The organism is Rugamonas rivuli (genome assembly GCF_009380165.1).
Classification (GTDB): domain Bacteria; phylum Pseudomonadota; class Gammaproteobacteria; order Burkholderiales; family Burkholderiaceae_D; genus Rugamonas; species Rugamonas rivuli.
In genome coordinates this window covers 167,992-223,604 of the sequence record NZ_WHUF01000008.1, presented here as the reverse complement: position 1 = coordinate 223,604, position 55,613 = coordinate 167,992, and the positions used below count along the sequence as shown (strand labels likewise).

Genomic DNA, 55,613 nt, shown 5'->3' with positions numbered 1-55,613 from the left:
CATCAGCAGCGGGAACATCACGTTCTCCTTCACCGTCTTCCACGGCGGCAGCTGGTCGAACTCCTGGAACACCACGATGCGGTCCGGTCCCGGTCCCGTCACGGCGGCGCCATCGATACTGATGCTGCCTGCGCTGGGCGTCAGAAATCCGGCAGCGGCTTTCAACAGCGAAGACTTGCCGCAGCCGGAAGGCCCCAGCAGCACAAAGCGGTCGCCCCGGTACACGTCGAAGCTGACGTCATGCGTGGCCCGCGTGCCGCCATATTCGAGGCTCACGCCGCTGGCCTTCAACAAAGGCGCAACCGCACCAACGGGACGCACGACTTGCAGTGTCATGATCTCATCCGCCCTGGGTGATGACAGGGTCGTCGAAGAAGTAGTCGCGCCAGCTGGCCGGCTGCTTCTTGATCGCGCCGACGCGGTACAGGAACTGCGACAGCCCGTAGGTATTCTGCGGCTCCACGCTGAACTGCACCTGCGGATTCTTGATAATCTTCAGCAGCAGGTTGCGATCCACCTTGCTCTTGCTGACGCGGATGTACGCATCGGCCGCGCCCTCCGGATTGCTGCTGGCGTATTTGGCCGCCTCCGCCAGCGCGGCGGTGAAGGCACGATAAGTCTTCGGATTCTCGTTGCGGAACTTCTCGGTCGCATACAGCACGGTGGCCGAACTCGGGCCGCCCAGCACATCGTAGGAATTCAAAATGATGTGCGCGTTCGGATTGCCGGCCAGCTCCTGCTCCTGGAACGGCGGGTTGCCGAAGTGGCCGTTGATCTCCGTACCGCCAGCAATGACGGCCGCCGTTGCATCCGGGTGCGGCAAGGTCTGGGTGAATTTATCCAGCCGCGCAAAGTCCTTCTCGCCCCACTGCTTGGCCGCCGCGTACTGCAAAATGCGCGACTGCACCGACACCGTCACCGCCGGCAGCGCGATGCGGTCCTTCTCCGTCAGGTCGGCGATGGACTTCACCTTCGGGTTATTGCTGACCAGGTAGTAGGGGAAGCTGCCCAGCGACGCCACGCCCTTCACGTTCTGCTTGCCCGAGGTGCGGTCCCACACCGTCAGCAGCGGACCAACGCCGGCGCCGGCGATGTCGATGGCGCCGGACAGCAGCGCATCGTTGACGGCCGAGCCGCCGGACAACTGCGTCCATTCGACCTTCACATCCACGCCGTTCTTGCGGCCCTGCTTTTCGATCAGCTGCTGGTCCTGCGCAATGTTCAGCAGCAGGTAGACCACGCCGAACTGCTCGACGATGCGAATGCGCCCCTCGGCCTGCGCGGCGGTGGCGAAGCTGAGCGCGAGGGCGGCGGCGATCACGCGGGAAGTCAATCTGGACATGGGTTTCCTTGAAATTAGAAAGGCGTGTCGCCTTCGATGGTGGTGCGATACAGCTTGCGGCGCAGATGGTCCGGCGTGCCGCCGGCCAGGTGCATCAGCGAGCGGTTATCCCAGAACACCAGGTCGTGCGGCGCCCAGCGATGGCGGTACACATGCTCCGGCAGCACGCTGTGCGCAAACAGCTCGACCAGCAGCGCGCGGCTTTCATCCGGCGGGATGCCGACGATGCGCGTGGTGAAATGCTCGCTGACGAACAGCGCCTTGCGGCCCGTCTCCGGGTGCGTACGCACCACCGGATGCATGACCGGGCGCACTTCGGCGATCTGCTCCGGCGTCAGCGGCGGGCGGTAGGGATTGCGGCGGCGTAGTTCCTCGTACTGCGTCAGGTAGCTGTGCTCCGCGCGCGCGCCCTGCACCGCGAAGCGCAAGGCCGCAGGCAAGGTGTCCCAGGCCAGGTGCATATTGGCGAACAGCGTATCGCCGCCTTCGGCCGGCAACTCCTGCGCGTGCAGCATCGAGCCCAGGCTGGGCGTCTCTTTGTACGACAAATCGGAATGCCAGAAGTGGCCGGCGTCGCCAAGGCCGATCGGCTTGCCGTCTTCGATGATGTTGGAGATGACCAGCACTTCGGGATTCGAAGCCAGCTGGAAGTTGCGCAGCACGTGGATTTGCAGCCGGCCGAAACGGCGGCTGAAATCGACCTGCTGCTGCGGCGTGATGCGCTGGTCGCGGAACACCAGCAGGTGGTGCTCCAGATGCGCCTTGTGGATGCGGTCGAACGCCCGTGGGGACAAGGGATGGTTCAGGTCCAGTCCCAGGATCTCCGCGCCGAGCGGCGCGTCGAACAGTTCGATGTCAAAAACGGGTTGGAGAACGGCAGACATGGCACACGCCCAGTGAATGAGTATGTGCCCAGTCTATGCCGCTTCCCTTATTTAGAAAACGAAGCTTACCTGATATCGATATGTGAAATCTTTATCAGCCCTGGTCCGCTTCGTACTCGCTCAGACGCTTGGCCACGCGTGGCGCCAGTTCGTGGGCGGCGGTGACGGTCATTTCCAGATCGTGCAGCTTGCCGTCCTTCAGGCCGTAGACCCAGCCGTGCACCGTGACGTTCTGGCCGCGGTCCCATGCGTCCTGCACGATGGTGGTCTGGCAGACGTTGGACACCTGCTCGACCACGTTCAGCTCGCACATGCGTTCCGCGCGCAGCTTGCTGGTCAACACGTCGCCGAGGTAGCGCTCATGCTTCTGGTGCACGTCCTGCACGTGGCGCAGCCAGTTGTCGGCCAGGCCGACGCGGGTGCCGGTCATGGCAGCGTGCACGCCCTTGCAGCCGTAGTGGCCGACGATGATGACGTGCTTGACCTTCAACACATCGATCGCGAACTGCAGCACCGACAGCGCGTTCAAGTCCGAGTGCACCACCACGTTGGCGATATTGCGGTGAACGAAAACGTCGCCCGGGGCCAGGCCCAGCAGCTCATTCGCCGGCACGCGGCTGTCCGAGCAGCCTATCCACAGGTATTCCGGCGACGCTTGCTGCGCCAGGCGGTTGAAGAAGTCGGGATCGCGCTCGACTTCGGATTCGGCCCAGCGGCGGTTGTTTGCCAACAGGTCGCGCAACGGGGAATTGCTGTTGTCCAGATCACTCATGATGCTCCTCTCGTACATAAGAAGACCGCCGGTCCGCCCGAAAAGGGTGGCGCGGCGGTCCGATATTACCAAGACTGCATGACGTCGCAGTTACTTAAACCTCTACTCAAAAAAGTCTTTCACCTTGTCGCGCCAGGTCTTGCTTTGCGGGCTGTGCTTGGCGCCGCCCTCGGTGGTGAGCTTTTCGAAATCGCGCAGCATGTCCTTCTGCTTCTCGGTCAGCTTGACCGGGGTCTCGACCGCCACGTGGCAGAACAGATCGCCCGCGAAGCCGGAACGCACGCCCTTGATGCCCTTGCCCTTGAGGCGGAAGGTCTTGCCCGACTGGGTGCCTTCAGGGATCGTGAACGATACTTTACCAGACAAAGTCGGAACCTCGATGTCGCCGCCCAACGCCGCCTTGGCGAAGGAGATCGGCATTTCGCAGTGCAGGTCGTCGCCTTCGCGCTGGAACACCGAGTGCGGCTTGATGTGGATTTCCACATACAGGTCGCCCGATGGTCCGCCGTTGGTGCCCGGTTCGCCGTTGCCGGACGAGCGGATACGCATGCCGTTGTCGATACCGACAGGGATCTTCACTTCCAGCGTCTTGTTGCGCTTGATGCGGCCCTGGCCGGCGCAGGCTGCGCATGGCTCGGGGATGATCTTGCCGGTGCCGTGGCATTTCGGGCAGGTCTGCTGGATGCTGAAGAAGCCCTGCTGCATGCGTACCTGGCCGTGGCCGGCGCAGGTCGAGCACGTGACCGGCGAGGTGCCGGGCTTGGCGCCCGAACCGTGGCAGGTGTCGCACTTGTCCCAGGACGGCACGCGGATGGTGGTGTCGAAGCCGTGGGCGGCCTGTTCCAGCGTGATCTCCAGGTTGTAGCGCAGGTCGGCGCCGCGGTACACCTGCGGGCCTTGGCCGCGGCCGCGTCCACCGCCGAAGATGTCGCCGAAGATGTCGCCGAAGGCGTCGCCGAAACCGCCGGCGCCGCCGCCGAAGCCACCGCCGCCACCCATGTTCGGATCGACGCCGGCGTGACCATAACGGTCATACGCTTCGCGCTTCTCCGGATTGGTCAGCATCTCGTAGGCTTCTTTGACTTCCTTGAATTTTTCTTCCGACTCTTTGCTATCCGGATTGCGGTCCGGATGGTACTTCATCGCCAGTTTGCGATAAGACTTCTTGATCTCGTCTTCCGACGCATTTTTTGCGACACCAAGTGTCTCGTAGAAATCTCGCTTTGCCATATTGTCGGCACCTTGCTGTATTTATACTGATGTACTGTTTATGCTAAAAAGCCGAGCCGGCGCCGCTTGCGCGGCCGCACGACTCGGCGCTCGTCCTTCCCCGTAGGGGAAAGGCGATCTTACAGGCCGATTACTTGCTGTCTTTGACTTCTTTGAAGTCGGCGTCGACCACGTCGTCCTGCGGCTTGGCCTGCTCGGCGCCAGGCTGTGCGCCACCTTCAGCGCCGCCGGCTGCAGCTTGCTGCGCCTGCATGTCGGCGTACATCTTCTCGCCCAGCTTCTGCGAAGCGGTCGACAGCGATGCCACTTTGGCGTCGATCTCGGCCTTGTCGCCGGCCTTGATCGAACCTTCCAGGTCGGTGATCGCGGCTTCGATTTTTTCCTTCTCGCCAGCTTCCAGCTTGTCGCCGTATTCGGTCAGCGATTTGCGGGTCGAGTGCACCAGCGCGTCGGCCTGGTTGCGCGATTCGGCCAGCTCTTTCACTTTCTTGTCTTCTTCGGCGTTGACTTCAGCATCCTTCACCATCTTCTGGATCTCAGCTTCGGTCAGGCCGGAGTTGGCCTTGATCGTGATCTTGTTTTCTTTGCCGGTGGCCTTGTCTTTCGCGCCGACGTGCAGAATGCCGTTGGCGTCGATGTCGAAGGTCACTTCGATCTGTGGCGTGCCGCGTGCTGCCGGCGGGATGCCTTCCAGATTGAATTCGCCCAGGCCCTTGTTGCCGGCCGCGATTTCACGCTCACCCTGGTAGACCTTGATGGTCACGGCAGGCTGGTTGTCGTCGGCGGTCGAGAACACTTGCGAGAACTTGGTAGGAATCGTGGTGTTCTTGTGGATCATCTTGGTCATCACGCCGCCCAGGGTTTCGATACCCAGCGACAGAGGCGTCACGTCCAGCAGCAGCAAGTCCTTGCGCTCGCCCGACAGCACGGAGCCCTGGATGGCGGCGCCGACAGCGACGGCTTCGTCCGGGTTCACGTCCTTGCGCGGATCTTTGCCGAAGAACTCTTTAACTTTTTCCTGCACCTTAGGCATACGGGTCATGCCGCCGACCAGGATGATGTCGTCGATGTCCGAAACCTTGACGCCGGCATCCTTGATCGCGGTGCGGCATGGTTCCATGGTCGCGTTGATCAGTTCCTCGACCAGCGATTCCAGCTTGGCGCGGGTCATCTTCAGGGTCAGGTGGACCGGTGCGCCGTTCGCCATGGCGATGTACGGCTCGTTGATTTCGGTCTGCTGCGACGACGACAGTTCGATCTTCGCGCGCTCGGCCGAAGCCTTGATGCGCTGCAGGGCGATCGGATCTTTTTTCAGGTCCAGGCCGTTGATCTTCTTGAACTCGTCGATGATGTAATCGATGATGCGCTGGTCGAAGTCTTCGCCGCCCAGGAAGGTGTCGCCGTTGGTCGACAGCACTTCGAATTGTTTTTCGCCATCGACGTCGGCGATCTCGATGATCGACACGTCGAAGGTACCGCCGCCCAAGTCATACACGGCGATCTTGCGGTCGCCCTTGTCGGTCTTGTCCAGGCCGAAAGCCAGTGCGGCTGCGGTTGGTTCGTTGATGATGCGCTTGACGTCCAGGCCCGCGATACGGCCGGCATCCTTGGTAGCCTGGCGCTGCGAGTCGTTGAAGTACGCAGGCACGGTGATGACGGCTTCGGTGACTTCTTCACCGAGGTAGTCTTCTGCCGTTTTCTTCATCTTGCGCAGCACTTCAGCCGAGATTTGCGGCGGAGCCAGTTTTTTGTCGCGCACGCCGATCCATGCATCGCCGTTGTCGGCTTTCATGATCGAGTAAGGCATCAGGCCGATGTCCTTCTGCACTTCTTTTTCGTCGAACTTGCGGCCAATCAGACGTTTGACGGCGAACAGCGTGTTCTTCGGGTTGGTGACAGCCTGGCGTTTTGCCGGCGAGCCGACGAGAATTTCACCATCTTCTTGGTAAGCAATGATCGATGGCGTCGTGCGCGCGCCTTCGGCGTTTTCGATTACCTTTGGCTGACCGTTTTCCATGATGGAAACGCAGGAATTCGTGGTTCCCAGATCGATACCGATAATTCTACCCATGATTTTTCTTCCTTATTTGCTAAAGTTCAGATGGTACTAATATGTGGAAAAGCTGTATGTTTTCAAGTGCTTAGTTCGGCGAAATTTACTATTGTTCGTCGCGGCACTGCCGCGACTCACTATTTCGCTTGCGCCGCGGTCACGATGGCGGGACGCAGCAGGCGGTCCGCGATCATATAGCCTTTTTGCAACACGGAAACAACCGTATTGGCTTCCTGGTCGGCAGGCACGACGGCGACAGCCTGGTGCTTGTTCGGATCCAGCTTCTCGCCCTGGGCCGGCAGGATTTCCAGCAGGCGGTTTTTCTCGAAGGCCGACGACAGCTGCTTGAGCGTCATTTCCACGCCTTCCTTCAGCGATTCGATCGATGGCGTTTCGACTTTCAGGGCCATTTCCAGGCTGTCCTTGACCGGCACCATCGCTTCGGCGAAGCTTTCAACGGCGAACTTGTGGGCCTTGGCCACGTCTTCCTGGGCGCGGCGACGGATGTTTTCACCGTCGGCTTTGGCGCGCATGAAAGCGTCGTGCATCTCGGCCAGTTTCGCTTCGGTGGCCGACAGCTGCTCCTCCAGGGATGGCTGCTGGTCAGGAGTCGATGGCGCGGCCGGCGCTGCGTCCGCCTCTGGATTAGGTACGGCTTGGTTTTCCTGATCTTGCATCTATAGACTCCTACTATCGTGTTTGTTTGACATTACTTTCTTACTGCACCGGCTGCAAATGGGGCGATAACCTACGTTTTCAAGGGGTATTCTGCCCGCCATTTAATCAGCGCCGCCGTGGCCCGCCCCACAAACGAGCTCATGTAACAGGCGTTACAAAACTTCGTCTGTGCAGGCTCTACAATTTGGCGCCGCAACGTCTAAGCTGTATTAAAGACAACCGTTTCAGGGAGCGCATCCATCATGAAGTTGCCACTGATCGCAGCATCCATCCTGGTGTATATCGTCTTGGCGACGGCATGGATATGCTATGCCGCCGATCCCATCAGCCGGCTATTTTAACAGGCTGGCACTCGTCACCCGCAAGTGCTGATTACGGTGAGTGTGGTGTGGTTGTCTCTTTTCAGTCGGCGGCGCCGAGTTTGAGGGCGGCTGCGCGGCCGATTTCCGCATCGGCCTTCACTTCCTCGTGCTGGGCGGCAGGCATCTGGGTCGGCCAGCCGATCATGTGCTGCTCGGCAATTTCCGCCATGGCGGCGATCCAGGCCGGTGATTCGTTCAGGCAAGGGATGTAGTGGAATTCCCGTCCGCCGGCCTGTTCGAAGTCGTGCCGCACTTCCATCGCGATCTCTTCCAGCGTTTCCAGGCAATCGCTGGTGAAGCCGGGGCACAGCACGTCCACCCGCTTGACGCCGTCGCGGGCCAGCTGGGCCACGGTGGGCGCCGTGTACGGCTGCAGCCACTCGGCCTTGCCGAAGCGCGACTGGAAGGTGACGATGTATTGGTCCGGCGTCAGCTTCAGGGCGGCGGCCAGCAGGCGCGCGGTTTTCAGGCATTCGCAGTGGTAGGGGTCGCCCAGCATCAGGGTGCGCTTGGGCACGCCGTGGAAGCTCAGCACCAGCTTGTCCGGGCGGCCGTGGGCCTCCCAGTGCGCCTGCACCGACAGGCGCAGCGCGCGGATGTAGGCTTCGTGGTCGTGGTAGTTGCGCACGAAGCGCAGTTCGGGGATGTTGCGCACCGTGCCGTAGTGGTCGAACACGGCGTCGTAGATCGAGCCGGTGGTGGTGCCGGAATATTGCGGATAGGCGGGCAGCACGGCGATGCGTTCGACGCCGTCGGCCTTCAGCTTGCTCAGCACCTCGGGCAGCGACGGCGAGCCGTAGCGCATCGCCATGGCGACGGTGAAGTTATGGTGGCCGCGTTCGCCGAGCGCGCCGCGCAGCAGCTGGGCCTGGGCGGCGGTGTGCACCTTCAGCGGCGAGCCGTCGCGGGTCCAGATCGATGCGTATTTTTTTGCCGACTGGCCGGAGCGGAACGGCAGGATGATCAGGTTGAGGATGAACCACCACACGATGCGCGGAATCTCGACCACGCGCGGATCGGACAGGAATTCCTTCAGATAGCGGCGCACCGCCGAACGGGTGGGCGCGTCGGGCGTGCCCAGGTTGACCAGCACGATGGCGCTACGGCCCACCGTGCCGTGCTTATGAGGCGGTTCTTTTAAGAAGGTCATGTAGGCCGATGGCAGTGTGTATAAGACAGCTTGCCATTATAGTTAGCCTAGCGCAGCGATGGTTGAAAATCGGCGTCGGTGACCATGCCGAACTCGAAGCCGCCCGCCAGCAGGCCGGCGACGATGGCGTCCAGGCTTTTCAGCGTGTTCGGATGAATCTCGTGCATCAGGATGATGCCGCCGCGGCGCGCGCGGGCGGCAGCCAGCACATGGCCGACGTAGTCGCCCTGGAACTGGCGCGGTACGCCGCAGGTAATCGCTTCGCGGGCGTCGATGGCGCCGGTGCGGTCGTAGGCCCAGTCGCAGGAATCGATATGCCAGCCGACGATCTTGTAGCCATGCTCGCGCACCAGCTGGTTGGTCTCGCAGGTCGAATTGCCATAGGGGTAGCGGAACAGCTTGGGGCCGTCCTGGCCGGCCAGGCTGTCGGTGCGCAGCACCTCGCTGGTCTGGCGGGCCAGGTCGATGTCGTGGAAGTTCGGATGGCTCCACGAGTGGTTGGCGACCACGTCGTGCCCGGCCGCGCGCACCTTGGCCACCAGCTCGGGATACTGCTGCGCCTTTTCGCCGATCATGAAGAAGGTCGCGTGGATCTGGTACTTCTTCAGCACGGCCAGGATGTTCTCGGTGCCCGGTGCGGTGGGGCCGTCGTCGAAAGTCAGCGCCACGCGGTTCAGCGGCGGCGGCGTGGCGATGTCGGACTCGTAGCGGCAACGGCCTTCCAGCACCGCCGGCTCCACGGCCAGGCGCTCGTTGAGGCGCTTGAAGTGATGGTGGCGGATCGCCGCCGCTTCATCCGGCGGCGCGCCGGGCGCCGGCGACAATTGCGAAGGTACTTGCGGAGGTGCTTGTGGCGGCACTTGTGCGGCGGCCAGCGCCCATTGGCTGGCCACGATCAGGCCAGCCGCGATTAGCATGCGTTTCATTCGATTGTTCCGATTCAGGAGGCCAGCAATTCGCGCGCGTGCTTGCGCGTGGTGGCGGTGATTTCCAGGCCGCCCAGCATGCGCGCCACTTCTTCGACGCGGGCCTTGGCGTCGAGTACGTCGATGCGCGAGGCGGTCTTGCCGTTGTCCAGCGTGCCCTTGGCCACCTGGAAGTGCTGGCCCGCCTGGCTGGCCACCTGCGGCAAGTGCGTCACGCACAGCACCTGGCGCTCCTGGCCCAGGCGGCGCAGCAGGCGTCCCACGACTTCGGCCACGCCGCCGCCGATGCCGCTATCCACTTCATCGAAGATCAGCGTCGGCGTGGTGGTGGCGTTGGAGGTGATCACCGATATCGCCAGCGAGATGCGCGCCAGCTCGCCACCGGATGCCACCTTGGCCAGCGAACGCGGCGCCACACCGGCATGGCCGGCCACCAGGAACTCCACCTGCTCCAGGCCATGCGCGCCCGGCTCGCCGGCGTTGAGCGCGACCTCGAAACGGCCGCCCGTCATGTTCAGTTCCTGCATCGCGCGGGTGACGGCGTCGCTCAGCTGGCGGGCCGCGACGGCGCGCGTGGCGGACAGGCGCTGCGCCTGCTCCATGTAGGCCGCCTTGAGCTTCTCCTCCTGCTTGCGCAAGCCTTCGATGTCGCTGGCGTCGGCGATCTGCGACAGGCGCTCGGCCAGCTTCGCATGCTCTTCCGGCAGCTGCTCCTCGGTGACGCGGAACTTGCGCGCCGCCGAGTGGATCGCGTCCATGCGCGCCTCCACCGTGCGCAGGCGCGCCGGGTCGAGGTCCACGCGGTCGAGGTAATCGTTGAGCGCATACACGGCTTCCTGCAGCTGGATGCGCGCCGGTTCGATCAGGTCGACGATGGCTTGCAGGCCGGTGTCGATGCCGGCCAGCTTGCCCAGCTTCTGGTTGAGCGACGACAGCTGCGACAGGATGGGATGATCCTCGGCCTCCGAGATCACGGCCAGCGCCTCCTGCGCGCCCTCCAGCAAACTGGCGGCGTGCGACAGGCGGCTCTGCTCATTGGTGATCTCGGCCCACTCGCCCGGTTTGACGGCCAGCTTTTCCAGCTCGTTGACCTGCCACTCCAGGCGCTCGCGTTCATACAGCACGTTGGCGGCGTTGGTTTCGAACTCCTCCAGCTGCCGCGCCAGCGCGCGCCATGCCCGGTATGCCAGCGACACCGCCTTCACATCGCCGCCCGCGCCGGCCTGGCCGTCGAGCAGCACGCGCTGGGCCTCGGTCTTCATCAGCGACTGGTGCGCGTGCTGGCCGTGGATGTCGACCAGCATGTCGCCGATCTCGCGCAGCTGCGCCGCAGTCGCCGCGATGCCGTTGATGTAGGCCTTGCTGCGGCCGGCGTTGTCGATCACGCGGCGCAGCAGCGCACCGCCCTCCTCCACCGCGAACTCGTTGGCGGCCAGCCAGTCGCGCGCCTGCTCGCTGAGCGCGAAATCGGCCGTGATGTCGGCCTTGGCCGCGCCCTCGCGCACCACGCTGGCGTCGCCCCGGCCGCCCAGCGCCAGCGTCAGCGCATCGATCAGGATCGATTTGCCGGCGCCGGTCTCGCCGGTGAAGACGGTGAAGCCTGCGGAGAATTCCAGTTCGATGGTGTCGACGATGACGAAATCACGGATGGACAGAGTACGGAGCATGGAGGCCTGGTGAGGTTAATTGAGTTTGCCTTCGCCGGAAGGATATTCGTTCCAGTGCAGCTTTTCGCGCAGCGTGTTGTAGTAGCTCCAGCCTTCCGGATGCAGGAAGGTGATCGAATGCGGCGAGCGCTGGATGACGATGCGGTCCTGCGCCTGCAGGCTGGCGAAAGTCTGCATGTCGAAGTTGACGCTGATGTCGCGCCCGCGCACGATCTCCACCACGATCTCGCTGGACTCGGGCAGCACGATGGGCCGGTTCGACAGCGCGTGCGGCGCGATCGGCACCAGCACGATGCCGCCCAGGCTCGGATGCAGCAGCGGCCCGCCGGCCGACAGCGCGTATGCGGTGGAGCCGGTGGGCGTCGAGATGATCAAGCCGTCGGAGCGCTGGTTGTACATGAAGTGGCCGTCGACATCGACGCGCAGCTCGGCCATGCCGGCGCCGCCGCCGCGCGACACCACGACATCGTTGACGGCCAGGCCGACGTGAATGATTTCGCCGTTGCGCATCACGCGCCCTTCGAGCAGGGTGCGGCGCTCGGCCTTGTAGCGGCCGGCCAGGATCTTGGGCAGCACGTCGAGCATGGCGTCGAGCGGGATGTCGGTCATGAAGCCCAGGCGGCCCTGGTTGATGCCGATCAGCGGCACGTCGAACGGCGCCAGCTGGCGCGCGATGCCCAGCATGGTGCCGTCGCCGCCCATGACGATGGCGGCGTCGCAGTGGGCGCCGATTTCGGTGGCGCTCATCACCCGCACGTTGGCCATTTCGAAGCCGAGATGGGCGGCGGTCTGCTCTTCAAACACCGCCGTGTAGCCGTCCTGCTGCAGGAAATCGACCACGCTGCGCACCGATTCGGCGATGCCGTCGGTATTCTGGCGCACGACCAGTGCGATGGTTTGATAAACGGCGTGCGTGGCGGTCATAAAAATCTCGGCAAAGGGGTGAGGTCGGCGACACGCAGCAGAGTAACCCATAACGCAGGCTTCTGCCATCGCCCGTCCGCCCTATGACTGTACATTTAAACAGTATTTTGCGCAGTATAGTGTGCGGGCGGCCAGACTGCAAGGACCTCAGTGGGCGCCGACGCTCATGATCCCGCCCAGCATCGACAGCAGGATCGCCAGGCCGACCGCCATCGAGTAGAAGGTCATCAGCGTACCCCAGCGGAAGAACACGCCCCAGCGGCTGCCGCCGTACACGCGCCGCATCGCCCACGGCAGGTAGCCCAGCAGCCAGCACCACAGCACGAAACCGGCCAAGGCGGAAGGCACCAGCAGGATCACGCTGTAGATGAAGAAGGCGAAGGCGTTGGTGTGCAGCGCGAACAGCAGGTGCTCGCCGAAGCGCTTGCCCGAGCCCAGGTAGAGCACCTTGAGGAACAGCGCGAACACCGGCATCAGGCAGAAGATCGCGTACGGCGCGTAGTGGTAGAAGCCTTCGGTGAAGACCTTGCTCTTTTCGCCGTTGGGCAGGTCTTCGAAGGCCTGCCATTTATGCTTGAGCGTCGGCCAGCGGTCCAGGAAATCGCTGTCCGGGTCCATCACGCGGAGATTGAAATCTTTTTCGCTCTTGCTTTTGATCTTGCTCTTGGCCTTGCTGAGGGCGCCGGCGGGGGTGGCGCTGGACTCTTCCAGCTTGAAGTCCTTCTGCATGTCGTCGATCGCCTCTTCGGCGGCGGCCTTGCCGCGTTGCTCTTCCGGCGTCAGCGGCTTGAACTTCTCGACCGCCGACGACTGCACCTTGGCGGCCTGGCGCGCAGCATCCGCCGCCTTCGTCGCCACCACGGTTTCCGGCTTGCTCTCGTCCGAGCCCGGATCGAAACCGCCGGTGAACTTCATGATCGCGAAGAACAGCAAACTCAGCGTGAGGTACAGGCGCAGCGGCTGCACGAAGCGCACGCGGCGGCCGCGGATGTATTCCAGCGTCAGCGCGCCGGGGCGGAACAGCAGGCGCATCACCGTGCCCCACAGCTTGCCTTCCAGCGCCACGTAATGGCCGACGAACTCGTGCAGGAACTCGCGCGTGCTGGCGTGGTGCAGGATGGCTTCCTGGCCGCAGTTCGAGCAATAGTGGCCGCTGACCACCGCCTCGCAGTTGGGGCAATTGGCCGGCGCCGCGTGGGCGTCGTGTTCCAGATTCACAGCAGTGCTCATGCAAACTTCCTGATCGTTTAAGGCGTGGAAAAAAGTGTAGAAATGATAAACGACTTCAGTTGATAGTTGTCGGAATTCAATGTGGCGACCGAGGAAAAAACAACTGGTTAAGATGGCTTTCGACCACAGCATCGGGAGGACGCCATGAAAGACGCGCACGTCAATACGGACGCCAAGGTGGAGAACGACGGCGTCAAGCGCTTGCCGCACGAGCGCGATGAAGCGCCCGATGCCCAGGATGCCAAGCCGCGCAACGTCATGAAGCAGGCCGCCAGCGACATCGAACGCGGCCTGGTCGACACCGACCTGCACAACCAGCCCGGCGTGGAAAAAACCCGCGCCCCCGGCCCCACGCCCGCCACCGCCCAGCCGCAACCCGGCAGCAAACGCGACTGACCGGCGTCCTCATGAAATCCATGCAAGCGGCCATTGCCACCCTGCTGGCCACGCCAGCGGCATGGACCCAGACCTATCCCGTGCTGCCGGCCAGCACGGCTCATGCAACCGCAAGCCAATAAGGAGTGACCATCATGAGCAGCAAACACACAGGTTCGGCAGTATGGAGCGGCGGTCTGAAAGACGGCGGCGGCAGGATATCCACGCAAAGCGGCGTGCTCGACGGGGTCGAGTACGGCTTTCACTCGCGCCTTGAAGACGGCCCCGGCACCAATCCGGAAGAGCTGATCGGCGCCGCGCACGCGGGCTGCTTCACGATGGCGCTGTCCGGCATCCTGGCCGAGGCCGGCCTGACGGCGCAAAACCTCAGCACCACGGCCACCGTCACGCTGGAGACGCGGCTGGAGAGCTGGGCAGGGTTGCGGCAAAACGCATAGAATCCTGGTTTATCCGTTCCCACGAAAGACCACGATGCGTATTCTGCACACCATGCTGCGGGTCGGCGACCTCCAGCGCTCGATCGATTTCTACACCAAGGTACTCGGCATGAAGCTGCTGCGCACCAGCGACAATCCCGAGTACCAGTACACGCTGGCCTTCCTCGGCTACGGCTCCAACCCGGAGCACGCCGAGCTGGAGCTGACCTACAACTACGGCCAGACCAGCTACGAGCTGGGCACCGCCTACGGCCACATCGCCATTTCCGCCGACGACATCGTCAGCGCCTGCACGGCGGTCAAGGCCAACGGCGGCGCCGTCACGCGCGAGCCGGGCCCGGTCAAGGGCGGCTCGACGGTGATCGCCTTCGTCACCGATCCGGACGGCTACAAGATCGAGCTGATCGAACGCAGCTTCGACGGCCAGGGCGCCGGCCTGTAAGCCGGCCACGGCCGATCCGCGCTGTTACACCAGGCCGCCGTTGGCGCGCAGCGTCTGGCCGTTGACCCAGCCGCCGTCGCCGCCGGCCAGGAAGGCAACCGCGCCGGCGATATCGTCCGGCTGGCCCAGCCGTTCCAGCGGCGCCATCCTGGCCAGGCGGTCGATGGCCTCCGGCGTTTTCCCGTCCAGGAACAGCGCGGTGGCGGTCGGGCCGGGCGCGACGGCGTTGACCGTGATCTGCTTGCCGCGCAATTCCTTGGCCAGGATGTTGGTCATCACCTCGATCGCGCCCTTGATGGCGGCGTACACCGCGTAGCCGGGCAGCGCCAGGCCGATCACACTGCTTGAAAAATTGACGATGCGGCCGCCGCGCTGCAGGCGGGCCGCCGCTTCGCGCATGGTGTTGAAGCTGCCTTTGAGATTGACCGCCACCAGGCGGTCGAAGGTGTCGTCGTCGGTGTCGGCCAGCTGCGGCAAGGCCGGCGGCATGATGCCGGCGCTGTTGACCAGCACGTCGACCCGGCCCAGCTTGGCGATGGCGGCGTCGAACAGGCGTCGCACGGCGGCGGAGTCGGCCACGTCGGCCTGGATGGCGACGGCACTGCCGCCGGCCTGCTCGATGGCGGCGACCACCTTGTCGGCCTCGGCGGCGTTGCCCGCATAGTTGACGACCACGGCATAGCCGTCCCGGGCCAGGCGGCGGGCGATGGCGGCGCCGATGCCGCGCGATGCGCCGGTGACGATGGCAACTTGTTTCATGGTCCTGCTCCTTCGGTGGGTTGGTGTGCAAGCAGTATCACCCAGCGAAGGAAATGAATAAATCCATGGAATTTGCTATGACTATACAATTCTCACGAATAATCCAGGCGAAAAAAAACGCCGGACCAGCCGGCGTCTTGTGATGGCTTGCCGGATCAGTGCACCAGCAGCGCGTTGATCGGCGCCAGGTCTTCTTCCTTCAGCGAACCGGCTGCCGACTTCAGGCGCAGGCCGTTCATGATGGTGTCGTAGCGCGCTTTCGACAGGTCTTTCTGGGTCGAATACAACAGCTTCTGGGCATTCAGCACGTCGATGTTGATACGCACGCCAACCTGGTAGCCCAGCTTGTTCGAATCCAGCGAGGACTTGCTCGACACCTCGGCCGCTTCCAGCGCCTTGACCTGCGCCAGGCCGCTGTTCATGCCCAGGTAGGCCGAACGGGCGTTCTGCGAGGCGGCGCGCTTGGTCGCTTCCAGGTCGTTGCGGGCCTTGTCTTCCAGGGCGATGGTTTCGCGCACCTTGCTGGTGACGGCGAAGCCGTTGAAGATCGGAATATTCCAGCTGACGCCTATAGCATTGTTGTTGCTGCGCTGGAGGGCGGTGGTCGTCTGATGCGAGGTGGACGCGGTCAGGTTGGCGGTCGGCATATGGTTGGCGCGGTTGCGTTCGATTTCACGCTTGGCGATTTCCACGTTCAGCTTGGCGGCGACCACGGCGTAGTTCTGGCTCTCGGCCGAGTTGACCCACGGCTCGACGGCGGCTGGCGACGGCGCGTTGATCGTCACGCCGGTGCGCAGCGGCGCCAGCGCGCCCGGCGCCTGGCCGACGATCACTTGCAGCGCGGTGCGTTTGTTGTCCAGATCGTTAATCGCGGCGAATTCCTGCGCCACCACCAGGTCGTATGCGGCCTGGGCTTCGTGGGTGTCGGTGATGGTCTGGGTGCCGACTTCGAAGTTGCGCTTGGCCGAAGCCAGCTGTTCGGTGGTCGCCACTTTCTGCGCCTGGGTCGAGGTCAGGTTGTCCTGCGCCGTCAGCACGTCGAAATAGGCTTGCGCCACGCGGGTGATCAGGTCTTGCTGGGCCTGGGCGAAGGTGGCTTCGGCGGTGGCCTGCGCCAGCTTGCTCTGCTGGTAAGTCTGCCAGCTGGCCCAGTTGAACAGCGGCTGCGTCAGTTGCACCGAGTAGGAATTGACGTGGTTGTCGGCATCGTTCTTCGGCAAGTAGGCGCCGAGCAGGGAGCTATACGTGCTCTGGTCGCCGCTATTGCGGGTATTGCTGCCGCTGGCGGCAATGGTAGGCAGCAGGCCGGAGCGCCCCTGGGTAATCCGTTCCTGACCGGCGGCCAGCGACGAGCGGGCGCTGGCGTACGTGGCGTCGTTGGCCAGCGCTTGCTGATATACCTGGATCAGGTCGGCCGCCTGTGCGTTGAGCGTCAAGAAGGCGCTGGTGATCAGCACGGCGATAAGGGGTCTCTGCATTGCATTCTCCGTTGGAGTCATCAAAAAAGTTGATCAAATCAAAAACACACTACCTTAGCGCCGCGCTCGTTTCTAGCGCCGCGGCACTTAATACTTGGCCATCGTGCTGTCGACTTGCAGCGCCCAGGCGTGGATGCCGCCGGTCAGGTTGACCATCTTGCCGAAGCCATTACGCTCCAGGAAGGCCGCCACCTGCAGGCTGCGCGCGCCGTGGTGGCAGATGCAGACGATGGCCGCATCCTCATCCAGGTCGTCGATGCGCGCCGGTATGGTATTCATCGGGATCTGCACCGAGCCCTCGATACGGCAGGTCTCGAATTCCCAGTTTTCCCGCACGTCCAGCAACATCGGGCTGGGCCGTGCATCGTCCGCCAGCCAGTCGGCCAGTTCCAGAGCGGTGATCTGCTGCATGCTGGTCCGCCTCGCTTAAAACTTGAACTGCGACGGCTGCACGGCCGAGGACAGCGGCTTGACGTCGGTCTCGAACAAGGTGCGCGTGTCGTAGCCGGCTTCGCCGGTGCGGGTGACCAGCTGCGCCTTCATCGCCGGCGACTGGCCGATGATGACCGCCAGACGGCCGCCCACTTTCAATTGTTGCAACAGCGCCGGCGGCAGTTCCGGCAGCGAACCCGTCACCACGATCACGTCGAACGGCGCACCGTTGCTCCAGCCCTGGGCGCCATTGCCCAGTTCCACGGTCACGTTGGTGACGCCGTTGTCGGCCAAATTCTTTTCGGCCAGCGCTTTCAGCTCCGCCGACACTTCCACCGCCGTCACGTGACGGCCCTTGTGCGCCAGCAGCGCCGCCAGATAGCCGGAGCCGACGCCGATTTCCAGCACGCTCTCATGCTTCTTGACGTTGACGTCTTGCAGCAGACGGGCTTCCACCTTCGGGTTCAGCATGGAAACGCCACCCGGCAGCGGGATTTCGGTATCCGCAAACGCCAGCGCTTTGTGCACGGCCGGCACGAAATTCTCACGTTTCACCACCATCAGCAGATCCAGCACACTCGTGTCCAGGACGTCCCAAGGGCGGATTTGCTGTTCGATCATGTTGAAGCGGGCTTGTTCGATATTCATCTTATGACTCTGGTCGGATTAAATAATCCGTCATTTTATCGTTGAACTGGCATCGAGGCACATATTAACGATATGACGGCGGGTTCGCGGGAAATTGCGACAGTCTGCAGTTTAAGGGGGATGAACCTACCAAATTGGCAAGTTTGACGCAAACGGCGCGGCCGGCGGCTCACGGCTGGGCCACTTCCAGGCCGCTCAGGGTGACGCCGATCAGCGTATCCATGAAGGTGTGCGGGTCGATGGGCGGCATCTCGCAGGTCGGCATGAAGGAGTGGGTCCACATCATCAGCATCAGCACCGGGGCCACCAGCACCTGGGTCATCACGGCCGGATCGACCGGGCGGAACTCGCCGCGCCCGATGCCGCGCACCAGCACGCTGGCGATCAGGCCGTTGCCGCGCGCGACTACTTCCTCGTTGTAAAACTGCGCCAACTCCGGGAAATTGTTGCCTTCGGCGAGCATCAGCTTGGTGATGCCGGCCAGCTGGGTGGCGCAGATCTGGTCCCACCACTTCATCAGGATGGCGCGCAGCAGCACGGAGCTGGGGCCGTCGAATACGGCCGCGTCCTGCTCGGCCTCGCCGATGGCGTGCACGATGTTCTCGCGCACCACGGCCTTGAACAGTTCTTCCTTGTTGGCGAAATACAGGTACAGCGTGCCCTTGGACACGCCGGCGCGCCTGGCCACATCTTCCAGGCGCGTGGCGGCATAGCCGCGCTCGACGAACTGGTCCAGCGCCGCCGCCAGCAATTCCTGCGGCCGCGCATCCTTGCGCCGCTCCCAGCGTGGCTTGGTATCTTGAGGGGCTTGCATGGGTGTACTCAATTTAACTTACTTATAAGTCATTAATATAAGCGCAAGCCGGTCCAGCGTCAAGCAAGCGGCAGGGTGGAGAGCCGCTTGCCTGCTTAAATCTTCAGCACACCTCGCAAAACAACGATGCCGGTCCCGGACAGTTCGGCATCGGGCGCCAGCCGCACATGCAGCAAGCTTGGGCGGCCCATCTGCCTGCCCTGCTCGATGACCAGGCTGCGGTGCTCCGCCAGCAAGCTTTGCTCGCCGAGATAGGCCGTCAGCGGACCGGCGGCGGTGCCGGTGGCGGAGTCTTCCCACAGGCCCACGGTAGGATTGAAAAAGCGCGCATAGGCGGTGGCCGGCGCCGCCTCGTCGAAAGCGTAGACATAGCAGCCTTCGGCGCCCGCCGGGCCCAGGACCGCGAGCAATTGTTGCGCCGACGGCCTGACCCGATCGACCGCCGCCCGGTCCTGCAGCCTGACCATCAGATGCGGGGCGCCGGTGTCGGCCGCGCGCGGCGGCGGATAGGCCTGCACCTGATCGATGCCGACACCCAGCGCGGCGGCCAGGCCATCCGGCGAACTCAATGGCGCCCCCAGCTTGAGCGGCGCCTGCCGCATCCGGCCGTAAATCCTGCCATCGCGCCGTTCCAGCGTGATCGGCAGAACCTCGCCGCCGATTTCCTGATGGAAGGTGGCCGGGGTGTCCAGCGGGCCGAGCGCGCCGTGATGGCCCAGCCACAGCCACGCCCCCAGCGCGTTGTGGCCGGCCCCGCCCACCTCCGCCCCGCTGGCTGTGAAGGAGCGCAGCTTCCAGTCGGCCCGTTCGCTGCGCATCAGGAAGGTGGTCTCGGCCTGGTTGAACTCGCCGGCTATGCGGCGCAGCACATCGTCGCCCAGCCCATCCGCGTTTTCCACCACGGCCAGCGGACCAGGATTCATCATGACCTTTCGTGGCCTGCCACCGCTGGCTTCCTTGCGCGCGTTTGAAGCGACGGCCAGGCTGTCCAGCTTCAAGGCTGCGGCCGCCGAGTTGTTTGTGACGCCGACGGCCATCAGCCATCAGATACGCCAACTCGAAGCCCATCTCGGCGTCCGCGTGCTGGACCGCACGCCGCGCTCGGTCAGCCTGACGGCGGACGGACGCCGCCTGTACGAAGCCACGGTCAGCGCCTTCGACGGCATCCTCCGGGTCGCGGACGATCTGCGCCACGGCCAGCGTGGGCAGCAGCTGACGCTGTCGTCGACCACCGCCTTCCTGAGCCACTGGCTGGTGCCGCGGCTGGGACAGATCCAGGCCCTGTTCCCCGAACTGGATCTGCGCCTGCACGCGTCCGACGCGGTGGTCCCGCTGCGGCAAGGAGCGGTGGATATCGCCATCCGCTACGGCAAGGGGCCGTTCGCCGGCGTGGCCGCCACGCCATTGGCGGCGGACCGCTACGCGCCGGTGTGCAGCCCTGGCCTGCACATCCGCAGCGCCGGCGACCTGCGGCGCGCGCGCCTGATCCACATCGACGGCCGCACCGCGCCGCTGCCGCTGCCCGACTGGGAACGCTGGTGCGCGCAGGCCGGCATCACCGGCGTCGATACCGGCAGCGGCTTGCGCTTCACAGACGGCATGCATGCGATACAGGCCGCCATCGCCGGCAATGGCGTGGTGCTGGTCAGTGTGGTGCTGGTGGCGGATGCCCTGGCGGAAGGCTTGCTGGCCATGCCCTTCGAGCAGACCCTGGCGGGAGACGCCTATCATTTTGTCTGCGCGCCGGAACTGGACAGCCGCGCAGACGTGGTCCGCCTGCGCGACTGGTTCCTGGAGACGATGGACGCAGCCTCGCCCCGGCTCAGACCTCACAAATAAGGGGCGCCGGCGAGCAGGCTGCGGGATGAACGGTCAGGCCAGGCGGGCGGCCAGTTCGGCAACCCGTTTGCCCAGCAGGCGGGCGGTTTCCAGGTCGCCGCTGCGCGGAGCTTCTTCGGCCGAAGCGTCGGACGGCGAGATCGCCAGCGCGCCGCCGAAGCCGGCGGTCCAGTTGACGTCGGACGGGCCGTGTTCCTTCTTATTCGACGGCATCACGCCGGTGCCCACCCAGATCTGGCTGTGCTGCATGGCCAGCGTCCAGAAATACTGGATCGTCGAGAACTTGTCGCCGTTGACCGAGGCCGAATTGGTGAAGCCGGCGGCGACCTTGTTCTTCCAGCCCTGGCCGAACCAGGCGGCCGACGACTTGTCGGCGAACTTCTTGAACTGCCAGGCCGGGCCGCCCATATAGGTCGGGCTGCCGTAGATGATGGCGTCGGCCTTGCCGATGGCGGCCAGCGCATCCTCGGACAGGTCGCCGTTCTGGTCGATGCGGAACACCTGCACCTCGGCGCCGGAGACGCCGGCGGCGCCCTCTTGCACGGCCTCGGCCTGTTTAACGGTGTGGCCGTAGCCGCTGAAATAGACGATCGCAATAGTGGTCATGAAATTCCCTAAAAAATAAATGAACAGAAGACCAGGCGCCCGCCTGGCATGGGTGATGCGCTTCGCCCCCAGATAATGAAACGCATGAGCGACAATTGCAATAGGCTAGGCGAGAGAGGCGGTCAGCGCCGTCCCTTGAGCTCCTGCACGCGCCAGCCCTCGTCGCGCGCGCGCAGAAAGGCCAGCATCGAATCGACGGTGACGGCGTTGATGCGGTCGGAAAAACGCAGCGCGCTCGGATGGTCGTCGAAGGCGATATTGGCCTTGAACACGCGCCCGCCCAAGCGCGTCAGCGGACCGATATGCATCTCGGTCGGCGTGTAGCCGGCCATCTTCAGCCACGACTGCGCCTGCTCGCGCGTGCGGATGCGGAAGTCGCTGGCCTCGGCCGACGCCAGCAGCTCCAGCACCCACTGGTTGGAGTTCTGGTATTTGGTCGAGAACGGATAGGCGACCATGCTGTAGCGGCTGCCGTGCAAGCCATGCAGCGCCGCCGGATCGCGCAGCACTTCGCCCAGTTTGGCGGCCACCTTCGGCGGCGGCACGATCATCAACGCATCGAGCGTGAACGGGTTCTCCAGGAAGAAGTTCGCCAGGCCGTCGACCCACAGCGCGGAATCGGCGGTGCCGCAGTCGTTGAGCAATTCATACACGCGCCACGGCTGCTCCGGCGCGCTGCGGAACGCCAGGCCGGCGTGGCTGTACTTCAAGCCGTACTTCGACAAGTCCTGTCCCTGGCGCGCGATCAGCACCACATCGCTGCCACTGGCGTCCAGCGCTGTCTGCAAGGCCTGGCCGGTGCTCAGCGCCTCGCTCAGCGCGGTCTGCGTCAGCGGATGCTCTTCGCAGGAGCGGCCGGCATGGGCCGGCGCGGCGGCCAAGGTGGCGATCATGGCGGCCGCGCCCAGCAGCGTGCGCGCGCTCATTGCGGCGGCAGGCGTTTTTGCGACAACAGCGCCTCGCCCAGTGCGTTGGGAATGAAGGCCAGCACCTTGCCGGAAGCGACCAGCAGCGTGCCGGTGGTTTCCGACACCACCTGCACCGTCGTGCCCACCGACAGGCCGATCGCATCGACCGTCTTGCCGGCCAGCTTGACCGACAGCTTGGCCGCCGAGCCGACCGAGGTCAGCACGACCTCGACCCCGCCCGCCACGCTCTGCGCCACGCCGCTGACGACATAGGCACCGCCGATGACCACCGCCGCCGAGCCGGCGGCCGGGCCGGAATCGCCATTGCCCGAAGCGGCCACGCTGACCACCGGCGCGGCCAGGATGGACATGGTGCCGACCGAGATTTTCTCGGACGGCGTGTGGTTGGATACGCCGTTCTGCGCCATCGCGGCGGCGACGGTCAGCGCCAGCGCGGCGCCGAAGATGGTGTGGCGAATAACTGCAGCTGCTTTCAACTCTGTCTCCCTTGGGTTCCTACGATGAAGTGCTCGAAGCATAACATTAACAGATGCTTAACACTTATACGAATCGCCAAGCGGCAGCGAGTGGGCTACACTGTCGATCACCTCTTTCTGCGTCCGCCTCCATGCCCGAGAAGAACCTGCCCGAACTGATCACCCTGAAACGCCTGATCGACGAAGGCGGGCGGCATCTGGAAGTGGGCACCTCCTGCACGGTGGCGATGGACGGCCGCGAATTCCCGGTGTACTCCATCGCGCTCGGCAATCCCAGCCCGGACGTGCCGGCGCTGGGCTTCTTCGGCGGCATCCACGGCCTGGAGCGCATCGGCACCCAGGTCATCCTGTCCTTCATGGAAAGCCTGCTGGCGCGGCTGCGCTGGGACAGCACGCTGCACCAGCAGCTCGAATCGATGCGGCTGGTGTTCATGCCGCTGGTGAATCCGGGCGGCATGTGGCAAGCCACGCGCTGCAACCCGCAGGGCGTGGACCTGATGCGCAACGCGCCGCTGAGCGCCGTCGACAAGGTACCGTTCATGCTGGGCGGCCAGCGCTTCAGCCACCACCTGCCCTGGTACCGCGGCCGCGCCGGCGCGCCGATGGAAGCGGAAAGCCAGGCAGTCTGCGAGCTGGTCGAGCGCGAACTGCTGACGCGCCAGTTCAGCATGGCGCTCGATTGCCACTCGGGCTTCGGCCTGCGCGACCGCATCTGGTTCCCGCACGCGCACACCACGGCGCCGATACCGCACCTGGCCGACATCGGCGCCCTGGAGCAGCTGTTCAGCCAGAGCTACCCCAACCACAACTACGTGTTCGAGCCGCAGAGCCGCCAGTACCGCACGCACGGCGACCTGTGGGACTACCTGTATTTGAACGGCACCAGCTACAGCGAACGCGTGTTCCTGCCGCTGACGCTGGAGATGGGCTCGTGGCTGTGGGTGAAGAAGAATCCGCGCCAGATCTTCGACCGCATCGCCATCTTCAACCCGACCGCCAAGCACCGCCTGCAGCGGGTGCTGCGGCGCCACCTGATCTGGTTCGACTTCCTGATGCGCGCGGCCAGCAGCCACGGACGCTGGATGCCGGAAGGGATGGCGCGCAAGGTCCACCACCGCCGCGCGCTGGCGCAGTGGTACGACGCATGAGCAACTGGATACTGCTGCGCGGCCTGATGCGCGAACAGCGTCATTGGGGGCGCTTCCCCGGCCAACTGGCCGCCGCGCTGCCGGATGCCGCCATCGTCACGCCCGACCTGCCGGGCAACGGCGAACGCCACGCCGTGCGCAGCGCCACGCAGGTCGCGCAGATGGTGGAGTACTGCCGGCGCGAGCTGCGCGCGCGCGGCATCGAACCGCCCTACTCGTTGCTGGCCTTGTCGCTGGGCGGCATGGCGGCGGTGGAATGGTGCAGCCGCTATCCTGACGAGGTGGAGCGCTGCGCGCTGATCAACACCAGCATGCGGCCGTACAGCCGCTTTCACCAGCGGCTGCGCTGGCAGAACTATCCATCCATCGTCAAGCAGATACTGTGCGGCGGCATGGAAAACCAGGAGCGCCTGATCCTGCGCCTGACCAGCCGCGCCGGCGACGCCGCCGAACGCGCGGGCCTGCTGCAACGCTGGCAGGATTACCAGCGCGAGTATCCCGTCACGCGCGCCAACGCGCTGCGCCAGCTGTGGTCCGCCGCCCGCTTCCGCGCGCCGGCGCTGCGGCCGGACGTGCCGCTGCTGATACTGGCCAGCGCCGGCGACCAGTTGGTCGACCACCGCTGTTCGCTGCGGCTGGCGCAGGCGTGGGACGCGCCGCTGGCGCTGCATCCCGACGCCGGCCACGACCTGCCGCTGGACGACGGCCCATGGGTGGCAGCGTCGATCGCAAAATGGCTGGCCGGAGAAAAAGGGGCGTAAAATAACGCCCCTATGAAAACCATCCCAGCACTGGACTGTCGTCCGAACTGCGGCGCGTGCTGCACGGCGCCCTCCATCACCAGCCCGATACCCGGTATGCCCGACGGCAAACCGGCGGGCGTGCGCTGCATCCAGCTGGCCGACGACAACCGCTGCAAGATCTTCGGCCGCCCCGAGCGTCCAGCCTTCTGCGGCGGCCTGCAACCCTCGGCCGAGATGTGCGGCACGAGCCGCGAAGAAGCGGTACACTGGCTCGGGGAGCTAGAGCGCGCCACACTACCATCGAACTAAGTACACCGCCCGAATTGCTTCCCTATGCGTGCTACGGGAGAATCGTGACATGACCACATCGAAAACCAAAGCCAAGGCTGCGAACTCCGTGCAGGCAAAACCGAAAGGCAAGCCGCTCGAAAGCAAAGATGTGCGTACCACCCAACAAAAGGAATTCTCTGCTGTTGTTGATTCAATCGCCAAGCGCTATGGAGTCAAGGTTGGCCCCACATCCGCGCCAGCAACGAACCCCTACGCAATGTCCGCCGAACAAGCTGCAAAGGTTGCGCTGCAAGCAGGCATCATTACCCGCGCCGGCAATCTGACGCGTAGGTTCAAGTGAATTCAAGTACCGCCCTCGTCGCCTATCACGGCTGCGACATCACAACGCGTGACGATCTGGTCAGCGGCCGCCAGCAGCATCTTCATCACAGCGACAACCGATATGACTGGTTAGGTCCTGGAGCATATTTTTTTGAAGGCGATTTCGAACGCGCACTGTTGTTTGCTCAAGCGTCCCATCTTAATCCTGAAAGGCGTTACACCGCGAAGCCTATCGCGACTCCAGCTGCCGTAGGCGCCGTGTTGCAAGTTCAAGATTGGCTTGATATGACCACGCAAGCAGGTATCAAAGAGTTCAGCTCGGCATATCAGGCATTCACTGCAGGCCTTACAGTGACCGGAACGCCAGTGCCAGAAAATAGACCAGCCAGCGATACCGATACCGACGTTATTTACCGTGTCTTAGATAATGCAGTATTCACCTGGCTCCATCAGGCGCGGGCATCGCAACAACCACCACGTCCATCATTCCAAGCGGTTCGGGCGGCCTTCCATCAAGGGGATAAAGTCGCTCCCACATCAGGGTTTCATGTCAGCACACATATTCAGATTTCTCTGCTTGATAATAAGTGCGTCGTCGGCTGGTTCCTCCCCTTGGGAGCAACACTACTAACTGAGCACCAGTACGGTGAGGCCAAGGCTAGATTGAATGCTGCGTTGGCCGCGAACAAAAAGCCCCGTATCCGCATCAAAGTCCAGCAGTAATTAGCAGGTCGGCCATGCTGTGGCCGGCCGACCTGGAACGCGCCACCGCTCCCGGCTAAGGCCTGGTATAGCTGTAGGTCAGCGTGTAGGCGCCGCCGGAGACTGCGGTGGCCACCGCGTAGTAGTAGCCGCCACCGGCGCTGTACGAGATCGACGGACTCGATGTCCCGCCAGCGCTGGCCGCCACCTGCACCCAGCCGCTATCGCCGTACTGATACAGGTAGAGCTGATAACTGGTGCCGGCCTTGCCGTTCAACTGCAAGCTGATATTGCCCGCCGCCGCCCGTATCCAGCCCGGGTTCACATTGGGTATGCTGATGCTGCCGCCCGCCGCGACGGTGCCGGTTTGCGTCACGCCGGAACCGCCGCCGCTGTACTGCGCGAACACCTTGCGCGCCGCGCCTTCGTTGACCGCATGCCATGGATAGCCCAGCGTGCGCATGCGCGAGTTCTCCGTCGGCCGGTACTTGCCGCTGGTGCAGTACTGCGCGCCCTGGAACGCACCCACCGTGCCGTTCGGATAAACGCCCGCAGCGGTCGGCACCGGCGTGCTGGCCGAGATCAGGCTGCGCCATTTGACAGTGCGCGTGCCGTTCATCGTCACATCCGGTTCGCCCGGCTCGCCATCCAGGCTGCAGGTGCCGTAGTCGTATTCGTCGGCCAGCGAAAACGCCGTGTGGCCAATCTCGTGCAGCGCGATCTCGATCGACTGCGTCGCCATCGACAGCGTGGCGACCTCGCCGCCCGAACCGCCGTAACGCGTGGAGTTGGCGACGACGACGATCACGTCGCGCTCGTCCGGCGCCAGCACCGAGCCGACCACGTCGTGCACCTTGTCCGTATCCACGCACAGCAGGCGGTCGATGTTGTAGCAGTTGAAGGCGGCGTCCAGCGCGGTGTCGCGGTAGATGCCCTTGTCCGGTTCATCCACGCCGGACTGGTTGCTCACCACGTCCACCCGCCGTATGTTCAAGGCGTTGCGGTTGGCCGCGAACAGCGGATCGGCCAGGAAGCCGTCGATGACTTTTTTCGCGTCCGCGTGCCACTTGTCCATTTCCGCAGCGGTGTAGCCGTCGCCGATGAACACATAGTCCATGCGCGAGGCGGCCGGGCCGGTGCTGAGGATGGTGGTCGCGTTGGTGGTCGACGCCAGCGCGGCGGCACGCGCGCTGCGCGAGGAGGCAGCCAGCTTGACCAGCGTGGCGCGGTCGAAGCGCGCCAGCGATGCGGGAGCGATGGCGGCAGCGGCGACGGTGGCGCTCTTGCCGCCCCGCGACGGCGCGGCCTGCACCGGCAGCACCTCGACACTGGCGGTGGCGCTATCGAACGGCAGCGACACTTCGAAGGTGCCACTGGCCTGCCGCACGGTCGCGGATATGTCGATGGCGCCAGTCGCCGGATTGAATGCCTCGACATGGCGCTGCTGTGCGCCAGCCACCGTGACCTGGTGCAGGATGGCGCCCTGCGCATCGCGCGCCACCACCCGCCACTGCGCGCCCGCCGACTCGCCGCGCACGTCGGGCGTCAGGGCGAAGTCGCCGATTTCAGCATGGCGCGCGCTGAACACGGCGCCGCTGCGGCCATCGGCATAAGCCAGGCGCAGCGAGATATTGTCGGCGCTGGCGGCGCCGGTAGCCAGCAGCGCTGCGAGCGCCGCCGAGATGCGTAACAAGGTCATGGTGTCTCCCGATTTTTTTATGTGGAACACCGATTGTCACGCCGCCGCCGCCCGCGCAAATGCCGAATGCGGAGCAACTTGTACAAACCTGCTGCCGTCTTTGACAGCTGTTGCGTAGCTGTTGCACCGCCACGCCGGCCGCTCAGCGCAGCATCACCAACTGCGCCAGCATGCGCATCAACTCCGCCGAAAACTTGGCCGCCGGCGCCGGGCATGGCGCAGCCGGTTTGCACACGCATGGCTGATGGATGGTCTGAATCTGGATCATGGCTACCCCCTGTCGAATGTGGCGCCGATATCGATAAATTCTTGCTCATGGAGTTTTATCAGCGTATGAGGTATATTTTCCTCCCGCATGCGCTCGTGATCAAACGAGTAATATTCGATCAATGCATAAGAAAAACTTAGCCTGAATCCGACATGAACAAACCGCTGCGCTCACTTTCCGGCCTGATCGACTTCGATTGCGCCGCCCGCTGGGGCAGTTTCAAGCTGGCCGCGCAGGAGCTGCACAAGACGCCGGCGGCAATCAGCCTGCAGGTCAAGCAGTTGGAGGAGACGGTCGGTTTCGAACTGTTCGTGCGCCACCCGCGCCACATCACGCTGACCGACAAGGGGCAAGAGCTGGCGGCGACGGTAGCCCGCGCGCTGGGCGATCTGCGCACCAAGGTGGCGGCGCTGCAGGATGGCGACGAAGAGAAAATCCTGCGCATCTCCACCACCCACTCGCTGGCGATCAAATGGCTGGTGCCGCGCATCCACCGCTTCACCAAGCTGTACCCCGAGCTGGATATCCGCATCGATTCCAGCGACCGCCTGGCCAACCTGGAGGACGGCAGCACCGACGCCGCGCTGCGCTTCCATCCCATCGAGGACGGCGATCCCGAAGTGCTGTTCCGCGAGCGGCTGGTCGCGGTGTACAGCCCGTCCTTGCTGGCGCCCGGCCAGGAGGCGCTGACGCTGGCGGACCTGCAGCGCTTCCCGCTGCTGCATGAGCACAGCAACGAGGAATGGATACAGCTGCTGCGGCAAAACAGCGCCCTGAAAGGCCAGTACGATTTCTCGCGCAGCTACAGCAATTTCGCCGTGCTGGCGCAGGCGGCGTTGGCGGGACAGGGGATCAGCCTCGTTTCGTACGCGATCGCCTATGAAGACCTGCGTACCGGCGCCTTGAAGCGCATCGTCTGCTTCAGCGCGCCCTACAAGCGCGGCTACCGGCTGGTGGTCAGCCCCGGCAAGGAGGGCACGACCAAGATCGCCCGCCTGCGCGCCTGGCTGAAGGACGAGATCGAGGAGATGCAGCGCTCACTGGAGTGACGGTTTTAGCGCACCAGGCAAGGACGCTTGGCGTCGAAGCTCCAGCCGGGTATCAGGGACTGCATCGCCACCGCATCGTTGCGCGCGCCCAGGCCCATGTTGAGGTAGCGCTGGTGCGCCGCCTCGACTTCGTCCATATCCAGCTCCACGCCCAGGCCGGCCTTGGCCGGCACCTCGACCATGCCGCCCTTGATCTGCAACGGCGCCTTGGTCAGGCGCTGGCCATCCTGCCAGATCCAGTGCGTATCGATGGCGGTGATCTTGCCCGGCGCGGCGGCGGCGACGTGCGTGAACATCGCCAGCGACACGTCGAAGTGGTTGTTCGAATGCGAGCCCCAGGTCAGGCCCCATTCATGGCACAGCTGCGCCACGCGCACCGAACCCTGCATGGTCCAGAAGTGCGGATCGGCCAGCGGAATATCCACCGACTGCAACTGGATCGCATGACCCAGTTCGCGCCAGTCGGTGGCGATCATATTGGTGGCGGTGGGCAGGCCGGTGGCGCGGCGGAATTCCGCCATCACCTCGCGGCCCGAGTAGCCGTTCTCCGCGCCGCAAGGGTCTTCGGCGTAGGCCAGCACGTGGCCCTGGTCGCGGCACAGGCGGATCGCGTCCTTCAGCAGCCAGCCGCCGTTCGGATCGAGCGTCACGCGCGCGTCAGGGAAGCGTTCGGCCAGCGCGGTGACGGCTTCGATTTCATCCTCGCCGCGCAGCACGCCGCCTTTCAGCTTGAAGTCCTTGAAGCCGTAACGCTCATAGGCCGCTTCGGCCAGCGCCACCACGGCCTTGGCATCCATCGCCGGCTCATGGCGCAGGCGCGACCACTTGTCCGCCGCGCCAGGGTCGCTGGCGTACGGCAGATTGGTGCGGGTGCGGTCGCCGATGAAGAACAGGTAGCCCAGCATCGGCACCTGCGCGCGCTGCTGCCCGTCGCCCAAGAGTGCGGCCAGCGGCACCTCCAGGTATTGACCCAGCAAATCGAGCAGCGCGCACTCGATAGCGGTAACAGCATGGATCGCGATGCGCAGGTCGAAGGTCTGCAAACCGCGTCCGCCGCTGTCGCGGTCCGCGAAGGCCGCGCGCACCTTGTTCAGCACCGCGTTGTACTGGCCGACCGGCTGGCCGACGATCAGCTGCTGCGCATCTTCCAGCGTGGCGCGTATCGCTTCGCCACCGGGCACTTCGCCCACGCCCTGGTTGCCGGCGCTGTCGGTCAGGATCAGCAGGTTGCGGGTGAAGTAAGGCGCGTGTGCGCCGCTCAGGTTGAGCAGCATGCTGTCCTGCCCTGCGACCGGGATCACGCGCATGGCGGTGACGATGGGCGTGGCGCTGGATTGACGAGTGGTGGTCATGGTTCGGTGTCCGGTGGTTCTGGTTATTTGGATGGCAGCAGCGTGACTGCGCCCTCAAGGCGAATATCGTCGGAGGCGCTGCCGACCATCAGCTTGAAGTCGCCGGCCTCCGCGCCCCATACCAGCTGGCTGTTAAAGAACGACAGCAGCTCGCGGTCTATCGTGAAGCTCACGCGGCGCTGTTCGCCCGGCAGCAGGTGGATCTTCTGGAAGCCCTTCAACTCCTTCACCGGCCGCACCACCGAGGCGACCAGGTCGCGCAGATAGAGTTGCACGATCTCGGTGCCCTCGGCCTTGCCGGTGTTGGCCAGGTCGAACGACAGCGTGACCTGCTGCGACGGCGACATCGCCTTGCTGCTGATCGTCAGGCCGGAGTATTTGAAATCGGTGTAGCTGAGGCCATGGCCGAAGGCGTAGCGCGGCGTGTTGACGGAGTCGATGTAGGCCGATTTGTAGACCACGTTCTTCTCGTCGGTGACGGGACGGCCGGTGTTGTACTGCGCATAGGACAGCGGAATCTGACCTACGCTGCGCGGGAAGGTGATCGGCAGCTTGCCCGACGGGTTGTAGTCGCCGAACAGCACATTGGCGACGGCGTTGCCACCCTCGCTGCCCGGGAACCAGGCGTAGACGATGGCGTCCGCCTGGTCGGCGATGGGGTTGAACACCAGCGGACGGCCGGCCAGCATCACCACCACGACCGGTTTTCCGGTCGCCTTCAGCGCCGCGAACAGCTGCTCCTGATGGCCTGGCAGCGTGATGTCGGTGCGCGACTTGGCTTCGCCGCTCAAGTCCCAGGTCTCGCCGACGACCAGCACCACCACGTCCGCACGGGTTGCTGCGGCGACGGCGTCGGCAAAGCCTTCGGTGCCGGTGCAGCGGTTATCGCAAGCCTGCGCGTAGCTGACATCCGCCTTGCCGGCGTGGCTGCGGATGCCTTCGAGGATGCTGACCACGGGGGCGCGGTCGCCCTCCACTACCCAGCCGCCTTCAAGGTCGCGCTTAGCATCGGCCAGCGGTCCGATGACGGCGATCTTCTGCGCGGCGCGCGACAGCGGCAAAGTCTTGGCGGCATTCTTCAGCAGCACCAGCGATTTTTGCGCCACGTCCAGTGCAGCGACACGGTGCGACGGGTCGGCCAGCACGGCTTTCTCGCGGGCGGCGACCGAGTAGCGGTATGGATCGTCGAACAGGCCCAGCTCGAACTTCTTGTACAGGATGCGGTAGACGGCATCATCCAACGTCTTCATTTTCACCCTGCCGGATTTGACGGCATCCTCAAGGTGCTTGATGTGGGCGTAGCTCTCCATGTCCATGTCGCTGCCGGCGTTGATGGCCTTGACCGAAGCGTCAGCCAGGTCGGCGGCATAGCCATGCGGGACCATCTCGCGCACCGAGCCCCAGTCGCTGACGACGAAGCCCTTGAAGTTCCAGCTGCCCTTCAGGATATCACGCTGAAGGAACACATTGCCGGTGGCCGGTATGCCGTTCAGCGTGTTGAAGGAGTTCATGAAGGTCGCGGCGCCTGCATCCAGTGCTGCCTTGAACGGCGGCAGGTAGACTTCGAACAGCTGCTGGTTGCTCATGTCGACCGCGTTGTAGTCGCGGCCCGCCACGGCCGCACCGTAGGCGGCGAAGTGCTTGGCGGTGGCCATCACGGAATCGGTGGCGCCCAGCTGCTTGCCCTGGAAGCCGTGCACGCGTGCGCGGGCGATGGCGGAGCCGAGGAAGGTATCCTCGCCCGCGCCTTCCATCACGCGGCCCCAGCGCGGATCGCGTGCGATGTCCACCATCGGCGCGAAGGTCCAGTGGATGCCCGCTGCTGCGGCCTCGCGTGCGGCGATGTGGGCCGACTGTTCGATCGCCTCCATGTCCCACGACGCCGACTCGCCCAGCGGCACGGGGAACACGGTGTGGTAGCCGTGGATCACGTCCTGGCCAAACAGCAGCGGAATGTGCAGCCGCGATTGCAATGCCAGCGCCTGGATCTCGCGCGTGTCGGCCACGCCTTTGATGTTGAGCATGGAGCCGACCTTGCCGAGGCGGATATCGGCCAGCTTGGCAGCATAGTCGCTGCTGGTCGGGCCGGTGAACAGGCGGCCGGACAGCTGGTGCAGCTGGCCGACCTTCTCGGCCACCGTCATCTGCTTCATCAGCGCGGCGACCTTGCGTTCGATCTGCGCGTCCTGCGTATCCTGTGCATGGGCCATCAACGGCAGCAGCAAGGCCGCTGCCAGGGCAAGTGTGGTCTTCTTCATGGTCATTTGTATTGCTGCTGTTTTTGGTCGTAGTAAGCCTTCATCGTGTAGAAAGCCAGCTTCTTCTTGCCGGTCTCCGAGATCAGGCCCTTGCGGTTCCAGAAGTCCTGATAGTACGGGTGCGGACGGCGCGGCGAGCGGAAGTCGGTCAGCACCCACGGCGTCATGCCGCGCAGGCCGGGGATCGCGTCCAGCAGCTTGAACTGATTCTTGTACAGCAGGTCCTGATACTCCTCGCTCCAGCGGGTGTCGTCGTCCGCGTGCAGGCCGCCCAGCGCATCGGCGCCGAATTCGGTGATGATCACCGGCTTGTTGTAATTGACCTTGAAGGAGAACTTCATCATCTCCTTGTTGTTGGACCAGTACCAGCCGGCGTACTCGTTGAAGCTGGCGAGGTCGATCTTGTCGGCCAGCGGATCTTCCACCGTCACCTCGTCGCCCTTGCGGTGCACTTCCAGCGCGGCGCCGACCAGGCGTGTGTGGTCCAGCGAGCGGACAGTATCGGCCAGCTTGCCCATGAAGACATTACGCGCCTCGCTGACCGGCGTCTCGTTCCCGATGGACCAGATGATGACGCTGGCGCGGTTGCGATCCCGCGTGACCAGGTCCGTCAGCTGCTGGCTGGCGTTGGCGTAGACTTCCGGCTTCTCCCAAGAGATGGTCCAGTACACCGGCACCTCGGCCCAGACCAGGATACCCATCTCGTCGGCCAGCTTGATCATCTCTTCGCTGTGCGGGTAGTGCGCCAGGCGGACGTAGTTGCAGTTCATGTCCTTGGCCCATTGCAGCATCATGCGCATATCGCCCTCGCCGCGCAGGCGGCCCGGTATCAATGGGTTCTCGTCGTGTAGCGAGATCCCGCGCAGGAACACCGACTTCCCGTTCAACAGCAGATCCTGTCCACGCGTTTCGATGGTGCGGAAACCGATGCGGTCATTGAGCTTGTCGGTGGCGGCGGCAATGGTGACGGTGTACAGCTTGGGATCTTCCGGCGACCAGTAGCGCATCTTGTTCTTCGCCAGCGGGATGCTGACCACAGCGCGGCCGTCGGCGCCGGTGTGCACGGTGGCCTTGACGCCCGCCTCGTGGATGGTGATGGTCACGTCCTGCGAGCGCTGCGCGCCGGTCATCTGCACATAGCCTTCGATGCGGCCCATGTCGCCCTTGGCCAGCTGGATCTGGTAGTCGGCGATGTAGGTGTCCGGCGTTTCGGCCAGCAGCACGTCGCGGGTGATGCCGCCGTAGTTCCACCAGTCGGTGTTCAGTGTCGGGATGTCGTCCTGATGGCGGCTGTTGTCGGCCTTGACGATGACCGTGTTCTGGCCGCTCAGCAGGCGGCCCGTGACTTCGAACTGGAACGGCGTGAAGCCGCCTTTGTGGCTGCCGACCTTCTTGCCGTTCAGGTAAACGTGGGCTTCGTAGTTGACGGCGCCGAAGTAGAGGAAGTAGCGCTTGCCGTCCTTGGGTGTGGCCTTGAACTGCTGGCGCATCCAGACCGTGCCTTCGTAGTTTTCCAGTTTGGCGTTCTGCGAATTCCAGTCGCCGGGTATGGCCAGCGTCGGCGAGCCGTCGAAGCTGTATTCAACGGATTCGGTTTTGTCCTTGGGCTTGCGGTCGTCGTAGAAGCCGCCGGAGCCGGTGGCCGATTGGTCGAACGGCTGGTGGCGGTAGTTGTAGTAGCCCGCTTCGTAGGGATCGACGATGTAGTTCCAGCGGCCGTCCAGCAGCAGATGCGTGCGGCCGTAGATGTTGTGCAGCGTGGGCGGCTGCTTCGCCACCACAGCAGGTGCGGTGCGGCCATCTGCGGCAGGAACCACCATCGCCTGGCCCGGGGCCTGGTCATCCTGCGCCCATGCCGCCGTCGCCAGACAACCCGATATCAACAAGAGCTTCAACACACTACGCATTCAGGTCTCCAAGATTTTATTAACTACTGAATTTGCCTTCGTATCCGGGCGGTGTCGCATCGATGTGCAGCGTGAGGCGCAACGGCAGCTTGTCCAGCGCCGGCGCCAGCTGCGCGTGCGCGGCGGCCAGCACGGCATCTCCGACCGCCTTCACCAGCGCATCGCTGCGGCCCGGCGTGATGCGCATGTTCATGTAGACGAAGGCGCGTCCCTGCTCGCCGTCCGCCACCGCGTACTGCGCGGCCGGATAGGCCAGTACGCGTGTGCCAAGCAGCGGGAACACCGGCGCGCCCTGGTCGTCCTTCAGCGTCACCAGCGTGTGCGACAGCGTCTTGCATAGTTCGCCGATGTCGGCGTGCGCGTCGAGATTGGCGGTGTATTCGATTTTTAAGTGCGGCATGTTGTCCTTAGTGGTACTTGATGATCCACTTGATGGTCAGCGGTTCCTTCATCGTCAGCTTGCCGGTGCCGCAGGTGACGAGCGTCTTCATCGCACCATACGGCGCCATGTAGTCCTTGCTGCCGTTGGTCGGCGCCACCTGGCATTGCTGAAGGCCCGTCACGCTGTACCCGTTCACGTCACCCTTGGCGAAGGTGACGGTGCCGCCGTCGATGGACGGCTGCTCCGAGAAGGATGCGAATTCCAGCGTGATCTTCTCCACTTCCTGCGTACCGACCGGCGTGTAGACATCGTTGCGCGTCAGCTGGCCGTGTTCCAGCGTGTAGGTGGTTTGCAGCTTGATGCGGCCATCCTTGACCGGCCCCTTCTTGCCCAGGCGGTCCAGCTCATCCTGCCGGTAGCTGACCGTGTAGCGCTGGCCGGCCTGGCTGGTCTTGATGTCCTTGATCCAGGCAGTGCCGATCAGCTGCGTGCCGTCGGCCATGGTGAACTTGGGCAGCAGCTGCGGATGCGCGCTGCCGCTGTCGGCGATGCCGGATACGATGCCCGGCGCGAACGGCAGCGGGTAATACGGGCTGTTGTCATGCTGGCTGATGCCGCCGTTGATGATGTTCAGGCTGACGACGTGTTTGCCGTCGCGGAAAATGGTCAATGCGCGGTCGTACTCGCCCTGCGCGAAGGTGGTGGTGCTGAACTGCGGCCGCGTCCTGTCCAGCCACGCCTGCAGGTCGGCCTTGGGCGGCGCGTCCTTCATGCCGGCCTTGTTCCAGGTATCGTTGGTGTAGATCAGTTGATGCAGCAGCGAGAAGTTCTCGCCCAGGATGCGGTGCTTGCCGCGATAGGCGTCGGTGCGGCGGCCCTTGCCCCACATGTCCAGCGAGTGCATCGCCGGGTCGTACCAGAAGTCCATGTAGCGCGCGGCCACGCGCGACGAGAAGGCATATGCATACTGCTTCTCGTCCGCGGTCAGCACGTCGAGGTAGGCGGATACGGACAGGATCTCGACCAGCGCCGTCTCGCCGTACGGCCCGAGGCTGCGGCCGAAACTGAAGCCGTCGCCGGCGGTGTTGCTGACGTTGAGCGCGATGTCGGCCGCCTTGCGCAGCAGGCCTTTCAACTCCGGTGTCGGTTGCAGACCGGTCTCCAGGAAGCGCTCGCAGATCTCGGCGATCAGCAGGATGCTGTAGCGGTCGAAGCGCCCTTCGCCGTCGGTCTCGTCGGAGAAGCCGAACTTGCCCGAGTACTTCTTGTAATGCGTGAGCATTTTGTCGAGCAGGATCTTGCTGCCGCTGTCGTCCTCCCAGCCCATCAGCATGCGCAGGCGCGCGATGCTGAACGCCACGCCGTAGTAGTTGGTCGGCAGGTTGATCAAGTCGTACTGCGGCACCGTGACGAAGGTGCGCCAGTCCAGCTGCTTGCGCAGCTTCTCCAGCGTGGCCGGGCTGACCGCCTGTTCCAGCAGGCCCGCTTCCTTCAGTTTGACCAGCGTGCCGATGTAGTAGTAGATGCCCCAGGTGTGGTTGTCCATGCCGACCGTCATATCGGCGATGTCGCGATAGTCGCGCAGCCGCTGCGGCAGCGCCGGATCGTCCTTGGCGCTGTTGAGCAGAACGTGGCCCAGTCCCGCGGCCACTTTCCCCGGCAGGAATTTGTCGCCCGCCTTGAACGGCGCGTAGCCGTCGATGACGATGGCTTCCTTTTCCGCGACCAGCTTCTTGAAGAAGTAGTCCAGCTGCTGATAGGCGTTGTCCTGCACGATGCGGTTCATCGGCGCGGTGGCGGCGGTTTGCGCCGCAGCGCCGCCGGCCAGCAGAGCGGCCAGCGCGACCGCGGACAGGCGGAATCGGGTTGAAATCATGGGGCGGTGGTCTCGGGTTTGAATTGTTTTGGAAAACGTTTAACCGATGTTATGTGATTTTTCTGAAGACGTAAAGCTTCGCGTGAAAAAATCGCTCTAAACGCTGCGAGGGTTGCGGCTAGCGGTGGAACCGCGCAGTATCAGCTGCGGCTCGATCATGCTGAAGGCGGGAGCAGGCTTGCCTTCGATCTGCCCGATCAGCTGCTCCATCGCGGCCGCGCCCAGGCGTTCGCTTTGCAGGTCGACGGTGGTGAGCGGCGGCGAGGTGTAGGCGCCGAACTGGATATTGTCGAAGCCGGCCACCGAAATATCGGCAGGAAGGCAGAAGCCCAATGTCTGCGCGGCTTTCATGAAACCCAGCGCCATCAGGTCGTTGTAGCAGATCAGCGCATCGGGAGGTTCGGAGCCGAGCATGATGGACGAGCACACGCGCTCTCCTTCCAGCGCCGACGGTGCGCCCGCGTCATGCACGGTCAGCGGCAGGCCATGCGCGGACAGGCATTCGCGGATGCCGGCCAGGCGCTCTTCATCGCGGCGCGACTTGGAAAAGCCCAGGTACGCAATCCTGCGGTGGCCCAGCGCCACGAGGTGGCGCGTCAACATGCAGGCGCCCCGGTGATCGTCACCCGCCACCCAGGGGATATCGTGGCCGGCCAGGTGGCCGAAGAACACCATCGGCTTCTCCAGCGCCACCATCCAGTCCATCTCCGATTCCGGTATGCGCGAGATGACGATCATGCCGTCCACGCGGCGGCTCAGCGCCTCCAGCAGCGGGCGTTCGCGGTCCGGGTTTTCCTCGGTATCGACCAGCAGCAGGGTGTAGCCGTGTTCCTGCGCCACGCGGTTGGCGCCCTTGACCACGCTGGTGAAGTGCGGATTGGCGACGTCCAGCACCGACAGGCCGATGCTCCTGGTGCGGCCCGTGATCATCGACGCCGCCAGCGGATTGGAACGATAGCCCAGGTCCGCGATGACCCGCGTGATGGTCGCCTCCACCCCCGGCGAAAAACGCTGGGCGCCGTTGACGAACTTGGACACGGTGGCGGTCGAAACGCCTGCGGCGGCAGCCACATCGCGGATGGTGGGTATCGGTTTTTTCATCAATCCAGTCAATCGGTTTTTATTTTAGTGTGCCATCCGCGTCGATCTTAGCACGCCAAATCCGCCACACACCATATCTACATTGATGCGAAAGCGATTGACCTCGAAAATATATTCGCTATACTTGCGATTAAACGTTTAACCACAAAACATCAAATGACCAATACTTCTAGCGCAAAACCCTTCAAACGCATCCTTCTGACCGGCGCCGGCGGCGGCCTGGGCACCATCCTGCGCGAGCGCGCCAAGGCCTGGGCCGACGTGGTTCGCCTGAACGATGTCAAGGATCTCGGCCCTGCACGCGAGGGCGAGGAGATCGTCATCGGCGACCTGGGCGACCGCGACTTCGTGCTGAACATGATGGAGGGTGTGGACGCCGTGCTGCACTTCGGCGGCATCTCGGTCGAAGACAAATTCGAACCGATCATGAACGCCAACATCCTCGGCCTGCACCACCTGTACGAGGCGGTGCACAAGTGCGGCGTCAAGCGCGTGATCTACGCCAGCTCCAGCCACGTGGTGGGCTACTACGAAACCACGGAGCTGGTCGACGCGACGATGCCGCTGCGTCCCGACGGTTTCTACGGCGTCTCCAAGGCCTTCGGTGAAGCGCTGTCGCGCTACTACTACGACCGCTTCGGCACCGAGACCGTCTGCCTGCGCATCGGCTCCTCCTTCCCGGAGCCTAAGAACAGCCGCATGATGATCACCTACCTGGCCTACGACGACCTGGTGGAGCTGATCCGCTGTTCGCTGTTCACGCCGCGCGTGGGCCACACCATCACCTTCGGCACCTCGGACAATCCGACCAAATGGTGGGACAACAAGCACGCCTCGCACCTAGGCTATGTGCCGAAGCACAGCTCCAGCCAGTTCGCCGGCAACTTCCCCGACAGCGCGGCCTACCCGGCGGCGGGCGATGCGCCCACCATCTACCAGGGCGGCCCGTTCGTCACCGCAGGACCGATGTACAAATAACGCCCCAACCTCAAAAAATATAAACGAGACGCCCACATGAATCCAACGTATCTGCACGCCGCCGTGCTGGCCGCCTTCGCGGCGGCGCTGCCCGCATCATCAGTCTTCGCCGCGGAAGTTTCGGCCGCCATCAACCCGAAAGCGGTACTGAACTCAATGGAGCGCGTGGCGGACTGGCAGCTCGCCAATCCAAGCAAGCACCGCACCGACGACTGGACGCAGGCGGTAGGCGATACCGGCTTCATGGCTCTGGTGGGCATCTCGGGCGACCGCAAATACCGCGACGCCATGCTCGCCGTCGGCGACAAGAACGAATGGAAGCTGGGCCCCAACCACTACCACGCGGATGACCACATCATCGGCCAGACCTACGCCGAGCTGTATCTGCAATTGCGCGATCCGAAGATGATCGCCGCCATGCGCGCCAGCTTCGACGACATCCTGGCCAACCGCCGCACCGGCACGCTGGACTTCACCGTCAAGGGCAACCAGGACCGCTGGTCGTGGTGCGACGCGCTGTTCATGGGACCACCGACCTGGCTGCGCCTGTGGTCCGTCACCGGCGACCAGCGCTACCTGGACTTCGCCGTCAGCGAATGGTGGGTAACGTCGGACTACCTGTACGACAAGGAAGCCCACCTCTACTTCCGCGACAGCAAATACTTCGACAAGCGCGAAGCCAATGGCGAGAAGGTCTACTGGGGACGCGGCAACGGCTGGGTGATGGGCGGCCTGGTACGCATGCTGCAATACCTGCCGGCCAATCACCCCGCCCGTCCGCGCTTCGAACAGCAGTACAAGGAGATGTCGGCCAAGCTGCTGACGCTTCAACAGCCGGACGGCCTGTGGCGGGCCAGCCTGCTGGACCCGGCCAGCTATCCGCTGAAGGAATCGAGCGGTTCGGCGCTGTATGCCTATGCCTTCGCCTGGGGCGTCAACCAGGGACTGCTCGACGCCAAGACCTACAAGCCCGCCGTGCAGAAGGTGTGGAGCGCGCTGGTGGCCAACGTACAGGCGGACGGCAAGCTGACCCACGTTCAGCCTATCGGCCAGGATCCCAAATCCTTCGACAACGACGCCACCGAAGTGTATGGCGTCGGCGGCTTCCTGCTGGCCGGCAGCGAGGTGTATCGCATGGCGGTGCTGGACAAGGCCAAGCCGCAGACCGTCGCCGTGGCCAACGGCACCGACGGCCTGCGCGGCGATGAGCTGGTCGAAGTCAAACTCGCAGGCGGCATCAAGACGCCGGTGGTGATGGACGCCGCCACCTCGGCGATCCTGAACTCGCAAGTCATCGGCGGCAAGCAGCTGCTGTTCTCCGTGAACGTGCCGGCCGGCGATACGCGCCGCTACCTGGTGCTGCCGGCCGAACGCCTGGCTGCGGCGCCACCGGCCGACGTCAAGACACACGCGCGCTTCGTGCCGGAGCGCCTGGACGACTTCGCGTGGGAGAGCGACCGCACCGTGCACCGCGTCTACGGCCCGGCCATCATCAAGGATCCGAAGGAGCACCTGATCAGCAGCGGCGTGGACGTGTGGGTCAAGAAGGTGCGCTACCCGGTGGTGGACAAGTGGTACAAGACCGGCGCCTATCACAAGGACGCAGGCGAAGGCCTGGACTACTACCACGTGGGCCAGAACCGCGGCTGCGGCGGCACCACCATCTACGCCGACAACGCCCTGCACAACTCGTCCAACTTCCAGAGCTGGAAGGTGCTGGCCGATGGTCCGCTGCGCTCCGTGTTCGAACTCACATTCGGCAAATGGGATGCAGGCAATGGCCGCATGGTCTCCGAGGTGAAGCGCTTCTCCATCGACGCCGGTTCCAACATGACCCGCGTCGAGAGCCGCTACAGCGCCAGCGGCAAAGGCCCGCTGACGGTGGGCGTGGGCATCGTGCAGCGCGACGGCCAGGGCGACTACGTGACCGACGCCGCCGGCGGCTGGTCCAGCTACTGGGAGCCGCAGCATGGCGACGACGGCATCACCGGCTGCGGCGTGATCCTGCCGGCCGGCGCCAGCGGCTTCGCCATCGCCGACAAACAGCAGCTGACGCTGGGCACGGCGCAACCGGGCCAGCCCTTCGTCTACTACTTCGGCGCGGGCTGGAACAAGAGCGGCGATTTCGCCGACGGCGCGGCATGGCAGGCCTACGTGCGCAACTACGCGCAGAAGCTGAAGGCGCCGTTGAAGGTCAGTTCAAAGTAAGCGCAGCACCGCCGGCGATCCGCGCGATTGCCGGCGTATTTTTTCATCATAAGTGGAAGCGATTCCACAAAGCATTTAATAAAAATTGGAGACACGATGAACACTCACAACCTCACGCTGCGGCCCATCACGGCCGCAGTCGCCATCGCCCTGCTGGGACTGGGCACAGCCTCCGCGCAGCAAGCCGCGCCGGTAGACAGCGGCAAGCTCGAATCGGTGGTCGTCACCGCCAACAAGCGCGCCCAGAACCTGCAAGACGTGCCGGCCTCGATCACCGTGCTCGGCGACGCCGTGCTGCAACGCTCCAACGTGCGCGACCTGGAAGACATCCCGTCGCTGTCGCCAGCGCTGACGCTGTCCTACGGCAGCCAGCCGGGCAACTTCAGCATCAATATGCGCGGCATCGGCACCTTCTCGCTGGGCATCGGCGTCGAGGCCGACGTCTCGGTGATCGTCGACGATATCCCGCAGGGCATGCAGGCCGGCGCCTTCAAGGACTTGGCCGACGTCTACCGCATCGAGGTGCTGAAGGGGCCGCAGTCCACGCTGTTCGGCAAGAGCTCCATCGCCGGTGCGCTCAACATCACCACCAAGCCGATCGGCGGACCGCTCAAGACCACCATCAGCACCTACCTCACCGACGACCATGAATGGCGGGCCGGCTTCAGCGTCGGCGGCGCCGTGTCGGACACGCTGCGCATGCGCCTGGCCGCCAGCAAGACCAGCTACCAAGGCACGCTCAACGACCTGACCACCGGCGGCCACCTGAACGGCAGCAAGGGCGACAACCTCAGCGGCAAGCTGGAGTGGACGCCGACCGACCAGCTGACCGTCACGCTGACGCCGCACTACAACCGCACCGAGAAGTTCTGCTGCTCCAACGCCTACAGCGCCATGTCGGTGGGCGGCATCTACCGCAACGCGCCGCAGCTGCCGGCCTCGCTGGTACTGGCCGGCATCAACATCGGTCCGGGCAACCGCGACGTGCGCAACGATTACCCTACCGGCGGCAAGTTCCACGACGTCGGCACCGGCGTCAAGCTGGACTGGGCCTTCGATCCGAACGGCCCGCTGGCCGGCCACACGCTGAGCTCGATCTCGTCCTACGGCCGCTACCACATGGACGATTACCAGGACAACGACAACACCGACATCGACATCCTGCCCTTCCTGTTGCTGCCCAACGGCCAGCCGACCGGCATGCACGGCGGCCTGTTCCAGTACGGTTCGTTCGACGTGCACTCGACCACGCAGGAGCTGCGCCTGACCTCGCCGGACAAGGGCGCGGTGCGCTACGTCGCCGGCCTGTGGTACGGCAAGAACTGGCTGAACCGCGAGCTGACCAAGGCGCCGCTGATCCAGGCCTACGGCACCTCCTACGGCGCCGATGCGTGGAATATCAGCAAGGCCATCTACGGCCAGGGTTCGTGGGACTTCGTGCCGAACACCAGCCTGATCCTGGGCGGCCGCTACAACGACGAAGACACCGGCTACAACTTCCGCCGCTACACGGTGCCGCCGCAGATGCACGCGCTGACCGAGTACTACCACAAGCAAGACAACGACAAGAGCTTCACCGGCAAGCTGGGCCTGGAGCACCGCATCGACAAGGACAGCATGGTCTACGGCATGGCGTCGACCGGCCACAAGGGCGTGGCCTACGATTTGACGTCCGGCTTCACGTCGGCCACCGCCAAGCTGCCGGCCGTCAAGCCGGAGACCGCGCGCAGCTATGAGATCGGCCTGAAGCAAAGCCTGCTGGACAACCGAGCCATGTTCAGCCTGGCGCTGTTCCGCACCAACTTCAAGAACTTCCAGCAATCATCGAGCTTTTTCGATGCCGACGGCACGTATCGCACCGGCCTGAACAGCATCGGCGGCCTGCGCACGGAGGGGGTGGAATTGGAGGGCAGCGTGCGCGTGACGCGCGAGCTGCAACTGAACGGCAGCTTCGCCTACACCAAGGCCACCGTGCAATCGTTCGAGAACGGCCCGTGCTACAACGTGCTGAACGCCACGGGAACGGGCACCATCCCCGGCCCCGGCTGCGTCAACAGCCCGAAGTACAACAACACCAACGTCCAGGACTTGGCGGGCAAGACTTTGCCTAATGCGCCCAAGGTCAAGGTCAACCTGGGCGGGCAGTACGATCTGGTGCTGCCGTCGCAGAGCTTCAATGGCTTCGTCGCGGCCACCACGCGCTACCAGAGCCGCACGCAGTTCTCGCTGAGCCAGGATCCGATGACGATACAGGGCGCGTACAGCATCACCAACCTGAGCTTCGGCGTGAAGGACAAGCAGGACCGCTACAAGTTCACCTTCCTGGTCAACAACCTGTTCGACAAGCGCTACGCGGCCGGCCTGAACAACGGCTACGCCAATAGCAACTGGAGCAGCAAGGCGCCCAATGCGCCGCTGGTGGTCAACACCACCGAATGGCTGCCGCCGCGCGACTACCAACGCTACTTCGGCGCGCGCCTGGACATGACGTTCTAAAGCTTGCATCTCCCTCGCGACCCTGCCATCAGGTCGCTCTTGCGCCCTTCATCCACGCGGCTCACCCGCGCGGCTGGAGGGCTTTTTTATCGGCGCCATTGTGCTGGAATCGGGTCAACCCCGTCGGCAAAAAAACACATTGCTGGCACTGCTGAAGTTGCTATACTTTTAATTGTAAAAATTTACCATCATCTATTTTGAGGAGTTGGTATGCCGAGAAGAGGAAAAAAAGGCGGCAAAGGTAAAGAGGAAGACTCGGACGACGATTTGCCGGCGGTGGCGTCATCATCATCCTTGCAACCGAGCCATCGACGCGGCGCATTTAATCCTGAGACAAACAGGATAAATATGTCTGCGATAGCTGCAAAAAATACCGGCGCCAGCTCATCGTCGTCGAGCGCTTCCTCGTCGAGCATAGCCGCCGTTATCCACAGCACAGACTGCATCAGATACGACACCCCTCCATACCTGACGGCGTACGCAAAATCTGAACCAACCATGGAAGGCAATATGCCGCTCGGCCCCAAGCGCTTGAATTGTTACGGGTCGCTAGAGATGGCCAAGCTTCAACTGCTGGGATCGCTAAGCACCTGCTTGCTGACATATCTGGATGAAGGGCCGGATGCCTTAAAGGTGCGGACCGGCCGGGGTGGCAAGGAGGAAAAAACCTCGACTGTCGACACTCCAAACCATGCCGAGGTCCAGATGGGTTTTGACGACAGGGGCCTATATGCGGCCAGTAATGCCGGCGCTATCGATCAGCAGACCTACATGGGGATGCTCACTACGATTTCCAACTTGAAACTGTCATCCGACATAGAGCGCAGCGATTCAACCCTGCAACGCGCTATCGTCCGGATTCGGCAATTGCAAGAGATTATGCCGACAACAAATAATCCGAAATACGAACGGCTCTACGAAAACGCGCTTGAGTCATCCAGTTGGTTTAATCTTGTACACATACACGTAGACGCCACGTCCAGGGATGCTAAATCGATTTTCACGTTTTTGACTATGCTACTTACCGGAAAAGGGCTGGATGCCGCGGTTTCCCACGAAAACAAAACCACCTGGCCCCAGGTGCCGGATTTGCAATATGGTGGGGTATGCCTGCATGCCGAACTGAGGATACTGTACGCGGCGTGGCAGATAGGAAACGGCGACTTGTATATAAACGGAGCAAAACGTGCATGTTGGGGGTGTTCCAACGTATTCAACGCTCTGCACACGCATGCGGCACTACCGGTGCCGGTGCAAGCAACTGTGCCACCTGATCAGAGCGCTCAGGCGTCGTCGAGTCAGCCGACTCCACTGCCGTTCCATGCCCTGCCTAAGTTTCGCATACACAGATTATTGGATGATCAGAATGAAGTAGTCGGTGGGGTTTATTCGGGCTGCTATTGTGGCTTACATGATTTGGGCGCTCCAGCGGTGCCTACCCAGGCAACTACGTTGGGAGGGCCAGCCCGACGCAAGTCGATAACGTTTTCCAAGTAAGCTCGGGCAGAGGCCAGTAGGCTGACGCAGTTGGAAAGAGCCCGCCTTTTTCCGATCCTCGGTAGCCGAATTCGGGTTTGGCAAACCCGTAAACGGTTTATTCAGTTTTCAGCTGCAGGCGCTTGATGGCGCCGTTCTTGCCGTAGGTGGCCGACACCAGCAGCGGCTTGCCGCATTGCGTACGGTAGAGATAGGTCCGCTCCTCGCCGTCGACCGTGCGCCGCAGCAGTTCCAGCGGCGGCGGGCTGGCGCAAGGACGCAGCAGCGCCGCGCCCTCGGCCGCCGGATCGATCGCCATCTTCGCAACGGCGGCCGCCACCTGCTGCGTCACCTCCGGTTCCACATCCTCGATCGCCTTGGGCGCTTGCGCCAGCGCGCAGCCGGATGCCAGCGCGAGCGGCAGCAGCAGGGAAAACAGTCGTTGCATCGAGTGCCTTTCGTTGGATGTTTGGGCTCCATCTTAGCGCCGCGCGCGCGCCGCCGCTATGTCTCATTTTTAACAGAATCGCGCAAAGTGTCTAAAAACGCCTGATTTTACAAATGGAAAAAAGGCGTGGCTATACTCGTTTGGCACCCACAAGGCTCGCATCCAAACTACATCCCACTAAAGGAGTCCATGCAGCATGCGCCAATTTGCCCGCCCATTCGTCCGTCCCTTACTCGCCTCCCTGATCGTCCTGGCCTACGCCGGTACCGCGCACGCCGGCAGCTACTCGGTTGAAAACCTGACGGTATTCTCCGGCACCGCGGCCACCTCGGCCGACGACGTGCTGCGCCAGAACGCCGCCCGCTTCGGCCTGCCAGCCTCGCTGAGCAACCTGGGCCTGGTCAAGGTGCAGGAATCCCTGACCGGCAAGCACTACCACTACCAGCAAATGCTGCGCGGCCTGCCGGTGGACCGGGCCGAGATCATCATCTCGATCGGCAAGAACGGCCAGCTGCAAAAGATCTTCAACGAAACCCGCTACATCTCCGACAAGGTCGACGCCAGCGCCGTCAACCAGCTGTACAACCAGGCCCAGATCAGCGAAGACCAGGCCCTGGACAAAGCCTGGACCAATATGAAGGTGCAGCATCCGCTGGTGGCCACGCCATCGACCGAACTGGTGTGGGTGCCGACCAAGGACGGCGTGCAACTGGCGCGCAAGGTCCGCATCGAGGCGCAGATGCCGACCGGTGGCTTCGTGCAGTTCCTGAACGCGCATGACGGCACCGTCATCGGCTCCTACACCACCTCGCTGCCGCGCCGCGGCGAACGCACGCTGGGCGCCCGCACCGCCGTCGCCGGCCCCGTGCTCGACCGCGCCGCCGCCACCAAGGCCGTCAGCAGCAGCCAGGGCTCGCGTTCGCAGCTGAGCGCGCAATCGGCCGCCGTGGCCCTGGCCACGCCGTCCGGCATCAACGGTTCCGGCTACGCCTTCGATCCCGATCCGCGCACCGTGCTCAACACCGACGCGCTGACCGACACCTCGCCCGCCTCCGCCTTCGACGCCGCCTACTCGACCAAGACCCTGCGCGACCTGACCGTGACCGGCGGCGTGTACAAGCTGAGCGGCCCGTTCGTCAACATCAAGAACATCGAAGCGCCGGCCACCGCGCCGAGCACCACCACCAACGGCGTGTGGACGGCCAAGCGCGGCAACAACGCCTTCGACGACACCAACGTCTACTTCCACCTGGACCAGAGCCAGCGCTACATCCAGTCGCTGGGCTTCACCGGCACCAAGTCCATCATCAACCGTCCGCTGGACGTCGACACCGACGGCGTCAACGGCGACGACAACTCGCACTACAGCGGCGGCGGCGCCGGTTCGGACTACCTGGCCTTCGGCCACGGCTGCGTGAACGACAGCGAAGACGCCGACGTCATCCTGCACGAATACGGCCACGGCATCCAGGCCAACATCAATTCGAGCTGGAGCGGCGGCGACACCGGCGCCATGGGCGAAGGCTTCGGCGACTACTGGGCCGCGTCCTACTCCTACAGCACGCCGAACGGCAAGATCTACCATCCGGAATGGGCGTTCAGCTGGGACGGCCACGGCGCCTGCTGGGACGGCCGCCTGCTGAACCGCACCAACGCCAAGTACAACGCCGCCAAGACTTACGGCGCGCACCAGTCGGTGACCGAGAACGGCGTCACCTTCCAGTCCGACGAGCTGTGGTCGGCGCCGCTGTACCAATCGATGGTGGCGCTGATCGCCGCCGGCAAGCCGCGCGCCAATATCGACCAGATCATCCTGGAAGCGCACTTCGGCCTGGGCAGCAACATCAAGATGCCGGCCATGGCCACCGCCATCGTCAACGCCGCCAAGACGCTGTACCCGTCGGACCTGAGCTACGCCAACACCTTCCAGGCCAGCTTCGAGGCGCAGAACATCCTGTCGTCGGTGGTCAGCGGCCCGACCATCAACGAAGTGGAAAGCAACAACACCACCGCCACCGCGCAGGCCGTCAGCACCGCCGGCACCACGGTCAACGGCACCATCAGCGCCTCGTCCGACGTCGACTACTACAAGATCGTGCTGCCGGCCGGCAAAACGCTGACCGTGACCCTGGCGCCGAACGCCAGCTCGGACTACGACCTGGAGCTGTACAACAGCGCCGGCACCAAGGTCGCGTCCAGCACCAACGGCACCGGTTCGGCCGACAGCGTCAGTTACGGCACGGCCGGTACGCTGTACGCCAAGGTGATCTATTACAGCGGCGGCACCGGCGCCACCAGCGGCAAGTACACGCTGCAAGCCAACTGGTAATCGCACTCGGCACACTACGCAGGTCTTCTTCCAACGCCCCGTTCCGGGGCGTTTTTTTTGCCTGGCCGGCGAAAACCCCATTACCCTTGAGTCAGATTCAGAATCGGAGGCCGCGAACATGGTAAGCTTCGACCCCGGCGCTCCACGTGAGGCCCCACTCCCACCAACTCATTACTTACCTCATGGATATCGTTCTCGCACTCAAAGCCCTGATCATGGGCCTGGTTGAAGGTTTCACCGAATTTCTGCCGATCTCGTCGACCGGCCACCTGATTCTGGCGGAACACCTGCTGGGCTTCCACGGCCTGGAAGAAAAAATGAAAGTGTTCGAGATCGTCATCCAGGCGGGCGCCATCTTCGCCGTCTGCTGGGAGTACCGCGCGCGCATCGCCGCCGTGCTGACCGGCCTGGGCGACCCGAAACAGCAGCGCTTCGCGCTCAACGTGCTGATCGCCTTCCTGCCGGCCGCCGTGCTGGGCGTGCTGTTCAGCAAAGCCATCAAGGCCAAGCTGTTCGCGCCGGTGCCGGTGGCGCTGGCCTTCATCGTCGGCGGCTTCGTCATCCTGTGGGTGGAAAAGCGCGAAAAAGCCAATCCGGCCATGGCCCGCATCAATTCGGTCGACGACATCAAGCCGATCGACGCGCTCAAGATCGGCATCGCCCAGGCGTTCGCGCTGATCCCGGGCACCAGCCGCTCCGGCGCCACCATCATGGGCAGCATGATCTTCGGCTTCTCGCGCAAGGTGGCGACCGAGTTCTCGTTCTTCCTGGCGATCCCCACGCTGCTGGGCGCCACCGTGTATTCGCTGTACAAGGAGCGCGCGCTGCTGTCGGCCTCCGACCTGCCGCTGTTCTCGATCGGCACCGTGGCGGCCTTCGTTTCGGCCTTCCTGTGCGTGCGCTGGCTGCTGCGCTATATCAGCTCGCACACCTTCACTGCGTTCGCTTGGTATCGCATCGCCTTCGGCCTGATGGTGCTGGTCACCGGTTACACCGGCGTCATCGTCTGGGCCGACTAAACCTTAGCTGTAGAAGAATCGAGTAGTAGCAATGGATCATCAGGAAAATAACGAACGCGCCCTTCAACTGCTGCAGACCGTGTTCGGCTACCCAGCCTTCCGCGGCCAGCAGGCGGAGATCGTCGGCCATGTCAGCGGTGGCGGCGACGCGCTGGTCCTGATGCCCACCGGCGGCGGCAAGTCGCTGTGCTATCAGATTCCCGCGCTGGTGCGCGACGGCGTCGGCGTGGTCGTCTCGCCGCTGATCGCGCTGATGCAGGACCAGGTGGACGCGCTGGCCGAAGTGGGCGTGCGCGCCGCCTTCCTCAACTCCACCCAGACTTACGAAGAGGCCAGCCGCATCGAGCGCCTGGTGCGCACCGGCGAGATCGACCTGGTCTACGTGGCGCCAGAGCGCCTGATGACGGAGCGCTGCCTGAACCTGTTCCAGGCGTCGAAGATCGCGCTGTTCGCCATCGACGAGGCGCACTGCGTATCGCAATGGGGGCATGACTTCCGGCCCGAGTACATCAAGCTGTCGGTGCTGCACGAGCAGTTCCCCAACGTGCCGCGCATCGCGCTGACCGCGACCGCCGATCCGCAGACCCGCGCCGAGATCATCCACCGCCTTCAGCTGGGCGATGCGATGCAGTTCGTGTCCTCGTTCGACCGTCCCAATATCCGCTACCAGATCGTCGAAAAGGCCAACGGCCGCAAGCAGCTGCTGGACTTCATCACCACCGAGCATGGCGGCGACTGCGGCATCGTCTACTGCCTGTCGCGCAAGAAGGTCGAGGAGACCGCCGAGTTCCTGAACGAGAACGGCGTGCGCGCCATGGCCTACCACGCCGGCATGGACCACGCCAAGCGCGCGGCCAACCAGGCCAAGTTCCTGCGCGAAGAGAACATCGTCATGTGCGCCACCATCGCCTTCGGCATGGGCATCGACAAACCCAATGTGCGCTTCGTCTGCCACCTGGATCTGCCCAAGAGTATCGAGGGCTACTACCAGGAGACCGGCCGCGCCGGCCGCGACGGCGATCCGTCCAGCGCCTGGATGGCCTACGGCCTGCAGGACGTGGTGCTGCAGCGCCGGATGATCGACGAGTCGGAAGCCGACGAGACCTTCAAGCGGGTGCTGGGCAACAAGCTCGATGCGATGCTGGGCCTGTGCGAAACGCTGAGCTGCCGGCGCGTGCGCCTGCTCGATTATTTCGGCGAAGCCTCCGGCCCTTGCGGCAACTGCGATACCTGTCTGATCCCGCCGGTGTCCTTCGACGGCACGGTGCCGGTGCAGAAGCTGCTGTCGGCGGTGTACCGCGTCGACCAGCGCTTCGCCGCCGGCCACGTGATCGAAGTGCTGCGCGGCGTGGAGACGGAGCGTATCAAGACGTGGCATCACGATTCGCTGTCGGTGTTCGGCATCGGCGCCGACCGCAGCGAGGCCGAGTGGCGCGCCATCCTGCGCCAGGTGATCGCGCTGGGCCTGGTGACGGTCGACCATGAACAATACAGCTCGCTGAAGCTGACCGACGCGGCGCGCCCGGTGCTCAAGGGCGGGCAGAAGGTGCAGCTGCGCCAGTACCAGAAGCCGGTCAAGCAGAAGAGCCCGAGCAAGGCGTCGAAGGGTTATGTGGAGAGCGATCTGTCGCCGCGCGAGCAGGCCATCTTCGACAAGCTGCGCTGGTGGCGGGTGGAGACGGCGCGCGCGCACGACGTGGCGGCCTACATCATCTTCAACGACGCCACGCTGCGCGAGATCGCCAAGGCGCGACCGACCACGCTGTCCGACCTGCGCGGCATCTCCGGCGTCGGCGAGAAGAAGCTGGCGTCGTATGGCGACGAGATCGTCGCCATGATCAGCGAGATGGATTAAGCCACGCGCGACTGGGGTAGAAGCTTGCGCATGCTGTCGCGGATTCTTGTTCTTTTTTCTTGAGCTGTGAGGCTGCTCCAGAGCAGGAATGTCGGTGCAGGGATATCGAGTTCGATAAACTCTATCGGTTCGGTGATACTCCAGACTGAAGCCGACTGGCCGGCACATTCGGGGCAGTAAGGCGGCAGCCCCATCTCGAACGGCTCGCCATCGAGATCCGGATCGCAGGCGACTACGCCAAAGATCGCTTGTAAAACCTCGGCTTGCTTTACTTCGTCCAACCCTCTTGCTTTTAATGCGCTGGCGACCTCGGAATAAGCGATGCAATGTATCGCATCCAGATAGCGTAGCGCGGGAGAGTTCTTCTTCCTGAGCAAAAACTCGCCATAGGCATGAGGACTGATTTGCGGAGCTTTGAAAGAAATTCCACAAGACTCACATCGATATTCAAAGAGTACAAGTTTCATTTTTCCACCGGAGTAACAATCTGAGGCTTTAATGTCTGATTGTAGTCTTGCAGTATAGCGTGGTTACTTTTTCCGGCCGCTCTCTCTGAACGGAAATGAATGACGTTATATCCATCCCTGCGTGCGGCTGCTCCTATCGCTTGAGTGACTGAACTTATAGCGCCTCCAACATAACCATATTTCGCAGCCACATCAGGCTCCGTTAAGTCCAGTACTCTCATGGCACTGTGATTCATCAAGAACCGGATCACGTGCGTTGGCGGGACGCCGTAATGTTTCATCTCGGCCAGCGCTGTCTCGGCATCCTCCGAAACATAAAAAGCTTTTCCAAACCGGCTGTTGGGATTCAGGTATTTAGGATCAATGCCTTTCAGGATACTGCTGACTTGACTCTTGTCGTTGAGCGTTGCATGGAAAGCGCTCGTGGTACGAATATCAGGATTCGTCATCTCCAGCTCCTGCCGCACTACACGTGTACGCAAACTATCGCTTGAGAAGACGACGCATGTTTTGATTGGTCACAGTGCCTGCGTAAGCTAATATCATGCCGAACCAGAAGGATATCGATATGCACGCACCGACCATATTTAATCGATCGCTCGGCCAACTTGCCGGAATCATCAAAAGGATAGAGACAAACCCCGAAATACTTGGCGCGCGGCTGCATGCAGAGATGCTGCCGTTCGCGTCGCAGGTGCGCGCCACGGCCAACTTTGCCTTGCGCGGCTGCTGTCCGCTGGCAGGTTTGCCGCCGGTGAGTTTCGATGGCGCCGAGGTGTCATTCGCCGCGCTGGCGAAGCAGGTCGACGACACCATCGCCTACATCGCCGCGATTCCGCCATCGCAGTTCGAAGGCCCGGCCGACCGCGTTTGCCGCGACCGCGCCGGCTTCGCCGACATCGCGCTGCCTGCCGACGAATACCTGAACCTCTACATCCTGCCCAACTTCTACTTCCACTTCAGCATGGCCTACGCGATCGCGCGCAGCCACGGCGCGGACATCGGCAAGCAGGACTTCGACGGCTACCACCTGTACGCGCCCGGCTTCTCGTTCGAAAAGCCTACGACGTAACGATGCTGCGGTAGCGGCTGGGCGGCGCACCTACGCTGTCGCGGAAGCGGTGGCTGAAGTGGCTCAGGTCCGCGTAGCCGCAGGCGTCGGCGATCTGCTGCAAGGGCTGGTCGCTGGTCTTCAGCAGCAGCCGCGCATGCTCCACGCGGCGCGCCGCGATCCACGCCGATGGCGGCATGCCGAACGAGATCCGGAACATCCGCGCCAGATGGTACTCCGACATGCACGCCAGCTGCGCCAGCATGCCCAGCGAGATATTCTGCCCAAGGTTAGCTTCGATGTAGTCGGCCAGCCGCCGCCGCACCACCGGCGCCAGTCCGCCGCGCACGCGCTGCTGGTGCTGCGGCATCGATTGCGACAGCAGCAGATGGCTCAGGGTTTCGTGCGCCACCTCGTTGGCGCGCAGCTGGCCGTCCGCGCCTTCCCACGACATATCCGCCAGACCGGCGCACAGCTTGCCGATGCGCTCATGCTCGAAGTAGGTGCGGTCGGCCAGCGTGACCTCGCGCGGTTCGCGGTCCAGCTCCACCACCGCGCGCCGCGTGAAGTGCTCGGGCAGGAAGTAGACGTGCAGGAAGCGCAGCGGCCCGCGCACCGTCCAGCTGGACTCGTGCCAGTCCGGCAGCGTGCACAGACGCTCCGGCGCTCCGTACAGGCCGGGAAGTTCGTCGCGTTCGGTGCGGTAGCCGCCGCCCATGTAGTAGGACAGCGTGTGGTGGCCCGGCTTGTTGTAGCTGGTCTCGGCCACCTCGGTGTCGCGGCGCCAGATGGCCACCGCCAGATCGTCGCCCAGCCAGGCGAAGCGCTCCATCACCGCATCCGTTTCGGACATGGTGCGGAACACCGCGTGCGAAATCAGCCCGTCCGGCGCGCGGGCGGGGAAGGCATCGGTGGCGTTCAGAGGACGGGCTGGCACGGCGCGGTCATTCAGTAAGAGTTGGCTTAAAGTCTAGCACGGAGCGCCCTCTCCCCGCTGGCGGCCGGCCGATTTGCGCAATTTCAGACAAGCGCCGCTCGCGCCCGTCCGGCATGCTGTGGGCATGAATATCTTCCTCTACCTGCTCACTGTCCTGATCTGGGGTACCACCTGGATCGCCATCACCTTCCAGCTCGGCGTGGTGCCGGCGCCGGTGTCGATCGCCTACCGCTTCTGGCTGGCCGCCGCCGTGTTGATGGGATTCTTGCTCGTCACCCGCAAGCCGTGGTGGCCGCCGCGCCAGGCCTGGCGCTACCTGTTCGCACAGGGCATGGCGCTGTTCTGCCTGAACTTCCTGTGCTTCTACTACGCCAGCCAGTGGATCACCAGCGGCCTCGAAGCGGTGGTGTTCTCCACCGCGCCGCTGTGGAACGCCATCAACGGCCGCATCTTCCTCGGCCGGCCGATACGCCGCCAGGTGATGGTGGGCGCCCTGCTCGGCCTGACCGGCATCGTGCTGCTGTTCGCGCCGCAGATGGCGGGCCACTGGCACGACAGCAAAGTGATGATGGGCCTCGCGCTGACCTTGGGCGGCACGCTGTGCTTCTCGTGCGGGAACCTGCTGTCGAGCCGCATGCAGTCCATGGGCCTGACGCCGTGGCTGACCAACAGCTGGGCCATGCTGATCGGCTCCACCACGCTGGGCGTGGCGGCGCTGGCGCTGGGCATGCCGTTCGCGCTGGAGCCGACCACGCGCTACGTCGGCGCCCTGCTGTACCTGGCGATTCCCGGCTCGGTGATCGGCTTCACCGCCTACCTGTTGCTGGTCGGCCGCATAGGACCGGACCGCGCGGCCTATTCCACGGTATTATTCCCCATCGTGGCACTGACCATTTCAACGATCTATGAAGGCTACCACTGGACGCCGACCGCCCTGACCGGGCTGGCGCTGGTACTGGCGGGGAACCTGCTGGCGTTCCTGCCGCTGGCCCCGCGCGCCAAGGCGATGGGAGCCGCATAAAAACAGGGGAACGCATGAACCGATACGTCGCTGCATTGACGCTGGCACTCACCGGATCGACCGCCGCTGCCGCCGCGGCGCCGGCCGACACCATCTACCGCAACGGCTACATCTACACCGTCGATGCGAAAGACAGCGTGCAGCAGGCGCTGGCCGTGCGTGCCGGCCGCATCGTCTACGTGGGCGACAATGCCGGCACCAAGCCGCTGACCGGCAAAAAAACCAAAGTGATCGACCTGCATGGCCGCATGCTGATGCCCGGCCTGATCGACGGCCATATGCACCCGCAATCGGGCGGCAGCCGCCTGCTCAACTGCAGCCTCGATTACGAGGCGCTGACGGTGGCCCAGTTCCAGTCGCGCATCCAGGCCTGCATCGATAAGGACAAGAAGTCCGGCGCCGACCGCTGGCTGGTGGTGGTCAACTGGTTCCAGCAAGGGATGCTGCCGGACGGCGTGGAAACCACCGCCGCCACGCTCGATGCGCTGAAGACCGAACGCCCCGTCATCGTGCGCTCCTCCTTCGGCCACTCCGCGCTGCTCAACACCAAAGGCGTGCAACTGGCCGGCATCAAGCGCGACATGCCCGATCCCGCCGGCGGCAAGATCACCCGCGACGCCAAGGGCGACGCCACCGGCCTGCTGGAAGACGCCGCGCAGGACATGGCGATGAACCTGCTGCCGCCACTGACGGTGGCCGAGAACCTGTCCGCATCCAAGGCCGCGCTGGCGGCGATGCGCAAGCAGGGCATCACCAGCTTCCTCGACGCCTACACCGATCCCGAAACCATGACCGCCTTCGCCGACCTGCACAAGCAGGGCAAGCTGACCGCGCGCGCGCACTTCGCAGTGCTGATCGACCTCGATAAAGGCGCCACGCCGCAAAGCGCAGTGGCCGAGCTGCTCAAGCAGCAGAAGCAGTTCGACCAAGGGCCGACCGTCGCCGCACCATCGATGCAGGTGCGCCACGCCAAGCTGTTCATGGACGGCGTGATCTCCGCGCCGGCCTTCACCGGCGCCATGCTGGAGCCCTACCTGGTCAACCAGGGCACGGCGGACAAGCCGGACTGGCAGCCCGGCGCCAGCACCGGCCCGGCCAGCTACTTCTCGCCCGAGGCGCTGAAGACCACGCTGACCGAACTGGCCAACGCCCGCATCGATCCGCACATCCACGTCGACGGCGACCGCGCCGTGCGTGTATCGCTGGACGCCATCGAAGCCCTGCGCGCCACGCCGGCCGGCAAGGCCATGCGACCCGCGCTGGCGCACGACGAAATCGTCGCCCCGGCCGACTACCCGCGCTTCGCCAAACTGGATGTGACGCCGGTGCTGTCCCTCCAGTGGGGGAAGCCGGCGCCCGATACCGTGGGCGCGCTGAAGGACTACATGGGCCCGCAGCGCTACGCCATCGTCGAACCGCAGGCGCTGCTGCTGAACGCCGGCGCACGCATCGCTTTCGGCAGCGACTGGCCGGTCGATCCGCTCGACGAATGGTTCGCGCTCAAGGTCGGCGTGACCCGCACCGCCGCGCCCAACGCCGGCAAGGAGTACGAGGGCACGCTGGGGCCGCAGCCCGGCATGCCGCGCGCCGCCGTGCTGCGCGCCATCACGCTCAACGCCGCGTACACGCTGCGCCAGGAAGCGCTTACCGGTTCGCTGGAACCGGGCAAGCTGGCCGACATGATCGTATTGGACCGGAATTTCTTCACCATCCCGGCCGAGGACATCGCCAACATCAAGGTGCTGCAGACTATGGTG

At 63.8% G+C, this 55,613-nt stretch carries 53 protein-coding genes and 1 pseudogene (2 of these 54 only partly in view); 20 read left to right on the top strand and 34 right to left on the bottom strand.

The window, feature by feature from the left end:
• The 12 genes from GEV01_RS26410 to GEV01_RS26355 form a co-directional block, all read right to left on the bottom strand.
• Positions 1–336, bottom strand: the beginning of a protein-coding gene (locus GEV01_RS26410) for an ABC transporter ATP-binding protein (RefSeq protein WP_152808706.1). It extends 480 nt beyond the left edge of the window; the window shows 336 of its 816 coding nt (coding positions 1–336); its start codon is at positions 334–336; its stop codon lies beyond the left edge, outside the window.
• A 4-nt stretch (positions 337–340) separates the two neighbouring features.
• On the bottom strand, positions 341–1,342 hold the full coding sequence (locus GEV01_RS26405) for an ABC transporter substrate-binding protein (protein WP_152808704.1): 1,002 nt from the start codon (positions 1,340–1,342) through the stop codon (positions 341–343).
• 14 nt (positions 1,343–1,356) lie between these two features.
• Complete coding sequence (locus GEV01_RS26400; RefSeq protein WP_152808702.1) at positions 1,357–2,226, bottom strand: TauD/TfdA dioxygenase family protein; 870 nt, start codon at positions 2,224–2,226, stop codon at positions 1,357–1,359.
• Positions 2,227–2,320: 94 nt separating this feature from the next.
• The gene (gene can, locus GEV01_RS26395) at positions 2,321–2,998 is read right to left on the bottom strand and encodes a carbonate dehydratase (protein ID WP_152808701.1); all 678 of its coding nucleotides are present in this window, start codon (positions 2,996–2,998) and stop codon (positions 2,321–2,323) included.
• 102 nt (positions 2,999–3,100) lie between these two features.
• Positions 3,101–4,228, bottom strand: a complete 1,128-nt coding sequence (gene dnaJ, locus GEV01_RS26390; RefSeq protein ID WP_008452642.1) for a molecular chaperone DnaJ — start codon at positions 4,226–4,228, stop codon at positions 3,101–3,103.
• Between the two features lie 130 nt (positions 4,229–4,358).
• The gene (gene dnaK, locus GEV01_RS26385; protein WP_008452645.1) at positions 4,359–6,299 is read right to left on the bottom strand and encodes a molecular chaperone DnaK; all 1,941 of its coding nucleotides are present in this window, start codon (positions 6,297–6,299) and stop codon (positions 4,359–4,361) included.
• 119 nt (positions 6,300–6,418) lie between these two features.
• Positions 6,419–6,958 (bottom strand): nucleotide exchange factor GrpE, encoded by a 540-nt coding sequence (gene grpE / locus GEV01_RS26380; protein WP_152808699.1) that lies wholly within the window; start codon positions 6,956–6,958, stop codon positions 6,419–6,421.
• A gap of 403 nt (positions 6,959–7,361) precedes the next feature.
• Entirely contained in the window at positions 7,362–8,471 is a 1,110-nt protein-coding gene (gene hemH, locus GEV01_RS26375) for a ferrochelatase (RefSeq protein WP_152808697.1), read from the bottom strand.
• Positions 8,472–8,518: 47 nt separating this feature from the next.
• The gene (locus tag GEV01_RS26370; RefSeq protein WP_152808695.1) at positions 8,519–9,397 is read right to left on the bottom strand and encodes a polysaccharide deacetylase family protein; all 879 of its coding nucleotides are present in this window, start codon (positions 9,395–9,397) and stop codon (positions 8,519–8,521) included.
• Between the two features lie 14 nt (positions 9,398–9,411).
• On the bottom strand, positions 9,412–11,064 hold the full coding sequence (gene recN, locus GEV01_RS26365; RefSeq protein WP_152808693.1) for a DNA repair protein RecN: 1,653 nt from the start codon (positions 11,062–11,064) through the stop codon (positions 9,412–9,414).
• Between the two features lie 15 nt (positions 11,065–11,079).
• Positions 11,080–11,988 carry an NAD kinase gene (locus tag GEV01_RS26360; RefSeq protein ID WP_152808691.1) on the bottom strand — a complete coding sequence of 303 codons (909 nt, stop codon included), beginning with the start codon at positions 11,986–11,988 and terminating at the stop codon, positions 11,080–11,082.
• Between the two features lie 147 nt (positions 11,989–12,135).
• Entirely contained in the window at positions 12,136–13,218 is a 1,083-nt protein-coding gene (locus GEV01_RS26355) for a DUF3667 domain-containing protein (RefSeq protein ID WP_152808688.1), read from the bottom strand.
• 144 nt (positions 13,219–13,362) lie between these two features.
• On the opposite strand from GEV01_RS26355, the gene GEV01_RS26350 reads away from it, so the two are divergent.
• The 3 genes and pseudogenes from GEV01_RS26350 (at position 13,363) to gloA (ending at position 14,493) form a co-directional block, all read left to right on the top strand.
• Positions 13,363–13,614, top strand: a complete 252-nt coding sequence (locus tag GEV01_RS26350; protein ID WP_152808686.1) for a hypothetical protein — start codon at positions 13,363–13,365, stop codon at positions 13,612–13,614.
• A gap of 134 nt (positions 13,615–13,748) precedes the next feature.
• Positions 13,749–14,009: pseudogene (locus GEV01_RS26345) on the top strand (OsmC family peroxiredoxin); the annotation flags it as partial.
• 76 nt (positions 14,010–14,085) lie between these two features.
• Entirely contained in the window at positions 14,086–14,493 is a 408-nt protein-coding gene (gene gloA, locus GEV01_RS26340) for a lactoylglutathione lyase (RefSeq protein WP_152808684.1), read from the top strand.
• Between the two features lie 24 nt (positions 14,494–14,517).
• On the opposite strand, the gene GEV01_RS26335 is transcribed toward gloA, so the two are convergent.
• The 6 genes from GEV01_RS26335 to GEV01_RS26310 form a co-directional block, all read right to left on the bottom strand.
• Positions 14,518–15,252 (bottom strand): SDR family oxidoreductase, encoded by a 735-nt coding sequence (locus GEV01_RS26335; RefSeq protein WP_152808681.1) that lies wholly within the window; start codon positions 15,250–15,252, stop codon positions 14,518–14,520.
• Between the two features lie 155 nt (positions 15,253–15,407).
• Positions 15,408–16,730 carry a TolC family outer membrane protein gene (locus GEV01_RS26330; RefSeq protein WP_152808679.1) on the bottom strand — a complete coding sequence of 441 codons (1,323 nt, stop codon included), beginning with the start codon at positions 16,728–16,730 and terminating at the stop codon, positions 15,408–15,410.
• A gap of 87 nt (positions 16,731–16,817) precedes the next feature.
• On the bottom strand, positions 16,818–17,141 hold the full coding sequence (locus tag GEV01_RS26325) for a rhodanese-like domain-containing protein (protein WP_070270945.1): 324 nt from the start codon (positions 17,139–17,141) through the stop codon (positions 16,818–16,820).
• A gap of 15 nt (positions 17,142–17,156) precedes the next feature.
• On the bottom strand, positions 17,157–17,810 hold the full coding sequence (locus GEV01_RS26320; RefSeq protein ID WP_152808677.1) for a protein-L-isoaspartate O-methyltransferase family protein: 654 nt from the start codon (positions 17,808–17,810) through the stop codon (positions 17,157–17,159).
• Positions 17,811–17,979: 169 nt separating this feature from the next.
• A complete protein-coding gene (locus GEV01_RS26315; RefSeq protein WP_152808675.1) occupies positions 17,980–18,624 on the bottom strand; it encodes a TetR/AcrR family transcriptional regulator in 645 nt (214 codons plus the stop codon).
• 95 nt (positions 18,625–18,719) lie between these two features.
• The gene (locus GEV01_RS26310; protein ID WP_152808673.1) at positions 18,720–19,550 is read right to left on the bottom strand and encodes a PhzF family phenazine biosynthesis protein; all 831 of its coding nucleotides are present in this window, start codon (positions 19,548–19,550) and stop codon (positions 18,720–18,722) included.
• Between GEV01_RS26310 and GEV01_RS26305 the strand changes: the two genes are divergently transcribed.
• On the top strand, positions 19,549–20,463 hold the full coding sequence (locus GEV01_RS26305) for a LysR substrate-binding domain-containing protein (protein ID WP_152808671.1): 915 nt from the start codon (positions 19,549–19,551) through the stop codon (positions 20,461–20,463). The genes GEV01_RS26310 and GEV01_RS26305 overlap by 2 nt on opposite strands.
• Positions 20,464–20,496: 33 nt before the next feature.
• On the opposite strand, the gene GEV01_RS26300 is transcribed toward GEV01_RS26305, so the two are convergent.
• The 3 genes from GEV01_RS26300 to GEV01_RS26290 all read right to left on the bottom strand — a co-directional run bounded on the left by GEV01_RS26300 (position 20,497) and on the right by GEV01_RS26290 (position 22,474).
• Positions 20,497–21,069 carry a flavodoxin family protein gene (locus GEV01_RS26300; RefSeq protein ID WP_152808669.1) on the bottom strand — a complete coding sequence of 191 codons (573 nt, stop codon included), beginning with the start codon at positions 21,067–21,069 and terminating at the stop codon, positions 20,497–20,499.
• Between the two features lie 122 nt (positions 21,070–21,191).
• Positions 21,192–21,995, bottom strand: a complete 804-nt coding sequence (locus GEV01_RS26295; RefSeq protein WP_152808667.1) for a DUF2145 domain-containing protein — start codon at positions 21,993–21,995, stop codon at positions 21,192–21,194.
• Positions 21,992–22,474 (bottom strand): hypothetical protein, encoded by a 483-nt coding sequence (locus tag GEV01_RS26290; protein WP_152808665.1) that lies wholly within the window; start codon positions 22,472–22,474, stop codon positions 21,992–21,994. Before GEV01_RS26290 ends, GEV01_RS26295 begins: the two co-directional genes overlap by 4 nt.
• Positions 22,475–22,605: 131 nt before the next feature.
• On the opposite strand from GEV01_RS26290, the gene GEV01_RS26285 reads away from it, so the two are divergent.
• The 5 genes from GEV01_RS26285 to GEV01_RS26265 are packed head-to-tail and all read left to right on the top strand — an operon-like array spanning position 22,606 to position 25,700.
• Positions 22,606–23,622, top strand: a complete 1,017-nt coding sequence (locus tag GEV01_RS26285) for a M14 family zinc carboxypeptidase (RefSeq protein ID WP_070270935.1) — start codon at positions 22,606–22,608, stop codon at positions 23,620–23,622.
• Positions 23,619–24,383: an alpha/beta fold hydrolase gene (locus GEV01_RS26280; RefSeq protein ID WP_152808663.1), complete on the top strand. Its 765-nt coding sequence runs from the start codon at positions 23,619–23,621 to the stop codon at positions 24,381–24,383. The genes GEV01_RS26285 and GEV01_RS26280 overlap by 4 nt, the downstream gene beginning before the upstream one ends.
• 12 nt (positions 24,384–24,395) lie before the next feature.
• The gene (locus tag GEV01_RS26275; protein ID WP_152808661.1) at positions 24,396–24,674 is read left to right on the top strand and encodes a YkgJ family cysteine cluster protein; all 279 of its coding nucleotides are present in this window, start codon (positions 24,396–24,398) and stop codon (positions 24,672–24,674) included.
• A gap of 49 nt (positions 24,675–24,723) precedes the next feature.
• Positions 24,724–24,996, top strand: a complete 273-nt coding sequence (locus tag GEV01_RS26270) for a hypothetical protein (RefSeq protein WP_152808659.1) — start codon at positions 24,724–24,726, stop codon at positions 24,994–24,996.
• On the top strand, positions 24,993–25,700 hold the full coding sequence (locus tag GEV01_RS26265) for a hypothetical protein (protein ID WP_328595628.1): 708 nt from the start codon (positions 24,993–24,995) through the stop codon (positions 25,698–25,700). The genes GEV01_RS26270 and GEV01_RS26265 overlap by 4 nt, the downstream gene beginning before the upstream one ends.
• Positions 25,701–25,755: 55 nt before the next feature.
• Here the strand turns inward: GEV01_RS26265 and GEV01_RS26260 are convergent, their stop codons facing one another.
• Both GEV01_RS26260 and GEV01_RS31360 read right to left on the bottom strand, forming a co-directional pair.
• The gene (locus tag GEV01_RS26260; protein ID WP_152808657.1) at positions 25,756–27,378 is read right to left on the bottom strand and encodes a M64 family metallopeptidase; all 1,623 of its coding nucleotides are present in this window, start codon (positions 27,376–27,378) and stop codon (positions 25,756–25,758) included.
• Positions 27,379–27,520: 142 nt separating this feature from the next.
• Positions 27,521–27,646, bottom strand: a complete 126-nt coding sequence (locus GEV01_RS31360) for a hypothetical protein (protein ID WP_268878376.1) — start codon at positions 27,644–27,646, stop codon at positions 27,521–27,523.
• Between the two features lie 152 nt (positions 27,647–27,798).
• Between GEV01_RS31360 and GEV01_RS26255 the strand changes: the two genes are divergently transcribed.
• Complete coding sequence (locus tag GEV01_RS26255) at positions 27,799–28,695, top strand: LysR substrate-binding domain-containing protein (RefSeq protein WP_070270931.1); 897 nt, start codon at positions 27,799–27,801, stop codon at positions 28,693–28,695.
• A gap of 5 nt (positions 28,696–28,700) precedes the next feature.
• Here the strand turns inward: GEV01_RS26255 and gudD are convergent, their stop codons facing one another.
• The 6 genes from gudD to GEV01_RS26225 all read right to left on the bottom strand — a co-directional run bounded on the left by gudD (position 28,701) and on the right by GEV01_RS26225 (position 37,571).
• On the bottom strand, positions 28,701–30,047 hold the full coding sequence (gudD, locus tag GEV01_RS26250) for a glucarate dehydratase (RefSeq protein WP_152808655.1): 1,347 nt from the start codon (positions 30,045–30,047) through the stop codon (positions 28,701–28,703).
• A 23-nt stretch (positions 30,048–30,070) separates the two neighbouring features.
• Entirely contained in the window at positions 30,071–32,305 is a 2,235-nt protein-coding gene (gene bglX / locus GEV01_RS26245) for a beta-glucosidase BglX (protein ID WP_152808653.1), read from the bottom strand.
• A 2-nt stretch (positions 32,306–32,307) separates the two neighbouring features.
• On the bottom strand, positions 32,308–34,212 hold the full coding sequence (locus tag GEV01_RS26240; RefSeq protein WP_152808651.1) for a glycoside hydrolase family 2 protein: 1,905 nt from the start codon (positions 34,210–34,212) through the stop codon (positions 32,308–32,310).
• 19 nt (positions 34,213–34,231) lie between these two features.
• Positions 34,232–34,612: a 5-carboxymethyl-2-hydroxymuconate isomerase gene (locus tag GEV01_RS26235; protein WP_152808649.1), complete on the bottom strand. Its 381-nt coding sequence runs from the start codon at positions 34,610–34,612 to the stop codon at positions 34,232–34,234.
• Positions 34,613–34,619: 7 nt separating this feature from the next.
• Entirely contained in the window at positions 34,620–36,470 is a 1,851-nt protein-coding gene (locus GEV01_RS26230; RefSeq protein WP_152808647.1) for a hypothetical protein, read from the bottom strand.
• Positions 36,471–36,566: 96 nt separating this feature from the next.
• Positions 36,567–37,571, bottom strand: a complete 1,005-nt coding sequence (locus GEV01_RS26225; protein WP_152808645.1) for a LacI family DNA-binding transcriptional regulator — start codon at positions 37,569–37,571, stop codon at positions 36,567–36,569.
• A gap of 156 nt (positions 37,572–37,727) precedes the next feature.
• Between GEV01_RS26225 and GEV01_RS26220 the strand changes: the two genes are divergently transcribed.
• The 3 genes from GEV01_RS26220 (at position 37,728) to GEV01_RS26210 (ending at position 43,253) form a co-directional block, all read left to right on the top strand.
• Complete coding sequence (locus tag GEV01_RS26220) at positions 37,728–38,549, top strand: NAD-dependent epimerase/dehydratase family protein (protein ID WP_152808643.1); 822 nt, start codon at positions 37,728–37,730, stop codon at positions 38,547–38,549.
• A 36-nt stretch (positions 38,550–38,585) separates the two neighbouring features.
• The gene (locus GEV01_RS26215) at positions 38,586–40,757 is read left to right on the top strand and encodes a glycoside hydrolase family 88 protein (RefSeq protein ID WP_152808641.1); all 2,172 of its coding nucleotides are present in this window, start codon (positions 38,586–38,588) and stop codon (positions 40,755–40,757) included.
• 96 nt (positions 40,758–40,853) lie between these two features.
• Positions 40,854–43,253: a TonB-dependent receptor gene (locus GEV01_RS26210; protein WP_152808639.1), complete on the top strand. Its 2,400-nt coding sequence runs from the start codon at positions 40,854–40,856 to the stop codon at positions 43,251–43,253.
• Between the two features lie 188 nt (positions 43,254–43,441).
• Here the strand turns inward: GEV01_RS26210 and GEV01_RS26205 are convergent, their stop codons facing one another.
• A complete protein-coding gene (locus tag GEV01_RS26205) occupies positions 43,442–43,753 on the bottom strand; it encodes a hypothetical protein (protein ID WP_217428509.1) in 312 nt (103 codons plus the stop codon).
• On the opposite strand from GEV01_RS26205, the gene GEV01_RS26200 reads away from it, so the two are divergent.
• Positions 43,752–44,750, top strand: a complete 999-nt coding sequence (locus GEV01_RS26200) for a hypothetical protein (RefSeq protein ID WP_152808635.1) — start codon at positions 43,752–43,754, stop codon at positions 44,748–44,750. The genes GEV01_RS26205 and GEV01_RS26200 overlap by 2 nt on opposite strands.
• A 97-nt stretch (positions 44,751–44,847) precedes the next feature.
• Here GEV01_RS26200 and GEV01_RS26195 read toward each other — a convergent pair whose 3' ends face one another.
• Positions 44,848–45,177 (bottom strand): hypothetical protein, encoded by a 330-nt coding sequence (locus GEV01_RS26195; RefSeq protein ID WP_152808633.1) that lies wholly within the window; start codon positions 45,175–45,177, stop codon positions 44,848–44,850.
• A gap of 196 nt (positions 45,178–45,373) precedes the next feature.
• Between GEV01_RS26195 and GEV01_RS26190 the strand changes: the two genes are divergently transcribed.
• The 3 genes from GEV01_RS26190 to recQ all read left to right on the top strand — a co-directional run bounded on the left by GEV01_RS26190 (position 45,374) and on the right by recQ (position 50,380).
• Positions 45,374–47,506 (top strand): pre-peptidase C-terminal domain-containing protein, encoded by a 2,133-nt coding sequence (locus tag GEV01_RS26190; RefSeq protein ID WP_152808631.1) that lies wholly within the window; start codon positions 45,374–45,376, stop codon positions 47,504–47,506.
• Positions 47,507–47,688: 182 nt separating this feature from the next.
• The gene (locus GEV01_RS26185) at positions 47,689–48,525 is read left to right on the top strand and encodes an undecaprenyl-diphosphate phosphatase (protein ID WP_152808629.1); all 837 of its coding nucleotides are present in this window, start codon (positions 47,689–47,691) and stop codon (positions 48,523–48,525) included.
• Between the two features lie 31 nt (positions 48,526–48,556).
• Positions 48,557–50,380 (top strand): DNA helicase RecQ, encoded by a 1,824-nt coding sequence (gene recQ, locus GEV01_RS26180; protein ID WP_152808627.1) that lies wholly within the window; start codon positions 48,557–48,559, stop codon positions 50,378–50,380.
• Here recQ and GEV01_RS26175 read toward each other — a convergent pair.
• Together GEV01_RS26175 and GEV01_RS26170 are read right to left on the bottom strand one after the other, a co-directional pair.
• Positions 50,377–50,847, bottom strand: coding sequence for a hypothetical protein (locus GEV01_RS26175; protein WP_152808625.1), 471 nt, complete (start codon positions 50,845–50,847; stop codon positions 50,377–50,379). The two genes, recQ and GEV01_RS26175, sit on opposite strands and share 4 nt — an antisense overlap.
• A complete protein-coding gene (locus GEV01_RS26170; protein WP_152808623.1) occupies positions 50,844–51,296 on the bottom strand; it encodes an RES family NAD+ phosphorylase in 453 nt (150 codons plus the stop codon). The genes GEV01_RS26175 and GEV01_RS26170 overlap by 4 nt, the downstream gene beginning before the upstream one ends.
• A gap of 95 nt (positions 51,297–51,391) precedes the next feature.
• Between GEV01_RS26170 and GEV01_RS26165 the strand changes: the two genes are divergently transcribed.
• The gene (locus tag GEV01_RS26165) at positions 51,392–51,919 is read left to right on the top strand and encodes a DUF1993 domain-containing protein (protein ID WP_328595627.1); all 528 of its coding nucleotides are present in this window, start codon (positions 51,392–51,394) and stop codon (positions 51,917–51,919) included.
• On the opposite strand, the gene GEV01_RS26160 is transcribed toward GEV01_RS26165, so the two are convergent.
• Positions 51,909–52,835, bottom strand: coding sequence for an AraC family transcriptional regulator (locus tag GEV01_RS26160; RefSeq protein ID WP_328595626.1), 927 nt, complete (start codon positions 52,833–52,835; stop codon positions 51,909–51,911). The genes GEV01_RS26165 and GEV01_RS26160 overlap by 11 nt on opposite strands.
• Positions 52,836–52,959: 124 nt before the next feature.
• Between GEV01_RS26160 and GEV01_RS26155 the strand changes: the two genes are divergently transcribed.
• Positions 52,960–53,856 (top strand): DMT family transporter, encoded by an 897-nt coding sequence (locus GEV01_RS26155; protein WP_070270913.1) that lies wholly within the window; start codon positions 52,960–52,962, stop codon positions 53,854–53,856.
• Between the two features lie 14 nt (positions 53,857–53,870).
• A protein-coding gene (locus tag GEV01_RS26150) for an amidohydrolase (RefSeq protein WP_152808620.1) crosses the window boundary here: on the top strand, positions 53,871–55,613 show its 5' portion. The gene runs 39 nt beyond the window's last position; only the first 1,743 of its 1,782 coding nucleotides appear in the window; its start codon is at positions 53,871–53,873; its stop codon lies beyond the right edge, outside the window.

Excerpts from the sequence above, each read along its gene's own strand:
- GEV01_RS26405 (WP_152808704.1), bottom strand. The coding sequence starts at position 1,342 with ATGTCCAGATTGACTTCCCGCGTGATCGCCGCCGCCCTCGCGCTCAGC.
- GEV01_RS26400 (WP_152808702.1), bottom strand. The coding sequence starts at position 2,226 with ATGTCTGCCGTTCTCCAACCCGTTTTTGACATCGAACTGTTCGACGCG.
- can (WP_152808701.1), bottom strand. The coding sequence starts at position 2,998 with ATGAGTGATCTGGACAACAGCAATTCCCCGTTGCGCGACCTGTTGGCA.
- dnaJ (WP_008452642.1), bottom strand. The coding sequence starts at position 4,228 with ATGGCAAAGCGAGATTTCTACGAGACACTTGGTGTCGCAAAAAATGCG.
- dnaK (WP_008452645.1), bottom strand. The coding sequence starts at position 6,299 with ATGGGTAGAATTATCGGTATCGATCTGGGAACCACGAATTCCTGCGTT.
- grpE (WP_152808699.1), bottom strand. The coding sequence starts at position 6,958 with ATGCAAGATCAGGAAAACCAAGCCGTACCTAATCCAGAGGCGGACGCA.
- hemH (WP_152808697.1), bottom strand. The coding sequence starts at position 8,471 with ATGACCTTCTTAAAAGAACCGCCTCATAAGCACGGCACGGTGGGCCGT.
- GEV01_RS26370 (WP_152808695.1), bottom strand. The coding sequence starts at position 9,397 with ATGAAACGCATGCTAATCGCGGCTGGCCTGATCGTGGCCAGCCAATGG.
- recN (WP_152808693.1), bottom strand. The coding sequence starts at position 11,064 with ATGCTCCGTACTCTGTCCATCCGTGATTTCGTCATCGTCGACACCATC.
- GEV01_RS26360 (WP_152808691.1), bottom strand. The coding sequence starts at position 11,988 with ATGACCGCCACGCACGCCGTTTATCAAACCATCGCACTGGTCGTGCGC.
- GEV01_RS26355 (WP_152808688.1), bottom strand. The coding sequence starts at position 13,218 with ATGAGCACTGCTGTGAATCTGGAACACGACGCCCACGCGGCGCCGGCC.
- GEV01_RS26350 (WP_152808686.1), top strand. The coding sequence starts at position 13,363 with ATGAAAGACGCGCACGTCAATACGGACGCCAAGGTGGAGAACGACGGC.
- gloA (WP_152808684.1), top strand. The coding sequence starts at position 14,086 with ATGCGTATTCTGCACACCATGCTGCGGGTCGGCGACCTCCAGCGCTCG.
- GEV01_RS26335 (WP_152808681.1), bottom strand. The coding sequence starts at position 15,252 with ATGAAACAAGTTGCCATCGTCACCGGCGCATCGCGCGGCATCGGCGCC.
- GEV01_RS26330 (WP_152808679.1), bottom strand. The coding sequence starts at position 16,730 with ATGCAGAGACCCCTTATCGCCGTGCTGATCACCAGCGCCTTCTTGACG.
- GEV01_RS26325 (WP_070270945.1), bottom strand. The coding sequence starts at position 17,141 with ATGCAGCAGATCACCGCTCTGGAACTGGCCGACTGGCTGGCGGACGAT.
- GEV01_RS26320 (WP_152808677.1), bottom strand. The coding sequence starts at position 17,810 with ATGAATATCGAACAAGCCCGCTTCAACATGATCGAACAGCAAATCCGC.
- GEV01_RS26315 (WP_152808675.1), bottom strand. The coding sequence starts at position 18,624 with ATGCAAGCCCCTCAAGATACCAAGCCACGCTGGGAGCGGCGCAAGGAT.
- GEV01_RS26305 (WP_152808671.1), top strand. The coding sequence starts at position 19,549 with ATGACCTTTCGTGGCCTGCCACCGCTGGCTTCCTTGCGCGCGTTTGAA.
- GEV01_RS26310 (WP_152808673.1), bottom strand. The coding sequence starts at position 19,550 with ATGATGAATCCTGGTCCGCTGGCCGTGGTGGAAAACGCGGATGGGCTG.
- GEV01_RS26300 (WP_152808669.1), bottom strand. The coding sequence starts at position 21,069 with ATGACCACTATTGCGATCGTCTATTTCAGCGGCTACGGCCACACCGTT.
- GEV01_RS26295 (WP_152808667.1), bottom strand. The coding sequence starts at position 21,995 with ATGAGCGCGCGCACGCTGCTGGGCGCGGCCGCCATGATCGCCACCTTG.
- GEV01_RS26285 (WP_070270935.1), top strand. The coding sequence starts at position 22,606 with ATGCCCGAGAAGAACCTGCCCGAACTGATCACCCTGAAACGCCTGATC.
- GEV01_RS26280 (WP_152808663.1), top strand. The coding sequence starts at position 23,619 with ATGAGCAACTGGATACTGCTGCGCGGCCTGATGCGCGAACAGCGTCAT.
- GEV01_RS26275 (WP_152808661.1), top strand. The coding sequence starts at position 24,396 with ATGAAAACCATCCCAGCACTGGACTGTCGTCCGAACTGCGGCGCGTGC.
- GEV01_RS26270 (WP_152808659.1), top strand. The coding sequence starts at position 24,724 with ATGACCACATCGAAAACCAAAGCCAAGGCTGCGAACTCCGTGCAGGCA.
- GEV01_RS26260 (WP_152808657.1), bottom strand. The coding sequence starts at position 27,378 with ATGACCTTGTTACGCATCTCGGCGGCGCTCGCAGCGCTGCTGGCTACC.
- GEV01_RS31360 (WP_268878376.1), bottom strand. The coding sequence starts at position 27,646 with ATGATCCAGATTCAGACCATCCATCAGCCATGCGTGTGCAAACCGGCT.
- GEV01_RS26255 (WP_070270931.1), top strand. The coding sequence starts at position 27,799 with ATGAACAAACCGCTGCGCTCACTTTCCGGCCTGATCGACTTCGATTGC.
- gudD (WP_152808655.1), bottom strand. The coding sequence starts at position 30,047 with ATGACCACCACTCGTCAATCCAGCGCCACGCCCATCGTCACCGCCATG.
- bglX (WP_152808653.1), bottom strand. The coding sequence starts at position 32,305 with ATGAAGAAGACCACACTTGCCCTGGCAGCGGCCTTGCTGCTGCCGTTG.
- GEV01_RS26240 (WP_152808651.1), bottom strand. The coding sequence starts at position 34,212 with ATGCGTAGTGTGTTGAAGCTCTTGTTGATATCGGGTTGTCTGGCGACG.
- GEV01_RS26235 (WP_152808649.1), bottom strand. The coding sequence starts at position 34,612 with ATGCCGCACTTAAAAATCGAATACACCGCCAATCTCGACGCGCACGCC.
- GEV01_RS26230 (WP_152808647.1), bottom strand. The coding sequence starts at position 36,470 with ATGATTTCAACCCGATTCCGCCTGTCCGCGGTCGCGCTGGCCGCTCTG.
- GEV01_RS26225 (WP_152808645.1), bottom strand. The coding sequence starts at position 37,571 with ATGAAAAAACCGATACCCACCATCCGCGATGTGGCTGCCGCCGCAGGC.
- GEV01_RS26220 (WP_152808643.1), top strand. The coding sequence starts at position 37,728 with ATGACCAATACTTCTAGCGCAAAACCCTTCAAACGCATCCTTCTGACC.
- GEV01_RS26215 (WP_152808641.1), top strand. The coding sequence starts at position 38,586 with ATGAATCCAACGTATCTGCACGCCGCCGTGCTGGCCGCCTTCGCGGCG.
- GEV01_RS26210 (WP_152808639.1), top strand. The coding sequence starts at position 40,854 with ATGAACACTCACAACCTCACGCTGCGGCCCATCACGGCCGCAGTCGCC.
- GEV01_RS26200 (WP_152808635.1), top strand. The coding sequence starts at position 43,752 with ATGGAAGGCAATATGCCGCTCGGCCCCAAGCGCTTGAATTGTTACGGG.
- GEV01_RS26205 (WP_217428509.1), bottom strand. The coding sequence starts at position 43,753 with ATGGTTGGTTCAGATTTTGCGTACGCCGTCAGGTATGGAGGGGTGTCG.
- GEV01_RS26195 (WP_152808633.1), bottom strand. The coding sequence starts at position 45,177 with ATGCAACGACTGTTTTCCCTGCTGCTGCCGCTCGCGCTGGCATCCGGC.
- GEV01_RS26190 (WP_152808631.1), top strand. The coding sequence starts at position 45,374 with ATGCGCCAATTTGCCCGCCCATTCGTCCGTCCCTTACTCGCCTCCCTG.
- GEV01_RS26185 (WP_152808629.1), top strand. The coding sequence starts at position 47,689 with ATGGATATCGTTCTCGCACTCAAAGCCCTGATCATGGGCCTGGTTGAA.
- recQ (WP_152808627.1), top strand. The coding sequence starts at position 48,557 with ATGGATCATCAGGAAAATAACGAACGCGCCCTTCAACTGCTGCAGACC.
- GEV01_RS26175 (WP_152808625.1), bottom strand. The coding sequence starts at position 50,847 with ATGAAACTTGTACTCTTTGAATATCGATGTGAGTCTTGTGGAATTTCT.
- GEV01_RS26170 (WP_152808623.1), bottom strand. The coding sequence starts at position 51,296 with ATGACGAATCCTGATATTCGTACCACGAGCGCTTTCCATGCAACGCTC.
- GEV01_RS26165 (WP_328595627.1), top strand. The coding sequence starts at position 51,392 with ATGCCGAACCAGAAGGATATCGATATGCACGCACCGACCATATTTAAT.
- GEV01_RS26155 (WP_070270913.1), top strand. The coding sequence starts at position 52,960 with ATGAATATCTTCCTCTACCTGCTCACTGTCCTGATCTGGGGTACCACC.